The organism is Pseudomonas sp. DWP2-2 (genome assembly GCF_049897065.1).
Lineage (GTDB): Bacteria > Pseudomonadota > Gammaproteobacteria > Pseudomonadales > Pseudomonadaceae > Aquipseudomonas > Aquipseudomonas paracarnis.
On the sequence record NZ_JAFCVN010000002.1, the window covers coordinates 171663 to 226601 of the forward strand.

At 58.9% G+C, this 54939-nt stretch carries 63 protein-coding genes (1 of these 63 cut by a window edge); 37 read left to right on the forward strand and 26 right to left on the reverse strand.

The annotated features are described in order from the left end of the window. Nucleotides 1-72: 72 nt before the first annotated feature. A complete protein-coding gene (glpK, locus tag ACP7CZ_RS04715; RefSeq protein ID WP_032893327.1) occupies nt 73-1578 on the reverse strand; it encodes a glycerol kinase GlpK in 1506 nt (501 codons plus the stop codon). Nucleotides 1579-1654: 76 nt separating this feature from the next. Further along, nucleotides 1655-2512, reverse strand: coding sequence for an MIP/aquaporin family protein (locus ACP7CZ_RS04720; RefSeq protein WP_294164256.1), 858 nt, complete (start codon nt 2510-2512; stop codon nt 1655-1657). Nucleotides 2513-2837: 325 nt separating this feature from the next. On the opposite strand from ACP7CZ_RS04720, the gene ybaK reads away from it, so the two are divergent. Then, nucleotides 2838-3308 carry a Cys-tRNA(Pro) deacylase gene (gene ybaK, locus ACP7CZ_RS04725; RefSeq protein WP_014717137.1) on the forward strand — a complete coding sequence of 157 codons (471 nt, stop codon included), beginning with the start codon at nt 2838-2840 and terminating at the stop codon, nt 3306-3308. A 134-nt stretch (nt 3309-3442) separates the two neighbouring features. Here ybaK and ACP7CZ_RS04730 read toward each other — a convergent pair whose 3' ends face one another. Both ACP7CZ_RS04730 and argF read right to left on the reverse strand, forming a co-directional pair. Then, complete coding sequence (locus ACP7CZ_RS04730; protein WP_294164261.1) at nt 3443-4552, reverse strand: ABC transporter ATP-binding protein; 1110 nt, start codon at nt 4550-4552, stop codon at nt 3443-3445. Further along, nucleotides 4549-5469: an ornithine carbamoyltransferase gene (gene argF, locus ACP7CZ_RS04735; protein ID WP_034126463.1), complete on the reverse strand. Its 921-nt coding sequence runs from the start codon at nt 5467-5469 to the stop codon at nt 4549-4551. The genes ACP7CZ_RS04730 and argF overlap by 4 nt, the downstream gene beginning before the upstream one ends. 432 nt (nt 5470-5901) lie before the next feature. Here argF and ACP7CZ_RS04740 point away from each other — a divergent pair, with 432 nt between their 5' ends. Further along, nucleotides 5902-8010: a molybdopterin oxidoreductase family protein gene (locus ACP7CZ_RS04740; RefSeq protein ID WP_294164264.1), complete on the forward strand. Its 2109-nt coding sequence runs from the start codon at nt 5902-5904 to the stop codon at nt 8008-8010. A gap of 77 nt (nt 8011-8087) precedes the next feature. Further along, the gene (gene grxD / locus ACP7CZ_RS04745; RefSeq protein WP_054898038.1) at nt 8088-8426 is read left to right on the forward strand and encodes a Grx4 family monothiol glutaredoxin; all 339 of its coding nucleotides are present in this window, start codon (nt 8088-8090) and stop codon (nt 8424-8426) included. Between the two features lie 68 nt (nt 8427-8494). On the opposite strand, the gene bfr is transcribed toward grxD, so the two are convergent. Together bfr and ACP7CZ_RS04755 are read right to left on the reverse strand one after the other, a co-directional pair. Continuing rightward, nucleotides 8495-8965: a bacterioferritin gene (gene bfr / locus ACP7CZ_RS04750; RefSeq protein ID WP_054898039.1), complete on the reverse strand. Its 471-nt coding sequence runs from the start codon at nt 8963-8965 to the stop codon at nt 8495-8497. A 200-nt stretch (nt 8966-9165) separates the two neighbouring features. After that, nucleotides 9166-9384: a bacterioferritin-associated ferredoxin gene (locus ACP7CZ_RS04755; protein ID WP_017526354.1), complete on the reverse strand. Its 219-nt coding sequence runs from the start codon at nt 9382-9384 to the stop codon at nt 9166-9168. Between the two features lie 243 nt (nt 9385-9627). Between ACP7CZ_RS04755 and ACP7CZ_RS04760 the strand changes: the two genes are divergently transcribed. Continuing rightward, complete coding sequence (locus ACP7CZ_RS04760) at nt 9628-10230, forward strand: peroxiredoxin (protein WP_003172097.1); 603 nt, start codon at nt 9628-9630, stop codon at nt 10228-10230. A 66-nt stretch (nt 10231-10296) separates the two neighbouring features. Here ACP7CZ_RS04760 and rnt read toward each other — a convergent pair whose 3' ends face one another. Together rnt and pyrC are read right to left on the reverse strand one after the other, a co-directional pair. Next, the gene (gene rnt / locus ACP7CZ_RS04765; RefSeq protein WP_003188980.1) at nt 10297-10968 is read right to left on the reverse strand and encodes a ribonuclease T; all 672 of its coding nucleotides are present in this window, start codon (nt 10966-10968) and stop codon (nt 10297-10299) included. Further along, nucleotides 10965-12011, reverse strand: a complete 1047-nt coding sequence (gene pyrC / locus ACP7CZ_RS04770; protein WP_032893318.1) for a dihydroorotase — start codon at nt 12009-12011, stop codon at nt 10965-10967. The genes rnt and pyrC overlap by 4 nt, the downstream gene beginning before the upstream one ends. A 156-nt stretch (nt 12012-12167) precedes the next feature. Here pyrC and ACP7CZ_RS04775 point away from each other — a divergent pair, with 156 nt between their 5' ends. The 3 genes from ACP7CZ_RS04775 to ACP7CZ_RS04785 all read left to right on the forward strand — a co-directional run bounded on the left by ACP7CZ_RS04775 (nt 12168) and on the right by ACP7CZ_RS04785 (nt 15668). Continuing rightward, nucleotides 12168-13076: a flagellar protein MotY gene (locus ACP7CZ_RS04775; protein ID WP_181123809.1), complete on the forward strand. Its 909-nt coding sequence runs from the start codon at nt 12168-12170 to the stop codon at nt 13074-13076. 129 nt (nt 13077-13205) lie between these two features. Next, nucleotides 13206-14423 (forward strand): argininosuccinate synthase, encoded by a 1218-nt coding sequence (locus ACP7CZ_RS04780; protein ID WP_003188984.1) that lies wholly within the window; start codon nt 13206-13208, stop codon nt 14421-14423. Nucleotides 14424-15035: 612 nt separating this feature from the next. Then, the gene (locus ACP7CZ_RS04785; protein ID WP_003188986.1) at nt 15036-15668 is read left to right on the forward strand and encodes a response regulator transcription factor; all 633 of its coding nucleotides are present in this window, start codon (nt 15036-15038) and stop codon (nt 15666-15668) included. 83 nt (nt 15669-15751) lie between these two features. Here ACP7CZ_RS04785 and ACP7CZ_RS04790 read toward each other — a convergent pair whose 3' ends face one another. The 4 genes from ACP7CZ_RS04790 to metG form a co-directional block, all read right to left on the reverse strand. Further along, the gene (locus tag ACP7CZ_RS04790) at nt 15752-15934 is read right to left on the reverse strand and encodes a PA3496 family putative envelope integrity protein (protein ID WP_294164404.1); all 183 of its coding nucleotides are present in this window, start codon (nt 15932-15934) and stop codon (nt 15752-15754) included. A 107-nt stretch (nt 15935-16041) separates the two neighbouring features. Continuing rightward, nucleotides 16042-16680 carry an endonuclease III gene (gene nth, locus ACP7CZ_RS04795; RefSeq protein ID WP_294164406.1) on the reverse strand — a complete coding sequence of 213 codons (639 nt, stop codon included), beginning with the start codon at nt 16678-16680 and terminating at the stop codon, nt 16042-16044. Nucleotides 16681-16740: 60 nt separating this feature from the next. Next, a complete protein-coding gene (gene rsxB, locus ACP7CZ_RS04800; RefSeq protein ID WP_294164408.1) occupies nt 16741-17709 on the reverse strand; it encodes an electron transport complex subunit RsxB in 969 nt (322 codons plus the stop codon). A gap of 87 nt (nt 17710-17796) precedes the next feature. Next, a complete protein-coding gene (gene metG, locus ACP7CZ_RS04805; RefSeq protein WP_294164409.1) occupies nt 17797-19848 on the reverse strand; it encodes a methionine--tRNA ligase in 2052 nt (683 codons plus the stop codon). Between the two features lie 172 nt (nt 19849-20020). Between metG and apbC the strand changes: the two genes are divergently transcribed. Then, entirely contained in the window at nt 20021-21115 is a 1095-nt protein-coding gene (apbC, locus tag ACP7CZ_RS04810; protein ID WP_034126470.1) for an iron-sulfur cluster carrier protein ApbC, read from the forward strand. Between the two features lie 524 nt (nt 21116-21639). Here the strand turns inward: apbC and fdxA are convergent. The 4 genes from fdxA to ACP7CZ_RS04830 form a co-directional block, all read right to left on the reverse strand. After that, nucleotides 21640-21963 carry a ferredoxin FdxA gene (gene fdxA, locus ACP7CZ_RS04815; protein WP_003172109.1) on the reverse strand — a complete coding sequence of 108 codons (324 nt, stop codon included), beginning with the start codon at nt 21961-21963 and terminating at the stop codon, nt 21640-21642. Nucleotides 21964-22105: 142 nt separating this feature from the next. Further along, nucleotides 22106-24697, reverse strand: coding sequence for a DNA mismatch repair protein MutS (gene mutS, locus ACP7CZ_RS04820; RefSeq protein ID WP_294164410.1), 2592 nt, complete (start codon nt 24695-24697; stop codon nt 22106-22108). A 384-nt stretch (nt 24698-25081) separates the two neighbouring features. Beyond that, nucleotides 25082-25453 (reverse strand): hypothetical protein, encoded by a 372-nt coding sequence (locus ACP7CZ_RS04825; RefSeq protein WP_032893301.1) that lies wholly within the window; start codon nt 25451-25453, stop codon nt 25082-25084. Then, nucleotides 25446-25934 carry a Panacea domain-containing protein gene (locus ACP7CZ_RS04830; protein WP_034126473.1) on the reverse strand — a complete coding sequence of 163 codons (489 nt, stop codon included), beginning with the start codon at nt 25932-25934 and terminating at the stop codon, nt 25446-25448. Before ACP7CZ_RS04830 ends, ACP7CZ_RS04825 begins: the two co-directional genes overlap by 8 nt. A 218-nt stretch (nt 25935-26152) precedes the next feature. Between ACP7CZ_RS04830 and ACP7CZ_RS04835 the strand changes: the two genes are divergently transcribed. From ACP7CZ_RS04835 to recX, 24 genes are all read left to right on the forward strand, one after another. After that, the gene (locus tag ACP7CZ_RS04835; RefSeq protein WP_169918753.1) at nt 26153-26896 is read left to right on the forward strand and encodes a LexA family transcriptional regulator; all 744 of its coding nucleotides are present in this window, start codon (nt 26153-26155) and stop codon (nt 26894-26896) included. Between the two features lie 590 nt (nt 26897-27486). Next, complete coding sequence (locus tag ACP7CZ_RS04840; RefSeq protein ID WP_034126475.1) at nt 27487-27825, forward strand: phage holin family protein; 339 nt, start codon at nt 27487-27489, stop codon at nt 27823-27825. A 22-nt stretch (nt 27826-27847) separates the two neighbouring features. Then, nucleotides 27848-28366 carry a hypothetical protein gene (locus ACP7CZ_RS04845; RefSeq protein ID WP_294164411.1) on the forward strand — a complete coding sequence of 173 codons (519 nt, stop codon included), beginning with the start codon at nt 27848-27850 and terminating at the stop codon, nt 28364-28366. A gap of 3 nt (nt 28367-28369) precedes the next feature. Then, nucleotides 28370-28981: a phage baseplate assembly protein V gene (locus ACP7CZ_RS04850; protein WP_034126477.1), complete on the forward strand. Its 612-nt coding sequence runs from the start codon at nt 28370-28372 to the stop codon at nt 28979-28981. A gap of 9 nt (nt 28982-28990) precedes the next feature. Continuing rightward, nucleotides 28991-29323 carry a phage baseplate protein gene (locus ACP7CZ_RS04855; RefSeq protein WP_032893295.1) on the forward strand — a complete coding sequence of 111 codons (333 nt, stop codon included), beginning with the start codon at nt 28991-28993 and terminating at the stop codon, nt 29321-29323. Beyond that, nucleotides 29320-30315 (forward strand): baseplate J/gp47 family protein, encoded by a 996-nt coding sequence (locus ACP7CZ_RS04860; protein ID WP_252950949.1) that lies wholly within the window; start codon nt 29320-29322, stop codon nt 30313-30315. Before ACP7CZ_RS04855 ends, ACP7CZ_RS04860 begins: the two co-directional genes overlap by 4 nt. Continuing rightward, nucleotides 30312-30950, forward strand: coding sequence for a phage tail protein I (locus ACP7CZ_RS04865; protein ID WP_072447632.1), 639 nt, complete (start codon nt 30312-30314; stop codon nt 30948-30950). The genes ACP7CZ_RS04860 and ACP7CZ_RS04865 overlap by 4 nt, the downstream gene beginning before the upstream one ends. After that, nucleotides 30947-31483 carry a phage tail protein gene (locus ACP7CZ_RS04870; RefSeq protein WP_072447634.1) on the forward strand — a complete coding sequence of 179 codons (537 nt, stop codon included), beginning with the start codon at nt 30947-30949 and terminating at the stop codon, nt 31481-31483. Before ACP7CZ_RS04865 ends, ACP7CZ_RS04870 begins: the two co-directional genes overlap by 4 nt. Nucleotides 31484-31577: 94 nt before the next feature. Then, the gene (locus tag ACP7CZ_RS04875; RefSeq protein ID WP_072447636.1) at nt 31578-32342 is read left to right on the forward strand and encodes a hypothetical protein; all 765 of its coding nucleotides are present in this window, start codon (nt 31578-31580) and stop codon (nt 32340-32342) included. 11 nt (nt 32343-32353) lie between these two features. Continuing rightward, nucleotides 32354-32590, forward strand: a complete 237-nt coding sequence (locus ACP7CZ_RS04880; protein WP_054917790.1) for a tail fiber assembly protein — start codon at nt 32354-32356, stop codon at nt 32588-32590. 87 nt (nt 32591-32677) lie between these two features. Then, the gene (locus tag ACP7CZ_RS04885) at nt 32678-32851 is read left to right on the forward strand and encodes a hypothetical protein (protein WP_172415461.1); all 174 of its coding nucleotides are present in this window, start codon (nt 32678-32680) and stop codon (nt 32849-32851) included. A 2-nt stretch (nt 32852-32853) separates the two neighbouring features. Further along, complete coding sequence (locus ACP7CZ_RS04890) at nt 32854-34020, forward strand: phage tail protein (protein ID WP_072447638.1); 1167 nt, start codon at nt 32854-32856, stop codon at nt 34018-34020. After that, nucleotides 34020-34526 carry a phage major tail tube protein gene (locus ACP7CZ_RS04895; protein ID WP_072447640.1) on the forward strand — a complete coding sequence of 169 codons (507 nt, stop codon included), beginning with the start codon at nt 34020-34022 and terminating at the stop codon, nt 34524-34526. Before ACP7CZ_RS04890 ends, ACP7CZ_RS04895 begins: the two co-directional genes overlap by 1 nt. 181 nt (nt 34527-34707) lie before the next feature. Next, complete coding sequence (locus ACP7CZ_RS04900; RefSeq protein WP_054897093.1) at nt 34708-35280, forward strand: phage tail assembly protein; 573 nt, start codon at nt 34708-34710, stop codon at nt 35278-35280. Then, nucleotides 35277-35402, forward strand: coding sequence for a hypothetical protein (locus ACP7CZ_RS04905; RefSeq protein ID WP_014717169.1), 126 nt, complete (start codon nt 35277-35279; stop codon nt 35400-35402). The genes ACP7CZ_RS04900 and ACP7CZ_RS04905 overlap by 4 nt, the downstream gene beginning before the upstream one ends. Nucleotides 35403-35408: 6 nt before the next feature. Further along, nucleotides 35409-37631, forward strand: a complete 2223-nt coding sequence (locus tag ACP7CZ_RS04910) for a phage tail tape measure protein (protein WP_057976036.1) — start codon at nt 35409-35411, stop codon at nt 37629-37631. Continuing rightward, nucleotides 37631-38014, forward strand: coding sequence for a phage tail protein (locus tag ACP7CZ_RS04915; RefSeq protein WP_034126484.1), 384 nt, complete (start codon nt 37631-37633; stop codon nt 38012-38014). Before ACP7CZ_RS04910 ends, ACP7CZ_RS04915 begins: the two co-directional genes overlap by 1 nt. Further along, nucleotides 38007-38219, forward strand: coding sequence for a tail protein X (locus tag ACP7CZ_RS04920; RefSeq protein ID WP_054897095.1), 213 nt, complete (start codon nt 38007-38009; stop codon nt 38217-38219). Before ACP7CZ_RS04915 ends, ACP7CZ_RS04920 begins: the two co-directional genes overlap by 8 nt. A gap of 9 nt (nt 38220-38228) precedes the next feature. Then, on the forward strand, nt 38229-39230 hold the full coding sequence (locus ACP7CZ_RS04925) for a contractile injection system protein, VgrG/Pvc8 family (protein WP_294164419.1): 1002 nt from the start codon (nt 38229-38231) through the stop codon (nt 39228-39230). Nucleotides 39231-39252: 22 nt separating this feature from the next. Continuing rightward, on the forward strand, nt 39253-39810 hold the full coding sequence (locus tag ACP7CZ_RS04930; RefSeq protein ID WP_197900806.1) for a glycoside hydrolase family 19 protein: 558 nt from the start codon (nt 39253-39255) through the stop codon (nt 39808-39810). Then, entirely contained in the window at nt 39798-40292 is a 495-nt protein-coding gene (locus ACP7CZ_RS04935; protein ID WP_034126487.1) for a lysis system i-spanin subunit Rz, read from the forward strand. Before ACP7CZ_RS04930 ends, ACP7CZ_RS04935 begins: the two co-directional genes overlap by 13 nt. Nucleotides 40293-40373: 81 nt before the next feature. Then, a complete protein-coding gene (locus ACP7CZ_RS04940) occupies nt 40374-40874 on the forward strand; it encodes a CinA family protein (RefSeq protein WP_054897099.1) in 501 nt (166 codons plus the stop codon). Between the two features lie 83 nt (nt 40875-40957). Then, nucleotides 40958-42016, forward strand: coding sequence for a recombinase RecA (gene recA, locus ACP7CZ_RS04945; protein WP_014717176.1), 1059 nt, complete (start codon nt 40958-40960; stop codon nt 42014-42016). A gap of 8 nt (nt 42017-42024) precedes the next feature. Further along, nucleotides 42025-42492, forward strand: coding sequence for a recombination regulator RecX (gene recX, locus ACP7CZ_RS04950; protein ID WP_034126489.1), 468 nt, complete (start codon nt 42025-42027; stop codon nt 42490-42492). Between the two features lie 58 nt (nt 42493-42550). On the opposite strand, the gene ACP7CZ_RS04955 is transcribed toward recX, so the two are convergent. Continuing rightward, a complete protein-coding gene (locus ACP7CZ_RS04955) occupies nt 42551-43663 on the reverse strand; it encodes a TIGR00730 family Rossman fold protein (RefSeq protein WP_294164424.1) in 1113 nt (370 codons plus the stop codon). A 295-nt stretch (nt 43664-43958) separates the two neighbouring features. Next, nucleotides 43959-44393 carry a PA3611 family quorum-sensing-regulated virulence factor gene (locus ACP7CZ_RS04960; protein WP_034126491.1) on the reverse strand — a complete coding sequence of 145 codons (435 nt, stop codon included), beginning with the start codon at nt 44391-44393 and terminating at the stop codon, nt 43959-43961. A gap of 178 nt (nt 44394-44571) precedes the next feature. Between ACP7CZ_RS04960 and ACP7CZ_RS04965 the strand changes: the two genes are divergently transcribed. The 3 genes from ACP7CZ_RS04965 (at nt 44572) to ACP7CZ_RS04975 (ending at nt 46631) form a co-directional block, all read left to right on the forward strand. Continuing rightward, a complete protein-coding gene (locus tag ACP7CZ_RS04965) occupies nt 44572-45291 on the forward strand; it encodes a tRNA-uridine aminocarboxypropyltransferase (RefSeq protein WP_294164427.1) in 720 nt (239 codons plus the stop codon). Nucleotides 45292-45542: 251 nt separating this feature from the next. Further along, complete coding sequence (gene erdR, locus ACP7CZ_RS04970; RefSeq protein WP_003189050.1) at nt 45543-46193, forward strand: response regulator transcription factor ErdR; 651 nt, start codon at nt 45543-45545, stop codon at nt 46191-46193. A 75-nt stretch (nt 46194-46268) separates the two neighbouring features. Then, entirely contained in the window at nt 46269-46631 is a 363-nt protein-coding gene (locus ACP7CZ_RS04975) for a diacylglycerol kinase (protein ID WP_003189051.1), read from the forward strand. Between the two features lie 3 nt (nt 46632-46634). On the opposite strand, the gene ACP7CZ_RS04980 is transcribed toward ACP7CZ_RS04975, so the two are convergent. Further along, nucleotides 46635-47561, reverse strand: a complete 927-nt coding sequence (locus ACP7CZ_RS04980) for a LysR family transcriptional regulator (protein ID WP_003189054.1) — start codon at nt 47559-47561, stop codon at nt 46635-46637. 125 nt (nt 47562-47686) lie between these two features. Between ACP7CZ_RS04980 and fpr the strand changes: the two genes are divergently transcribed. After that, nucleotides 47687-48466 (forward strand): ferredoxin-NADP reductase, encoded by a 780-nt coding sequence (gene fpr / locus ACP7CZ_RS04985; RefSeq protein WP_003189055.1) that lies wholly within the window; start codon nt 47687-47689, stop codon nt 48464-48466. A gap of 181 nt (nt 48467-48647) precedes the next feature. On the opposite strand, the gene tsaA is transcribed toward fpr, so the two are convergent. From tsaA to ACP7CZ_RS05020, 7 genes are all read right to left on the reverse strand, one after another. Beyond that, nucleotides 48648-49343, reverse strand: a complete 696-nt coding sequence (gene tsaA / locus ACP7CZ_RS04990) for a tRNA (N6-threonylcarbamoyladenosine(37)-N6)-methyltransferase TrmO (RefSeq protein ID WP_054917804.1) — start codon at nt 49341-49343, stop codon at nt 48648-48650. Between the two features lie 3 nt (nt 49344-49346). Then, entirely contained in the window at nt 49347-49808 is a 462-nt protein-coding gene (locus tag ACP7CZ_RS04995; protein ID WP_005785469.1) for a DUF1456 family protein, read from the reverse strand. Nucleotides 49809-49876: 68 nt separating this feature from the next. Further along, entirely contained in the window at nt 49877-50587 is a 711-nt protein-coding gene (locus tag ACP7CZ_RS05000) for an rRNA pseudouridine synthase (protein ID WP_014717183.1), read from the reverse strand. 207 nt (nt 50588-50794) lie between these two features. Next, nucleotides 50795-51265 carry a GNAT family N-acetyltransferase gene (locus ACP7CZ_RS05005; protein ID WP_072447648.1) on the reverse strand — a complete coding sequence of 157 codons (471 nt, stop codon included), beginning with the start codon at nt 51263-51265 and terminating at the stop codon, nt 50795-50797. Nucleotides 51266-51365: 100 nt separating this feature from the next. After that, nucleotides 51366-52706 carry a 30S ribosomal protein S12 methylthiotransferase RimO gene (rimO, locus tag ACP7CZ_RS05010; protein WP_003231334.1) on the reverse strand — a complete coding sequence of 447 codons (1341 nt, stop codon included), beginning with the start codon at nt 52704-52706 and terminating at the stop codon, nt 51366-51368. A 181-nt stretch (nt 52707-52887) separates the two neighbouring features. Continuing rightward, nucleotides 52888-53223, reverse strand: coding sequence for an addiction module antidote protein (locus ACP7CZ_RS05015; protein ID WP_054897103.1), 336 nt, complete (start codon nt 53221-53223; stop codon nt 52888-52890). Beyond that, nucleotides 53220-53543, reverse strand: a complete 324-nt coding sequence (locus tag ACP7CZ_RS05020; RefSeq protein ID WP_054897104.1) for a type II toxin-antitoxin system RelE/ParE family toxin — start codon at nt 53541-53543, stop codon at nt 53220-53222. Before ACP7CZ_RS05020 ends, ACP7CZ_RS05015 begins: the two co-directional genes overlap by 4 nt. Before the next feature lie 414 nt (nt 53544-53957). Between ACP7CZ_RS05020 and ACP7CZ_RS05025 the strand changes: the two genes are divergently transcribed. Beyond that, nucleotides 53958-54939, forward strand: the 5' portion of a protein-coding gene (locus tag ACP7CZ_RS05025; protein ID WP_014717187.1) for a potassium transporter Kup. Its footprint extends 920 nt past the window's final position; the window shows 982 of its 1902 coding nt (coding positions 1-982); it begins with the start codon at nt 53958-53960; its stop codon lies off the right edge, out of view.

The window sequence follows — 54939 nt, forward strand, 5'->3', positions numbered from 1 at the left end:
ACAAAAGTGGCCCATGATGACGCAGGAATCCGCTCCCTGCCAGTTACAACCTGCCGTAAGCCAGCGCTTGGCTTATTCGGCGCCTTCGTGCGGCTCCCAGTCACGGGTGCGGCTCACAGCTTTTTGCCAGCCGGCGTAGAGTTTCTCTTTGGCCGCCTCGTCCAGCTGTGGCTCGAACTCGCGCTCGATTACCGCCTTGCCGCGCAACTCGTCCAGGCTGCCCCAGAAGCCACACGCCAGGCCCGCCAGGTAGGCTGCGCCGAGGGCGGTGGTCTCGCGCATTTGCGGGCGTTCTACCTGGGTGCCGAGGATGTCGGCCTGGAATTGCATCAGGAAGTTGTTGGCAACCGCGCCGCCGTCCACGCGCAGGGCCTTGAGGCGTTCGCCCGAGTCCTGTTGCATGGCGTCGAGGACGTCGCGGGTCTGGTAGGCAATCGACTCCAGGGCTGCGCGAATAATGTGGTCTACGCGTACGCCACGGGTCAGGCCGAACAGTGCGCCACGGGCATACGGGTCCCAGTAGGGCGCGCCGAGACCGGTGAAAGCGGGTACCAGGTACACGCCGTTGCTGTCCTTGACCTTGCCGGCAAAGTATTCGGTGTCGTGGGCATCGTTGATGATCTTCAGCTCGTCACGTAGCCATTGCACGGTGGAGCCACCGTTGAAGACCGCGCCTTCCAGGGCATAGGCCACCTCACCGCGCGGGCCGCAGGCAATGGTGGTGAGCATGCCGTGCTTGGATTTCACCGCCTTGTCGCCGGTGTTCATCAGCAGGAAGCAGCCGGTGCCGTAGGTGTTCTTGGCCTGGCCCGCTTCCACGCACATCTGGCCAAACAGGGCCGCTTGCTGGTCGCCGGCAATGCCACCGATAGCGATGCCGCTCTTGGTACGGCCATAGATTTCCGACGACGACTTCACTTCAGGGAGCATTTCCCGTGGGATGTCGAGAATCTCCAGCATCTTCGCATCCCACTCCAGGGTGTGGATGTTGAAGAGCATGGTGCGCGACGCGTTGGTGTAGTCGGTGACGTGGGTCTTGCCGCCGGTAAATTTCCAGATCAGCCAGCTGTCGACGGTGCCGAACAGCAGTTCGCCATTGCGCGCACGTTCGCGGCTGCCTTCGACGTTGTCGAGGATCCACTTGAGCTTGGTGCCGGAGAAGTACGGGTCGGTCACAAGGCCCGTGGTGTCGCTGATGTATTGCTCATGGCCGTCGCGCTTGAGCTGCTGGCAGATCTCGGTACTGCGGCGGCACTGCCAGACAATAGCGTTATAGATCGGGCGGCCGGTGATCTTGTCCCAGACCACCGTGGTTTCACGCTGGTTGGTGATACCGATGGCGGCCACTTGGTCATGGTGCAGGCCGGCCTGCGCCAGCGCTTCGACCATCACCGCGCTCTGGGTGGCGAAGATTTCCATCGGGTCATGTTCAACCCAGCCAGCCTGCGGGTAGTGCTGGACGAATTCACGCTGGGCGGTACACACCACGTTGGCGTCACGATCGAAGATGATCGCCCGGGAACTGGTGGTGCCCTGATCAAGGGCAATGATGTAGTTCTTATTCTGAAGGTCGGTCATGTCAATTGCCTTGGACGAAATAAGGAAGTCAGAAATCAGCCTGGGCCGCGAAGGGCAGGGGACCAGGCTGGCGCTTTCAGGAAATACGAGTTTTGCCGTTGACAGCCGTGTCAGGTGTTTCTTCAGCGATAGCCGGTGCGGCGCTCGGCAGGTGGCGAGCAATCAGCCCGCGATAGGCCGCAGCGCCCAGGCATGCGCCGACAATCGGAGCGAAAATCGGCACCAGGAAATAAGGAATATCGCGACCGCCAGTAAAGGCCATTTCACCCCAACCGGCGAAAAAGGTCATCAGCTTGGGACCGAAATCCCGTGCCGGGTTCATCGCAAAGCCAGTCAGCGGGCCCATGGCGCTGCCGATTACGGCGATCAGCAAACCGATCAGCAGAGGTGCCAGGGGGCCGCGTGGCAGGCCGTTGTTATCATCGGTCAGAGCCATGATCACGCCCATCAGGATGGCGGTGATGACCATCTCCACCAGGAATGCCTGGGCCGTGCTCAGCAGCGCATGGGGATAGGTGGAGAACACCGACGCCAATTCCAGGCTGGCTTGGGAGCCGCGGACCATGTGGTGAGTTTGTTCGTAATCGAAAAACAGATTGCTGTAGAGCGTGTACACCAGGGCGGCGGAGCAAAAGGCGCCGGCGACCTGGGCAAGAATATAGAAGGGCAGTTTGCGCTTTTCAAAATCGGCAAAGATGCACAGGGCGATACTGACCGCCGGGTTGAGGTGAGCCCCGGAAATACCGGCACTCAGGTAGATCGCCATGCTCACGCCGCCCCCCCAGATGATACTGATTTCCCACAAGCCAAAGCTCGCACCCGCGACCTTGAGCGCGGCGACGCATCCTGTACCGAAGAAGATCAGCAGCGCGGTGCCCAGGAATTCGGCCATGCATTGGCTCGAAAGTGAAGGCTGTTGAAGAGCAGTTGTCATGGAAAACCTCAATTGTTGTTCTTGTCTTGCGCACGGCCTCAACGGGCAGTTGCACGATATTCACCACGAGAAGGATCCCCATCCTGGATCGCGGCTTACTGCGGAGTACCAGAGGATTATTCCTACGGTATTCGGAAACGAAAAAATATAGACAAGAATGACCGCTGTCAAAGGTCGAAAGTGAACCATTGGTCATTTCCGAACTATTGGTGTGGTGAATGATCATGGCCAAGGCACGTTGCTTTTGCGGTGATAGGTCTGTGCTAGAGCGTTTTAGGTAGGCTTGGCCTAGAATTGGCCATCAGTTTGCCCGCCCGGAGCCGCTATGACCCCTGCATTGGACCTGTTGAAAAAAGTTCGCGCCGAACATCGTGTGCATAGTTATGAACATGATCCCAAGGCAGCCTCGTATGGGCTGGAGGCCGCGGAAAAATTGAGCCTGGACCCGGCCCAGGTGTTCAAGACGCTGCTGGCGAGCAGTGAGAAGGGTGAATTGTTGGTGGCGGTTGTGCCGGTCGTCGGAAGTCTGGACTTGAAAGCCCTGGCTCATGCTGCGGGTGTGAAGAAAGTCGAAATGGCTGACCCGGCAGCGGCGCAGCGTTCCACGGGTTATCTGTTGGGCGGCATCAGCCCGCTGGGTCAGAAGAAGCGGCTGCGCACGTTTATCGATGAAACGGCGCAACCCTTTGCAACGATTTTTGTCAGCGCGGGCAGAAGAGGATTGGAAGTTGAATTGCCAGCGGCGGTGTTGGCTGAACACACCCAGGCCAAATTCGCACCGATCGGGCGGGCCTGATATTCATTCTTTGAAGTCTATGAGGATCAAATGTGGGAGCTGGCTTGCCTGCGATAGCATCAACGCGGTGTAACAGATAACCCGAGTTGTCTGCATCGCAGGCAAGCCAGCTCCTACCTTCCGACCCGGTTTTATCAGTGAGCGACGCTGTGGCGGCGCACGCCTGACTCAACAGCAGGAATTTGCGCCGCTGTGCTGCCGGATGCCTGGAACACCACCAAATGCTCAGCCGCCACACGAATCCCCACCTCTGCGCCCACTTGGTGATCGGCATGGCTGGGGAAAATCGACTCCAGCTGAGCGCCGGTCGGCAGCTGTAACCGGTACAGCGTTGAGGCGCCGAGGAAGGTCTTGCCGACGATCCGGGCTTTCAACGCGCTGTCCGGCGCATACACGATATCGTCCGGGCGCAGCAGCACGTCCACCGCAGCGCCGGTCGGCAAGGTGTAGGCACGGTTGCCGCGCAGGTCGCCCAGTTCAGTGCTGACCGATTCGGGCGAGTTCAGCCGACCACGGATGAAATACCCTTGGCCGATGAAACTGGCGACGTAAGGCGTCTGCGGTTCGTGATAGAGGTTGTAGGGCGTGTCCCACTGCTCAAGGCGGCCTTCCTTGAAGACCCCGACGTGATCGCTGACGGCGAAGGCCTCTTCCTGATCATGGGTTACCAGGATCGCGCTGGTGCCGCGAGCCTTGAGGATGTCGCGCACTTCATGGCTGAGCTTGCGGCGCAGTTCGCCATCGAGGTTGGAAAAGGGTTCATCCAGCAACAGCAGTTGCGGCTCCGTCGCCAGGGCCCGGGCGAGAGCGACGCGTTGTTGCTGACCACCGGAAAGCTCATGGGGGAAGCGCTTGCCCAGGTTCTTCAAGTTGACCAGTTCCAGCAACTCGGCAACTACGCGCTCTTTTTGCGGGTGCTTGCGAATGCCAAAGGCGATGTTGTCAGCCACGCTCAGGTGCGGGAACAACGCGTAGTCCTGGAACACCATGCCGATACGACGTTTTTCCGGGGCGAGGGTGAAACCGGCACGGGAGATGACTTCGCCCGCCAGGCTGATTTCGCCTTCATGCACCGGCTCAAAGCCAGCAATCGCGCGCAGGGTAGTGGTCTTGCCACACCCTGAAGAGCCGAGCAGGCAACCGATATCGCCGGCGTTGAGGTGCAGGTTGAGGTTCTGCACGACGCGCTGGTCTTGATAGCCGCATGCCAGATTGCGCAGGTTCAGCAGTAATGACTGGCTCATGCGTGGTGGTACGACGGTGGTACGAGGAATTCGAGCAAGGCTTTTTGCGCATGCAGGCGGTTCTCGGCCTGATCCCACGCGACTGAGCGCGAATCGTCGAGCAGGTCCTGGCTGATTTCTTCGCCCCGGTGGGCGGGCAGGCAGTGCATGAACAGCACGTCTGGCGCGGCCAGGTCGAGCAACGCACGGGTCACCTGGAACGGCGCGAACTGGGCCAGGCGCTTGGCGGTTTCGTCTTCCTGGCCCATGGAGGTCCAGACGTCGGTGCTGACCAGGTGCGCGCCGACCACTGCGTCTTTCGGATCGCGCAGCAGTTGCACACGGCCATCGGCCTTGGCCATGAACTCGGCGCTGGGCTCGTAGCCTTCAGGGCAGGCGATGCGCAGGTGGAAGTCGAACTGGATCGCCGCTTCTATATAGCTGTTGCACATGTTGTTGCCATCGCCGATCCAGGCCACGGTCTTGCCTTGGATCGAGCCACGGTGCTCGAGGAAGGTTTGCATGTCGGCCAGCAACTGGCAGGGGTGCAGGTCATCGGACAGGCCGTTGATCACGGGCACACGGGAGTTGGCGGCAAATTCGGTCAAGGTGCTGTGGGCGAAGGTACGGATCATCACGGCATCGAGCATGCGCGACATCACGATGGCGCAATCGCTGATCGGCTCACCACGGCCCAGTTGGGTGTCGCGCGGTGACAGGAAGATGGCCTGGCCACCCAGCTGGATCATGCCGGCTTCGAACGACAGGCGTGTGCGGGTCGAGGACTTTTCGAAAATCATCCCGAGTACCCGGTTTTTCAACGGCTCAAACAGTACACCGCGGTTACGCAGGTCTTTAAGCTCAATGCCTCGACGGATCACGCTGACCAGCTCTTCGGGCGTGCAATCCATCAGGGAGAGAAAGTGCCTTGCGCTCATCATTAACTACCTTTTGCAACAGACCGCAGATACTCAAAGCCTTGTTTATTGCGACAACGGGCGAGACCTGCGGCGAAAGCCGCACGGGGCGACGAAATAGGGGAAGACGCGATATTGACATTAAATGTCGCGTTTTACCAATAGGGCTACGGCTTTAGGGGTGTTCAAGCAGGGCGCTGGCGCGCGTTTGAAGACGATTTCCTGACAGCAGCGAGCCATTTGTACACTGGCGTCCAGGCCTTTTGCAATGCGCGGGGGCGGCTTGGGCCAGGTCGCGTCGGTTTCAGCGCCTGCTGACAAGGTTTCTGAAACATTTGCTCATGTTTAGCCATGCCCTGGCCTATGCCCGTCGATTCACAACGCGAAGGTTGCTGGCGCGCCAAGTGGTCGCGGCCCATAGTTGAGTCAAAGCCCCTATAAAAGAGACTGGCCATGACCAAGACTCTCCACCACCGTGCCTGCCACCTGTGCGAAGCCATCTGCGGCCTCACCCTGGAAACCACCCAAGCCGAAGACGGTAGCCTGACGATCACCTCGATCAAGGGCGACCCTCTGGACAGTTTCAGTCGCGGCCACATCTGCCCCAAGGCCGTGGCCCTGCAGGACATCCAGAATGACCCAGACCGCCTGCACCAACCCATGCGGCGGGTGGGCAGCGAATGGCAGCCGATTGCCTGGGATGAAGCCTTTGCCCTGGTGGCCGAGCGGCTTGCGGGTATCCAGGCGCGGCATGGGCAGAACGCGGTGGCGGTGTATCAGGGCAACCCAAGCGTGCATAACTATGGGTTGATGACCCACAGCAACTACTTTCTAGGGCTGTTGAAGACGCGCAATCGTTTTTCCGCGACCTCGGTAGACCAACTGCCTCATCACCTCACCAGTCACCTGATGTACGGCCACGGCCTGTTGTTGCCCATACCCGATATCGACCAGACCGACTTCATGTTGATCCTCGGCGGCAACCCGCTGGCTTCCAATGGCAGCATCATGACCGTGCCCGATGTGGAGAAACGCCTCAAGGCCATCCAGGCGCGGGGCGGAAAAGTGGTGGTGGTCGACCCTCGGCGCAGCGAGACGGCAGCCATCGCGGACCAGCACGTGTTCGTACGCCCCGGCGGCGATGCGGCATTGTTGTTTGGGGTGCTCAACACTTTGTTCTCCGAAGGGCTGACACGCGACAGCCATTTGCCGGTGCAAGGCCTGGATGATGTACGCAAGGCGATTGCCAGCTTCGATGCCGAGGCTATGAGCCGCCAGTGTGCGGTGCCTGCCGAGCAGATTCGCCAGTTGGCCAGGGACTTCGCCGGCGCTGACAAGGCCGTTTGTTATGGCCGCATGGGGGTCTCGACCCAAGCGTTTGGCACGCTGTGCCATTGGCTGGTGCAACTGATCAACCTGGTGACCGGCAACCTGGACCGTGTCGGCGGCGCGCTCTGCACCAGCCCTGCGGTGGACCTGGTGGCCTCCACCAGCGGCGGCCATTTCAACCGCTGGCAGAGCCGCGTGTCCGGGCGGCCGGAGTACGGCGGAGAACTGCCGGTGTCAGCCCTGGCCGAAGAAATGCTGACCGAGGGTGAAGGGCAGATCCGCGCCCTGGTGACGGTGGCCGGCAACCCGGTACTGTCCACGCCTAACGGCCGCCAATTGGAACAAGCCCTGGACGGGTTGGAGTTCATGGTCAGCATCGACCTGTATATCAACGAGACCACGCGTTATGCCGACCTGATCCTGCCGTCCACCTCGGCGCTGGAAAACGATCACTACGACACCACCTTCAATCTGTTCGCGGTACGCAATGTCACACGCTTCAATCGCGCCATCCTGCCCAAGCCTGAGGGTGCGTTGCATGACTGGGAGATCTTTGTCGGCCTGGCCAAGGCGTTTGCGGCGCACACTGGCGCGGTGCTCAAGCCCACCCTGCCACCGGCACAGATGATCGACTTCGGGCTGCGTGCGGGTGCCTATGGTGACGCATCCAGTCATAAACTGTCGGTGGCGATGTTGGCGGATCATCCCCATGGCGTCGACCTGGGGCCGCTCAAGCCCAACCTCGTGGCACGTTTGAAAACCGCGGATGGCAAGGTGCAAGCGGCACCGGCCGTGATCCTGGCAGACCTGGCGCGTTTCGCCGCGCAGCCGGTGCCGGTGGCCGACGAACTGCTATTGATTGGCAGGCGGCATGTGCGCAGCAATAATTCCTGGATGCATAACTATCACCGACTGGTGAAGGGTAAGCCACGCCATCAACTACTGATGCACCCCGATGATCTGGCTAGCCGTCAGTTGAGCGATGGCCAGCGGGTGCGGGTGAGTTCGCGTATCGGTATGGTCGAGGTGGAAGTAGCGGCCAGCACGGACATGATGCCGGGTGTGGTCAGCCTGCCTCACGGCTGGGGCCACGGTCGTCCGGGCGTGCAGATGAGCATCGCGAGCAGCCAGCCGGGGGCGAGTGCCAATGACTTGACCGACGAGCGGCAATTGGACGAGTTGTCGGGTAATGCGGCGCTCAACGGCGTACCGGTGAAGGTGGCGGCGGCCTGAGCATCCTGCTGGATTTTTGCGTTACAATGCGCCACCGTGCCGACCCGTGAGTCGCAAAGTTCCTGCAGAGGTGTTCCATGGATATCATCGAAACGATCAAAGAGCAGATTGCCAACAACACCATTCTGCTTTACATGAAGGGCGCACCTAACGCGCCTCAGTGCGGTTTCTCCGCAAAAGCGTCCCAGGCTGTGATGGCATGTGGCGAGAAGTTCGCTTACGTGGATATCCTGCAAAACCCTGAAATCCGCGCCAACCTGCCAAAGTACGCCAACTGGCCGACTTTCCCGCAGTTGTGGGTAGCCGGTGAGCTGGTTGGCGGTAGCGACATCATCACTGAAATGGCAGCTGATGGCTCGCTGCAAGCGCTGATCAAAGACGCAGCGCAAAAAGCAGCAGTCAAGACTGACGCCTAATTGGCGAGCAATAAAAAGCCCCGCTTCTCTGGTGAGAGCGGGGCTTTTTTGTGCCTGAACGCTACGGGTTATTCACCCATCTGCGATTGCAGGTAATTCTCCAGGCTGACCTTGTCGATCAGGCCCAACTGGGTTTCAAGCCAGTCGATATGCTCTTCCTGATCTTCCAGGATATCTTCCAACAGTTCACGGCTGCCGAAATCGCCCTTGGTTTCGCAGTGAGCGATACCAGCCTTCAGGTCGCTGTGGCTCTTGCGCTCAAAGCCCAGGTCGCTGCTGATCATTTCCTGAGTGTGCTCGCCGATGTTCAGCTTGCCCAGGTCCTGCACGTTCGGCAGGCCTTCCAGGAACAGGATGCGCTTGATCAGCGCGTCGGCGTCCTTCATGGCCTTGATCGATTCTTTGTATTCACGCTTGCCGAGCTTTTCCAGGCCCCAGTCATCGTACATGCGCGCATGCAGGAAGTACTGATTGATCGCGACCAGTTCATTGGCAAGGATTTTGTTGAGTTGCTGGATGACTGAGATGTCGCCTTTCATGACTGGGGTCCTGCCCTGTAATAGCTGTGTATAGGGCGGAGTCTGAGCGGTGAAAATCCTAGTGTCAAACCTAAGTTATTGAATAATAAATGAAAATTAATCGGAATAAGAATGTTTGTGTTCCGCGTCTTGGCGCTAACTAATTGAATTACAGGCATAAAAAAACCGGACACAAGGTCCGGCTCTTTAAAACATGCCTATCAGGCGTGTGTAAATTCTGTCGAGTAGGGGAGTGCGGCCTGGGCTGTTTGCAGCTGCGTCAGGGTTTCCCGTACCACTTGCTTGGCCAAGCAAGCACATTTGCCGCACTGGCTGGCAACGCCGGTGGTTTCACGCACTTCTTTGTAGCTGCAGCAACCTTCATAGATTGCTTCGCGGATTTGTCCGTCGGTGACGCCAGTGCAGAGGCAGACATACATAAGTGAGAACCGTCGCGGGTTTATGGCTTAAGTGCGATGGATCTTAATGTTAACGAGAATGATTGTCAAAATAGTTTCAGCAGCAATCCGGGGGGAATTGCCCGTGCGCTGACGAACGGTTTTTTCGGTGTATGATGGTCGGTCTTCACGAAGCGTGATTGCGTCATATTTCTGTCTGTTTCCACAGGCAGACTCGACCGGTCCTTTTACTTCAATCGTCACCCCTATATCAGGAGATATCCAATGAGCGTACTCGTCGGTAAACAAGCCCCGGATTTCGACGTACCAGCCGTCCTCGGCAATGGCGAAATCGTAGACAGCTTCAAACTGTCTGAAGCCATCAAAGGCAAATACGGCCTGGTGTTCTTCTACCCGCTGGACTTCACCTTCGTCTGCCCTTCGGAGCTGATCGCCCTGGACCACCGCATGGACGATTTCAAGGCGCGCAATGTTGAAGTGGTCGCGGTTTCCATCGACTCCCATTTCACCCACAACGCCTGGCGCAACACCGCCATCAACGACGGCGGCATCGGCAAAGTCAAATACACCATGGCTGCCGACATGAAGCACGACATCGCCAAGGCTTACGACGTTGAGTCCGAAGGCGGCGTGGCGTTCCGTGGCGCGTTCCTGATCGACGACAAGGGCGTTGTGCGCTCGCAGATCATCAACGACCTGCCGCTGGGCCGTAACATGGAAGAGCTGATCCGCCTGGTCGACGCGCTGCAATTCCACGAAGAGCACGGCGAAGTCTGCCCTGCCAACTGGAAAAAAGGCGACAAAGGCATGAACGCTTCGCCTGAAGGCGTAGCGGCTTACCTGACCGAGAACGCTGGCAAGCTGTAAGCCAACGTCACGGTACAAAAAAAACCGGCCTGAAAAGGCCGGTTTTTTTATGCGCGGGATTTGCCTTCAGTCGTTGAAGTCTTCCCAGCCGCCCATCTGTTTCCACCGATTGACGATGCCGCAGAACAGCTCGGCGGTCTTCTCGGTGTCGTAGCGGGCCGAGTGGGCTTCACGCCCGTCAAAGTCGATACCGGCCGCCTGGCAGGCTTTGGCCAGAACGGTCTGACCGTAGGCCAGGCCGGCAAGCGTTGCGGTGTCGAAACTGGAGAACGGATGAAACGGGTTGCGCTTCATGTCCAGCCGCGCCACGGCGGCGTTCAGGAAGCCCAGGTCGAAACTGCTGTTGTGGCCGACCAGAATCGCACGTTTGCAGCCATTGGCCTTCAACGCCTTGCGCACGCCACGGAAGATATCGGTCAGCGCCGCTTCTTCACTTACCGCCATACGCAGTGGGTGGTCGAGCTTGATCCCGGTGAATTCCAGGGCAGCGGCTTCGATATTGGCGCCTTCAAACGGCTCGACGCGGAAGAAATGAGTGTGTTCCGGGTACACAAAGCCCTGTTCGTCCATGCCGATGGTGGTCGCGGCAATTTCCAGCAAGGCATCGGTGGCGCAGTTGAAACCACCGGTTTCTACGTCGATGACGACCGGCAGATAGCCGCGAAAACGCTCGGCCATCGGATGGCGCGAGCCGCCACCGCCGTGCTCTTGTTCGTCGTCGTAATGGTCTTCACTCACTTGCTTTCCTCCAGCAGGCGCCAGCGCAGTGTTTCACCGGCGCGCAGCGGGATAACGGTCAGCTCGCCAAACGGCAGGCTGGCAGGGGCGGTCCAGTCTTCACGAACCAGGGTAATGCGGTCGGTATTCGCCGGCAGGCCGTAGAAACGCGGGCCGTTGAGGCTGGCGAAACCTTCGAGTTTGTCCAGCGCGTTACGCTGTTCGAACGCTTCGGCGTACAACTCGATGGCGGCAAACGCGGTGTAGCAGCCGGCGCAGCCGCATGCGGCTTCCTTGGCGTGCTGGGCGTGTGGCGCAGAGTCGGTGCCGAGGAAGAACTTCGGGCTGCCGCTGGTGGCGGCATCCAGCAGTGCCACCTGGTGGGTATTGCGCTTGAGGATAGGCAGGCAATAGAAATGCGGCCGAATCCCGCCCACCAGCATGTGGTTGCGGTTGTAGAGCAGGTGATGAGCGGTGATGGTCGCGCCAACGTTGGCCGACGCTTCGCTGACGAATTGCACCGCATCGGCGGTGGTGATGTGTTCAAACACCACTTTGAGCGTAGGGAACAACTCGACCACACGACGCATGTGTTCATCGATGAAGATTTTTTCGCGATCGAACACATCCACGTCGCCACGGGTGACTTCCCCGTGGATCAGCAATGGCATGCCGACCTCCGCCATGGCTTCGATCGCCGGCAGGATCTTGTCGATACTGGTTACACCGGAATCGGAGTTGGTGGTCGCACCTGCCGGGTACAGCTTGGCGGCGTGCACATAACCGCTGGCCTTGGCTTCACGAATTTCTTCAGGCTGGGTGCGGTCGGTCAGGTAGAGCACCATCAACGGTTCGAAGCGGCTGCCGGCCGGTCGTGCAGCGAGGATGCGCTGGCGATAGGCGTCGGCTTCTGCGGCATTGCGCACCGGAGGTACCAGGTTAGGCATGATGATGGCACGGCCAAACGTGCGGGCCACATCGGCCACGGTTTGGGGTAACGCAGCACCATCGCGAAGATGAATATGCCAGTCGTCGGGACGCAGCAGGGTCAGGCGGTCGGACATTGGGGATTCCAGGCGGGTCAATCTGGTGGGAATGCTACCGGAAAAGACTCTTGCAGGCACTCGCTATCAAGTTTTGCCGGATGCTACCGATATCTCCGGGTATGCCTTAACGATGTATGACGCTTTGAAGTGTTGTAGAAACCAGTGGAGCCTCCCGTGCGCCAGTATTGTCTAGCCCTGCTCAGTGTGTTCGCCAGCCTGCCTGCGGCGGCCCTCACGTTCCAGACACGTCTGGAGAATATTGAGTGGAAGGTAGAGGGCGATCAGTTCGAGTGCCGCCTGACCCAGCCGATCACCGATTTCGGTTCCGGTGAGTTCGTGCGCCGGGCCGGTGAGCAGGCAACGTTTCGTCTGAAAACCTATGGCGGCACTCTTGGCGCCGGCTCGGCAACCTTATTGGCCGCGGCCGCGCCGTGGCAGCCGGGCCGAGGTGATATCAACCTTGGGGCCGTGCGTGTCGGCAGCGGCGACGTCCTGTTCAATAGCTCCCAGGCCCAGGCCGGCCGCCTGTTCACGGGTTTGCTTGAAGGGCGCAGCCCGACCGTGCGGCATTACGGGCGTCAAGGCGGCTACTCGGAAATTCGCCTGCTGCCTGTGAAGTTCAACAAGGCGTACAACGATTATCAGGTGTGCACCACCAAGCTGCTGCCCATGAATTACGACCAGGTCAAACAGACTGAAGTGGGCTTCCCCGGTGGTGGTATTGAGCTGGACGCGGCGGCCAAGAAGAAGTTGTCGGTGATCCTGGTATTCATGAAAGCCGATCCCACGGTCAATCATGTCGAGTTGAACGGTCATTCCGACAACAGTGGCAATCGCCTGACCAACCGTGACGTCTCACGGCGCCGCGCCCTGGCGGTGATGGACTACTTCAAGGCCAACGGCATCCAGGAATCGCAAATCACGATGCGCTTCCATGGCGAAAGCTACCCCTTGGCGCCCAACACTAATGCCGCCAACCGTGCGCGTAACCGCCGTGTAAATATTCAGCTTGAGCGGGTGGCTGCCCCAGAGAAACCGGCGCCTCAGGCCACTGCGCCGAGCAACCCGGCGGCTACCTCATAAGAGGCGACCATCGGTCGCCCACTCGACATAATCTGTCGCTTTATCTTCATTTGCTGTCGCGCCCCTGTAATTTCACGGTTTTGATCGGTAGAATCGTCGCCTTTCCGTACAACCCCGTGGAGTGATGGCATGGCCGACGTAAACAAGGTCGTTCTCGCGTATTCCGGCGGCCTGGACACTTCGGTGATCCTCAAGTGGCTGCAGGATACTTATAACTGTGAAGTGGTGACCTTCACCGCTGACCTGGGTCAGGGTGAAGAGGTCGAACCTGCACGTGCCAAGGCGCAAGCCATGGGCGTGAAAGAGATCTACATTGACGACCTGCGCGAAGAGTTCGTCCGCGATTTCGTTTTCCCGATGTTTCGCGCCAACACTGTCTACGAAGGTGAGTACCTGCTGGGTACCTCCATCGCACGTCCGCTGATCGCCAAGCGCCTGATCGAGATCGCCAACGAAACGGGCGCCGACGCCATTTCTCACGGCGCCACCGGCAAGGGCAACGACCAGGTACGTTTCGAACTGGGTGCCTATGCACTCAAGCCAGGCGTTAAAGTCATTGCGCCGTGGCGTGAATGGGACCTGCTGTCCCGTGAAAAGCTGATGGATTACGCTGAAAAGCACGCTATTCCGATCGAGCGCCATGGCAAGAAGAAGTCGCCGTACTCGATGGACGCCAACCTGCTGCACATTTCCTATGAAGGCGGCGTGCTGGAAGACACCTGGACCGAGCACGAAGAAGATATGTGGAAATGGACGGTCTCCCCGGAGAACGCTCCAGACAAGGCGCAGTACCTGGAACTGACTTACCGCAACGGCGACATCGTTGCGCTGGACGGCGTTGAAATGACCCCGGCCACCGTACTGGCGACCCTGAACCGTATCGGCGGTCAGCATGGTATCGGCCGTCTCGACATCGTCGAGAACCGTTATGTGGGCATGAAGTCTCGCGGTTGCTACGAAACCCCGGGCGGCACCATCATGCTGCGTGCCCACCGCGCCATCGAGTCCATCACCCTGGACCGTGAAGTCGCCCACCTTAAAGACGAGCTGATGCCCAAGTATGCCAGCCTGATCTACACCGGTTACTGGTGGAGCCCTGAGCGTCTGATGCTGCAACAGATGATCGACGCCTCCCAGGCTCACGTGAACGGTGTCGTGCGCCTGAAGCTGTACAAGGGCAACGTGATCGTCACCGGCCGCAAGTCCGATGAGTCGCTGTTCGACTCCAACATCGCCACCTTCGAAGAAGACGGCGGCGCCTACAATCAGGCGGATGCGGCAGGCTTCATCAAGTTGAACGCACTGCGCATGCGCATTGCTGCCAACAAGGGCCGCTCGTTGTTCTGAACCGTGCGCCCGTCGTGAAAAATGGCCCCTTTTGCAAGGGGTCATTTTTTTTGCCTGGATTTTAGATGCGGTGCTGTTTATTAGCGTTTAGCGTGTGTTTAAGGATTTTCCCTAACTTGCGCAATTATTATCCAGTTTATCTTTATGTTTTTAAGGTTGAATGATTTTTTACATCTGAGGAGGAACTATGTCTGACAGAAAATTCACTCATGTAGCTGCAATGGATATGTGAGTTGTTGAATTTTCTGTAGGAATTATGGAAGTGTCGAAATATGTTAAATGGAACTAATGCGAATAGTTTTTTTGGGGCGGTTTGCTGGCGTCATTGCGACAAACAAGGGGTATTTCCTGAAAGACTTGTGCGGCACGTTTACTTTCGCGGGCTGATGGTCATGATCTTTCACTCAAAATATGTACGCGTCGAGAAAGGTCTGAAAGCAACCATAAAGCTATATGCATCTAAGTTGGCGAATTTTTGTAGGCTAATTCCTATCTTCTTGTGGGTTGGGTCTCTGCCTGCTCTTGCTCGGGGGGGAATGCTATGCCAACTAGTAATCGACTAGGCTATTGTGTTTGCTCTAAATAATTCGAACAGCGAAATTGGACTTTCTCATGAATAAAGTGCTGATCGTGGATGATCATCCCGTCATTCGTCTTGCTGTGCGCATGCTAATGGAGCGTCATGGTTATGAGGTCGTTGCCGAGACTGATAACGGTGTCGATGCGTTGCAACTTGCACGTGAACATATGCCGGATATTGTGATACTGGATATCGGAATCCCCAAGCTCGACGGCCTGGAAGTTATTTGTCGGCTGGCTTCGACCAAGCAAGCCGTCTCGTTCAAGGTGCTGGTGCTGACGTCCCAGGCGCCTGGCCATTTTTCCATGCGCTGCATGCAGGCGGGTGCCGCCGGCTATGTGTGCAAGCAGCAGGATCTGACAGAGTTGCTCAGTGCCATCAAGGCGGTGCTTTCCGGCTATAGCTATTTCCCGAACCAGGCGCTCAACTCAGTGCGGTCAACCATGGGCAATGCCAGTGAAGCCGACATGGTCGAACGCTTATCGGGACGGGAGATGATGGTGCTGCAGCAACTGGCCCGTGGCAAAACCAACAAGGAAATTGCCGATGGCATGTTCCTCAGCAACAAAACCGTCAGTACCTACAAGACGCGCTTGCTGCTCAAGCTCAATGCCAGGTCCCTCGTGGACCTGATCGAACTGGCCCAGCGCAACGGCTTGGTCTAGGAGGATATTGCCCCCCTTGAATACCCGTGTAACCGGCAGAAAAAAGCCTCCGTCAGGGAGGCTTCCGGCCGTCAACGGCTCGATCAGAGATCGAAGTCGTAATCGGCCAGCTGTTTTTGCAAGCGTCGCTCTTCCAGAAGATTGTCGATAGTGCGGCGTTTGCTTAAATTGGCCTTGGCCACCTCTGCCACAGGTGCCTCTACCACATCGTCATCCGACTCAACGAGGTCGTCTTCCACTTCCAGTTGTTCGTTGCCAGCGCTCATAAGGTCAACTCCAGGCTAAGACTGCCGTTGGGGCTCCTTATAGCGATAATCCGCGAACGGGTAAAAAAGATTTTTTCAATCGTCTGATCACAAAAACCAATGATCGCTCAATCGTCGGAGGTCTTCGCCTTGTATTCGCACAAGTCTTCGATACGGCAGCTGCCGCAGCGCGGCTTGCGGGCCTGGCAAACGTAGCGTCCGTGCAGGATCAGCCAATGGTGGGAGTCGAGCAGATAGGGCTTGGGCACGAACTTCATCAATTGCTTTTCCACCTCAACCACATTCTTGCCCCGTGCAATGCCGGTTCGGTTGCTGACGCGGAAAATGTGCGTGTCCACCGCCATGGTCAACTGCCGAAACGCCGTATTGAGCACCACGTTTGCCGTTTTGCGGCCCACGCCAGGCAAGGCTTCGAGGGCTTCGCGGGTTTGTGGTACCTCGCCTCCATGCAGCTCCAACAGCAGGCGGCACGTTTCGATCACATTCTTGGCCTTGCTGTTATACAGGCCGATGGTCTTGATGTATTCGGACAGGCCTTCCACACCCAGAGCGTAAATCGCGGCGGGTGTATTGGCCACAGGGTACAACTTCGCCGTGGCCTTGTTAACGCCAACGTCCGTGGATTGAGCCGAAAGGATCACCGCAATCAGTAATTCGAACGGTGAGGAGTAGGCCAGTTCGGTTTTCGGTTCCGGATTGTCTTCGTGAAACCTGCGGAAGATTTCCAGGCGTTTTGCGGCATTCATAGGGACAGACGTTTCCTTGCAGGCGGTCGGCGTGATGTTAGTAATACACAGCGCAGTGGGTCAGCCGTTGGCCTCGGCATCTTGCACCGTTTGCTCGGCGTCATTCAATGCAGCTTTCAAGGTTGCCAATTGATGCTCGTCAGCATGGTGATCCTGAGCCTTTTTCAACGCTGCACGGCGCATGGCCAGCTGGATTTTTGCGCGCTTGAACTCGGCGCTTTTTGTGGCCGTCTTCGGTGGCTGCGGTGAGGTGTTGGCCTCCAGTGCGGCAAGCGCCTGCTCGGATGCCTCGAACTGTCGCTGCAGCATAATCAATTGCGACTGTTGCTCAAAGGTCGGCGGATGCCCAAACGCTTTCAAGGATTTGTGCAACTGAGCGCGACTCATGGCGACGCTGCTGTTGGCCTGCTTGATCGCAGCGTCCTGAGCGGCCTGAGTGTTATCGACCGGTGCAACCTCCATCGGCGCTGCGCGCTTGGCTCGTGCCAGGCGTTCGGCGAGCTTGCAGGCTTCTTCACGTTGCAGGCGGGCGTTACGTTGTTCGAAGCGTCGCCGCGCCCGGTTGCGTTTGAGGTCGCGTGCACGCCGTTCATCATCGTTGCTGGCCAAGTCACCGACGATAGGCACAACGTCAGCAAGCGGGCGCATCTCGATACAGTCGACAGGGCAGGGCGCAACACACAGGTCGCAACCTGTGCACTCGTCGACAATCACGGTGTGCATCAGCTTGGCGGCACCCACAATGGCGTCCACCGGGCAGGCCTGGATGCATTTGGTACAACCGATGCATTCGGCTTCGCGGATATAGGCGACTTGCGCAGGCGCATCTCCACGACTGGTGTCCAGCTCCAGTACCGGCAGGCGCAGCAGTTGCGCGAGCCCGGCAATGGTATCCTGCCCACCGGGCGGGCACTTGTTGATGGCTTCGCCTTTAGCGATGCCTTCTGCGTAAGGCTTGCAACCCGGGTGCCCGCACTTGCCGCATTGAGTCTGCGGCAGCAGCGCGTCGATACGTTGAATGAGGTTCATGCTGTGATCATAGCGTGGACGCCCGGCCCAGGGAGGAGGGCAAGCTGAGAAGCCCCGCCGTAGCAACAGCGGGGCATTTTGCAGAGGTTACTTGATGCGTTGACCCGGCTTGGCACCGCTGTCCGGGCTCAGCAGGTAGATTTCTTCGCCGCCAGGGCCCGCCGCCATCACCATGCCTTCGGAAATGCCGAACTTCATTTTCCGTGGCTTGAGGTTGGCGATCATCATGGTCAGGCGGCCATCGAGCTTGGACGGGTCCGGGTAAGCGCTCTTGATGCCGGAAAACACGTTGCGCTGCTCGTCGCCGATATCCAGCGTCAGGCGCAGCAGCTTGTCGGCACCTTCCACGGCTTCGGCCTTGATGATCAGCGCCACGCGCAGATCCACGGCGGCAAAGGCGTCGAGATCGATTTCCGGGGAAATCGGGTCCTTGGCCAGCTCGCCATTGCCCGCCGGCGTGGATTGGCCGGTATCAGTCTGGCTGGCGACCAGGTCTTCTTTCGAAGCGTCGGTCATTGCCTGGACTTTCACCGGGTCAATTCGGGTCATCAAGGGCTTGAACGCGTTCAACTGATGATTGCCGAGCAAGGTGGTGTGATCGTTCCAGCTCAACGGCGGTACGTTGAGGAACGCCTCGGCATCGGCGGCCAGCAATGGCAGCACCGGCTTGAGGAAAATCACCAACTGACGGAACAGGTTGACTCCGGTGGCGCAGATCGCCTGGACTTCAGCTTCCTTGCCTTCCTGCTTGTTCAGTGACCACGGCGCCTTGTCGGCGATCCAGGCGTTGGCGCGGTCGGCCAGGCCCATGATCTCGCGCATGGCGCGGGCAAAGTCGCGGGCTTCATAAGCGTCGGCGATGCTCGGCGCGGCGGCCAGGAAGGCGTCGGTCAGTTCCGGTGCGGCGTTCTCGGCTACCAGTACACCGGCGTTGCCCTTGTGGATAAACCCGGCGCAACGGCTGGCGATGTTGACGACTTTACCCACCAGGTCCGAGTTGACCTTCTGTACGAAGTCTTCCAGGTTCAGGTCCAGGTCGTCGACGCCACGGCCCAGCTTGGACGCGTAGTAATAGCGCAGGTATTCCGGCGACAGGTGGTCCAGGTAGGTGCGCGCCTTGATAAAGGTGCCACGGGACTTGGACATTTTCTGGCCGTTGACCGTCAGGTAGCCGTGCACGGCAATACCGGTCGGCTTGCGATAGCCCGAGCCTTCAAGCATCGCTGGCCAGAACAGCGCGTGGAAGTTGACGATGTCCTTGCCGATGAAGTGGTACAGCTCGGCGGTGGAGTCCTTGCCCCAGAACGCGTCGAAGTCCAGCTCCGGGGTGCGATCGCACAGGTTCTTGAAGCTGGCCATGTAGCCGATCGGCGCGTCCAGCCAAACATAGAAATACTTGCCCGGCTCGCCCGGAATCTCGAAGCCGAAGTACGGCGCGTCGCGGGAGATGTCCCACTGCTGCAGGCCACTGTCGAGCCATTCGGAGAGTTTGTTGGCCACGGCGTCCTGCAAGGTGCCGCTGCGCGTCCAGGTTTGCAGCATTTGCTGGAAATCCGGGAGCTTGAAGAAGAAGTGCTGCGAGTCCTTGAGCACCGGAGTGGCGCCGGAGATCGCTGACTTGGGATCCTTCAAGTCGGTCGGTGCGTAGGTCGCGCCGCATTTTTCGCAGTTGTCGCCGTACTGGTCTTCGGTGCCGCATTTCGGGCAGGTGCCCTTGATGAAACGGTCGGCCAGGAACATCTTCTTTTCCGGGTCGAAATACTGGGTCACCGAACGTTGGTCGATGTGCCCGGCTTCCTTCAACCGCAGGTAGATCTGGCTCGACAGCTCGCGGTTTTCGTCCGAGTGGGTCGAATGGAAGTTATCGAAGTCCACCAGGAACTCGGCAAAGTCGGCGCTGTGTTCAGCCTGCACATTGGCGATCAGTTGTTCCGGGGTGATGCCTTCCTTTTCGGCGCGCAACATGATGGCCGAACCGTGGGCGTCGTCCGCGCAGACATAAATGCATTGATTGCCGCGATGCTTCTGGAAGCGCACCCACATATCGGTCTGGATGTACTCAAGCATATGGCCAAGATGGATCGAACCATTGGCATAGGGCAGGGCGCTGGTAACGAGGATCTTGCGTGGCTCGGACATGGGGCTCGGCTACTTGATGAAACGGAGGTCGGCCACTATAAAGCGCCGGGAAATTTATTTCACCCCGTGACGCTGTTTCAGTATCTTGCGCACCTTCGAAAGCATGCCGCTCGGCGGCTGGAACGGTTAGGATAGCCGCCTGTTTCAGTCAGTCTTTTTTCGGGAGTAGCCCATGAGCGCCGTCAATCGCGCAGCGGTGGAAGCCGTTCTTCGCCAGTACACCGACCCTTATTTGAACCAGGACCCGGTCAGTGCCGGTTGTGTGCGTGCCATCGAGGTCCAGGGCGACCAGGTGTCGGTGCAGTTGCAACTGGGTTATGCCGCGGGTTTGTTCAAAAGCGGTTGGGCGCAGATGTTGCAAATGGCCATCGAGGGCCTGGACGGCGTGGGTTCGGCCAAGGTCGATATCCAATGTGTGATCGCGCCGCACAAGGCCCAGGCGCAGATCCCGGGCCTGGCCAACGTCAAGAACGTGGTGGCGGTGGCGTCCGGCAAGGGCGGTGTGGGTAAATCGACCACGGCGGCCAACCTGGCCCTGGCCCTGGCGCGGGAAGGTGCGCGCGTGGGCATTCTCGATGCCGACATCTACGGGCCGAGCCAGGGCGTGATGTTCGGCATCGCCGAAGGCACGCGGCCGAAGGTGAAGGATCAAAAATGGTTTGTGCCCATCGAGTCGCTGGGTGTGGAAGTGATGTCCATGGCGTTTCTCACCGATGACAACACCCCGATGGTCTGGCGCGGGCCGATGGTCTCCGGTGCGTTGCTGCAACTGGTCACACAAACGGCTTGGGGCGACCTCGACTACCTGGTGATCGACATGCCGCCAGGCACCGGCGACATTCAGTTGACCCTTGCGCAGAAAGTTCCGGTGGCCGGTGCAGTGATTGTCACCACGCCTCAGGACCTGGCGCTGCTCGACGCCAGGAAAGGTGTGGAGATGTTCCGCAAGGTCAACATTCCGGTGCTGGGTGTTGTGGAAAACATGGCGGTGCACATCTGTTCCAACTGCGGGCATGCCGAGCATCTGTTCGGTGAAGGTGGGGGCGAGAAGCTCGCTACCCAGTATGGCGTTGAACTGTTGGCATCGTTGCCATTGGCGATGGAGATTCGCGAGCAGGCCGATGGTGGCAAACCTACCGTAGCGGCAGAGGCTGATGGGCAGATCGCGATGATCTATCAGGAATTGGCCCGTCACGTCGGTGCGCGGATTGTTTTGCAGGAAGCGACGACGCCGGCGATGCCGACCATTACCGTGAGCGACGATTGATTAGGCTTTAACGGTTACGCGAAAAGCCTGACGATCCGTGGTGCTCTCAGGTTTTTCGCGAGCGATTTCGCTCCTACAGGTGGGGCGCCAATAGGGCTTGCTGCTACTTTGCGTAATGCGCGTGTAAGCATTCGCTTACTTTTCCGTAAGTGTTTGGTTTTTTTAGCGGTTACGTACGTCTTGAATCGACGAAGCTATTATCTAACCTTTTGAAAAATAAAGATTATTTTAATTCTGGCGAGCGAAAAAGTTTGTCAGCCCGCCGTGGGGATCGCGTTGAACTTCTCTGGGAACGCTCTAACATCAGCCCTGTGTCCACGGATTGGCACAGCCATCAAGGAACGATGGTTTGAAGGAACGTCGCAGGATGCGATTCATCAGGATGATGAAAAGGAATACAGGGACTAGGGAAAAAATGTGGGCGGGTCATACCGCCCCTTTTTTTTGCCTGTAGAAAAGTGAATGCAGGCACCCGAACGCAAAAAAGGCCCTCAAGGGGCCTTTTTTTGTTGGGCAGCGGCGCTTTAGCGCTCTAGTTGCTCAATTTTGTTGGGCTTGCCATCCCATTCAGCGGCATCCGGCATCGGATCTTTGCGCTCGGTGATGTTTGGCCACACTTCGGCCAGCTCGACGTTCAATTGAATGAATTGCTCCATGCCCGCAGGCACTTCGTCCTCGGAGAAAATCGCGACGGCCGGGCATTCTGGTTCACACAGGGCGCAGTCGATGCACTCATCCGGGTGGATAACCAGGAAATTCGGGCCTTCGTAGAAGCAGTCCACCGGACAGACTTCTACGCAGTCGGTGTACTTGCACTTGATGCAGTTGTCGGTGACGACGAAGGTCATTTCTAATTTTCTCCTCAGGCGGCGGCAGCGAAACCCCTTGTGGTGGGGTTCGCGAGGTTTGAGAGCGATAGTCTGCGGACCAGGCTAAAAGCCCGCAGCATCCCAAACCGCGCGAGATTCTATCAGCTTGCAAGCGTCTGCGTTATATCCGAGTCTTCAGTGCATATAACATTTCGAGCGCTTTACGTGGCGTCAAGTCATCCAGGTCAAGTTTTGCCAACTCATCCAGCACTGGATGGGGCAAGCTGGCGAACATATCGCTCTGGTGCGGCGCGGCAGGTTTCTTGCTGGCCTTGGCAGGGCTGGCGACCACCGTTTCATGGGGCAGCGCCGTTGTTTCCAGGCGGCTGAGGTGTTTGCGGGCACGAGTGATCACCTCGTTCGGCACACCGGCCAACTGCGCCACGGCCAGACCATAACTCTGGCTCGCCGGCCCTGGCAGCACATGGTGCAGGAACACGATGCGCTCGTTGTGCTCGGTGGCATTGAGATGCACGTTGGCCACCAGCGGCTCGCTTTCCGGCAACACCGTCAGCTCGAAGTAGTGCGTGGCGAACAGCGTGTACGCACGCAGATGCGCCAAGCGTTCGGCCGCGGCCCAGGCCAGGGACAGGCCGTCGAAGGTGCTGGTGCCGCGGCCCACTTCGTCCATCAGCACCAGGCTGCGTTCGGTGGCGTTGTGCAGAATGTTGGCGGTTTCGCTCATTTCCACCATAAAGGTCGAACGGCCGCCGGCCAGGTCATCGCTGGAGCCGATCCGCGTGAAAATGCGGTCTACCAGGGACAATTCGCAACTGGCTGCCGGTACGAAGCTGCCGATATGCGCCAACAACACGATAAGCGCGGTCTGGCGCATGTAAGTGGATTTACCACCCATGTTCGGACCGGTGATCACCAACATGCGGGTATCGTCGTCCAGCGACAGGTCATTGGCGACGAACGGCGTGGTCAGCACCTGCTCTACCACCGGGTGACGACCTTGCACGATACGCATGCACGGTTCGCTGACAAACCGTGGGCAATTGAGGTCCAGGTTCAGCGCACGTTCGGCGAGGTTGCTCAATACATCCAGCTCCGCCAGGGCGGCGGCGGTGTCTTGCAACGGCGCCAGGCGGCTGATCAAGTCCTCGAGCAAGGCTTCGTAGAGCATTTTTTCCCGCGCCAGGGCGCGGCTTTTGGCTGACAGCGCCTTGTCTTCGAACTCTTTGAGCTCAGGGGTGATAAAACGCTCGGCGCCTTTGAGGGTCTGGCGACGTTGATAGTCGATAGGCGCCGACTCGGCCTGCTTGCTCGGCAGCTCGATAAAGTAACCATGCACGCGGTTGTAGCCGACCTTCAGGTTGGCCAGGCCCGTACGGGCTTTTTCGCGGGCTTCCAGGTCGATCAGGAACTGCCCGGCGTTTTCGCTCAGGGATTGCAGCTCATCCAGCTCGCTGTCGTAGCCGGTTTTCAACACGCCGCCGTCACGAATGATCGCCGGCGGGTTGTCGATAATGGCCTTTTCCAGCAGCGCCGCGAGGTCCGGGTAAGTGCCAGCGGTGACGGCAAGCTGTTGCAGGTGCGGCGTGTCCAGTTCGGTCATCGCGACTTGCAGCTGCGGCAGGGCGCTCAAGGCATCGCGCAGGCGCGCCAAGTCGCGGGGCCGCGCATTGCGCAGGCCGATCCGCGCCAGGATGCGCTCGATATCGCCAATCTCTTTCAGTTGCGGCTGCAGTTTTTCAAAGCGATAGCCGTCGAGCAGGCAGGTAATGGAAGACTGGCGCGCTTGCAGCACCGTCAAATCCCGCAGCGGACGGTTCAACCAACGGGTCAGCAAACGGCTGCCCATCGCGGTCTGGCAACGGTCCACCACCGATTGCAGGGTGTTATCACGCCCACCGGCCAGGTTGGTGTCCAGTTCCAGGTTGCGACGGCTGGCGCCATCGAGCACCACGGTATCGTCGAGACGCTCATGGCGCAGGCTGCGCAAGTGAGGCAGAGCAGTGCGCTGGGTTTCCTTGGCGTAGCTGAGCAAGCAGCCTGCGGCACCGATGGCCAGGGTCAGGGTTTCGCAACCGAAGCCTTTAAGGTCCTGCACCGAGAACTGCTGGCACAGACTTTTCAGCGCAGAGTCGCGCTCGAAATCCCACGGTGCACGACGCTTGGTCCCACGACGTTTCTCTGCCGGCAAGTCCTTGGGCCAATCATCCGGAATCAACAACTCCACCGGATTGATACGCTCAAGTTCCGCCAGCAGGTTCTCCCAGCCCTTGATCTCCAGCACGCTGAAGTTGCCGCTGGTGATATCCAGCACCGACAGGCCGAACAAACGCTCATCGCCCAACACCGCCGCAATCAGGTTGTCGCGACGCTCATCCAGCAACGCCTCATCACTCACCGTGCCCGGCGTAATAATGCGTACTACCTGACGCTCCACCGGCCCTTTACTGGTGGCCGGGTCGCCGATCTGCTCACAGATCACCACCGACTCACCCAGCTTCACCAGCTTGACCAGGTAGCCTTCCAACGAGTGGTAAGGAATCCCACACATCGGAATCGACTGCCCCGCCGACTGCCCGCGCGCGGTCAGGGTGATGTCCAGCAGCTTGGCGGCCTTCTTCGCGTCTTCATAGAAGATCTCGTAGAAGTCGCCCATGCGATAGAACATCAACTGATCAGGGTGCTGGTTTTTCAGGCGCCAGTACTGCTGCATCATCGGGGTGTGGGAGGACAGATCTGAGGAGTTTTTACTCATTGGGTAATAGGCAAATTCGTTGAAAGTGATGGGGCAAAGGGGGCGCTTGGCCCAGCATTTTTTGCGATGGCGGCAAGGTTAACACGCGAGGTCGGACCTTCGCAGGTCGCAAGCGGCCAGGTAAACCACGAAAGCGGTGCCGCCTCAAGAAACACCAACATAACCGTGGCGAGGGAGCTTGCTCCCGGTGGAGCGCGCAGCGTCCCTGGAAAATGGCTGCTACGCAGCCGAGCGGGAGCAAGCGCCCTCGCCACAGGTTAGCGGTTCAATCAGGCATTGCAGCAGCGTTAGACAATCCGGTCAGAGCCCTGAAAATCAGGGGCTGACTCACGCGCATTCATATCTCAATACGAGATAGAAACGCAGGTCGTGAATACGATCAGACTATTTGGATCTACGCCCACTGGCCGGAAACAACCCTCTGATCACCCCAAGAAACGCAGCAAACAAATTGATTGAAGTCGCCGTAGTGATGGCAATCAATACATTGTCCGAGAACGGCGCTTTACCCGAGTAATACGTCGACCACCCATTCCAAACCAAAAGAACCGCCCAGAAGATCACACCGCAGGCGGCAAACCAGAATGCACGTCCCGCATACTTCTTGCGCAGTTGCCGTTCGGCCTTTTGGTCTTTTAAGTTTTGGTTTCTTTCATCGTCGGTGCCTATGGCTTGCTCGCCACCGGCTTGGGTGTCCTGGTCAGGCCCTGCCGCGGGGGGCAGGGTGAGTTCCAGGTTGTCGAGTTCTTCACTCACGGATGCGGCTCTTTGGGTGAATGAGTGTTGCCATGTCTTCCCAGTCGATGGCAGAACCGTCGGCACCCTTGAGGGCCCAGGCTGTGCCGTCCTCGTGGGACAGGTTGGACAGTTGGGTCCCGGACCATTTGCCGTATTTGTTAATGATCCGGTCAATCAAACGATGGGTGTAGGTATCGCTCTCAGGAACCCTCGGTGTCACGAAGACAATGTCTTCGGCGTCGGGCTTCAGGTTGCTGAGCAGCGCGGTCACCGGGCGATTACCGTAGGATTTCAACTCATGGTAAAGCGACGGGATGACCGGGCCATACTGCCAGCGGGCGAAGTGGTCATCCATCAGGGGCTGGTCCCGTTCGCGCAAATGCCAGGACTGTGTATAGAACAGCAGTTTCTGCAGCTTCATCGGGGTCAGGCCCGAAACCTTGCCTTCCTTCGCGCGTTCAATGAAGGCGTTAGCAACAGCTAGCGCTGAATAAGCCATGAGCACCTCCGTCGTTGCTGGCTACGTTGTCAAAGAGTTTTATACATAGGCCTTGAGTTGTCGACATGCAAGGTGTTGATCGGCAGCAATACCAAGCTGGCAGAATAGTAGAATGCTGGGTGTATATACAGTATTTTGATTCGAATTAATTGAAAGTCGGATGTTTAATGCATAAATATGCAAATTAGCATTTGCCAACCTCAGAAACTCCCGTCACTATCCGCGTTATGCAAAAACGCAACGTTTCTATCGTCTTAAGAGAACTGCTGGATCGCGACCGGATCTCCCCCACGGAGCTCCATCGGCGCACCGGCGTGCCTCAATCCACACTGTCCCGGATCCTCAGCGGCAAGATCGTTGATCCGTCGGATAAACACATCTCGCGCATCGCCGAGTATTTTCGCGTCAGTACTGATTACCTGCGCGGGCGCGCAGCAGTGGGCGTTGTGCGCGACGATGGGCGCGACCCGATGCATTCGGAACTCAAGGACATAAGCCTGTGGGACGACGACACCCCCGTTAATGATGACGAGGTGTCGATCCCCTTTCTGCGCGAGGTTGAATTGGCTGCTGGATCAGGAAGATTCGTCATCGAGGAAAGTGAGAAGGCCAGTCTGCGGTTCGGCAAGCGCAGCCTGCGGCATAATGGTGTGCAGTTCGACCAGGCCAAATGCGTGACGGTACGTGGCAACAGTATGTTGCCGGTATTGCGCGACGGCGCCACGGTAGGGGTGAATGCCGGCAAGAGCGGCATTGGCGATATCGTGGATGGTGACCTGTATGCCATCAATCACAACGGCCAGTTGCGGGTTAAACAGCTCTACCGCCTACCTTCCGGTATTCGCCTGCGCAGCTTCAACCGTGATGAACACCCCGATGAGGACTACAGCTTCCAGGATATCCAGGATGAGCAGATCAGCATCCTCGGTCATGTTTTCTGGTGGGGCATGTACGCCCGCTAACCTCCACGCGTAAGAAGAAACCCGCCCATGTGCGGGTTTTTTTTCGTCCATAGAAAACCGGCAAAACCCAAGCCCGCCAGGCTTCGAATGCATCCGTGCATTCCTGTAGCAAAAATAAATGCATTTGTGCATTGACTGTATATGCATACATGCATATTCTTCATCTCAAGCCAGCCAACAAGGCTTGGTGGAGGCGGCAAGGATGCTGCCAAGGAAGACAAGGAAGGCACGCAACATCGGCAAGGACGCCATCGAAGCGATGACAGGGATGCCAGGCAACACCGGCAAGGATGCCGACGCTCTTTAGTTTCAACGCTTCAACAACAGGCAGCGATGAACCGGCCTTAACGGTTCAGAGGGTTGGCAACTGACCCGGGTGTGCAGCGTAAAGCACCAAAAGCAGTTATCCGGCAGACAGGGATCGTGGTCGGAAAAACATCGAGGAAAGGACCGTACCGCGCCAGTAGCGCCGAAAGTCCGAGGACATCATTACTGAAAAGCCCGGGCGACCGGGCTTTTTGGAATGCCTACCTACTCAAGCATTTGTAAATGAAATACGGACTATTTATTGCTCAGCCAGGAGGCGTGACATGACAAGTGAACAGCAAGCGTTAGCGGAGATGCCTATCTGGCTGGTCATCGTACTGGCAGTGATCGGCGGTGTATCCGGCGAGATGTGGCGGGCCGACAAGGAGGGCGCCCGCGGTTGGTCGTTGATCCGCCGCCTGGCCCTGCGTTCCGGGGCGTGCATGGTTTGCGGGGTTTCGGCTTTGATGCTGTGCTACGCCGCCGGCATGTCGATCTGGACCGCCGGCGCCATTGGTTGCCTGACCGCCATGGCCGGTGCTGACGTGGCTATCGGCCTTTACGAGCGGTGGGCGGCCAAGCGCATCGGGATCAACCAAGGCTCCCGCCAGGACCCGCAGTAATTGTTGCAAGGACGCTACTAAAATGACGCTTATCGAAAAGCCATCGCAACTGCCCCAGGGCATTGGCGCGGCGCTGCATGCAGCCCTTCCGGGCCTCAAGGTGGGGAGCCACCAGGATTTCCAGGGCGACGCTGAAAAAAAAAACGGCGTAATGGTTACGGTCGAAGGTAATGGCCCTGGCATTCGCTCTCGCGAGGGGCGCAAAGCCCACGTCTTGGCCATTTCACTCAGGGCCATGGTTGCTCCCGGTGCATTGGCGTTCGATGCCTGCGACCTGGCCAGCCAACTGATGGACCTGGTGCTGGATAACCGATGGGACCTGCCCCCGGCACAGTGCGATTTGCCCGCGAATATCGTCGCTGCGCCCGCTTTGCGCACTTCCGTAGAAACGGACTACGACACCTGGACGGTTTCCTTCACGCAAACCCTCTATCTGGGGCCGGCGTTACTCGACGATCCCACAGGCCAACCGCTATTTGCCTGTACCTGGGACGTCTCCAACATCGACGACCCAACCCAATACCAGCCACTGGCGGAGTAGCCCATGTTCGACGCGCTGTTACGCATGCAATTGGGACCGATCGTCGAACGCCTGGCAGAGATGGAGAGCCAGCTCGAAGACCTTTACCGCCGCGCTGAAAGCTTCTGCCGGATCGGAATTTGCCAGCAGGTCGATGCAGCCAGCAACACCTGCAAGGTCAGCCACGGTGATTTGCTGACCCCGGCGATCCGCTTTTTCAACCCCAGTGCCGGTGCACAAACCGAAACCCGCATTCCCACGGTGGGTGAGCAATGCCTGCTGCTCAACTACGGCGGGGGGGAGGGCGGTGTGCAATCCGTGGCCCTGTTCGGCCTTAACAGTGATCGCTTCCCGCCGGTCTCCAGCGTGGCAACGCTGACTCGGCGCCGGCATCAAGATGGCACCCAAAGCGACTATGACGACGCCAGCCACACCTTCAACTGGGTCAACGGCCCGACCAGCTTCAGCGGTTCCCGCGAACAGGTTGACGTCAAAGTCGGCGCCGCCAGCCTGACCCTCAACGCCCAAGGCATCACCCTGCAAGTCGGCGGCACCAGTCTGTTGCTGGATGCCGGCGGCGCGCACTTCAGCGGCCCGGTGGTGGACCATCAAGGACGCGTCATCAGCCCCCGATAAGGACACCCCATGCTTGGAATCGATAGGAACACCGGGGCGGCCGTCGACGACTGGCTGCAATTTGTGCAGCGCGCCACCCGAGCGCTGACCACCCCTGTGGGCACTCGGCAAAAACGCCCGTTGTACGGCTCGCTGATCCCACAGTTGCTCGGCCAGAACCTCGGCGACGACCTGTTGATCCTCGCCCAGAGCCACGCCGCGCAGGCCTTCTACAACACCCACAACGGCATCGGCGACTTCGACCCTCAGGTCATCGTCGCCACTCGCCAGGGCGCCGGCCTGCTGTTGCGGTTTGCCGGCACCTGGAAAAACCGCCAACAATCCTTCGAGGTCGTGACATGAGCATGTTGATCCCCGGCCAGAACCAACTGGCGGAACCGGCCATCATTAAGGTGGATGAGTTCGAACCGTTGCTGGCCGAATTCAAAGCGTTTGTCATCGACTATGTCGCCACCCGCGCTCCGCAAAGCGCAGCCAAACTCCAGGTCAGCCTCGACAACGAGAGCGAACTGCTGACCCTGGCCCTGGAAGCTTTTTGCGTGCGTCTGCAAACCCACGAACGCAAATACAACGCCCGCATCAAGCAGATGCTGGCGTGGTGGGCAACCGACAGTAACCTGGATGCACGCCTGGCCGATATGGGCCTTGAACGCCAAATGCTCGACCCTGGCGACCCGGCGGCGTTCCCGCCGGTGCCGCCAACCCTGGAAAGCGACGACGACGCTCGCCTGCGTTACTACTTGGCCCCCCACGCGCCGGCAGCGGGATCACGCATGCAGTATCGCCGCGAAGTGTTCACCCTCGGCGAGCGCCCGGCGGTGAAAGTACAGAGCGCGACGCCGGGTGTGGTGACGGTCACCTACACCTTCGACCCGGACGGCTACGCGGCCCAGATCAAGGACGGCAACGCCCGACGCACCGCACCGGGGGAAGTCATGGTCACCGTGCTTTCCAGGGAGGGTGACGGCACGCCATCTGCCGACTTGCTTGACGGTGTACGTCGACATTTCGCACGGCCGGATGTACGGCCCGAAACCGACCTTGTCAGCGTTCAGGGCGCACAGATTCAACCCTACAAAATTCGCGTGGTGGCCAAGATCAACGCCGGCCCGGACTCCGGGCTGACCCAAGTGGCGGCGCAGAAACTGCTGCAAGACTACGCAGAGTCCTGCCATCGCCTGGAAGGGCGGGTCGACCCCAGTTGGATCGACTACGCCATCCACAGCGCCGGCGCTGCGCAACTGCACATCCTGGAACCGCTGGCGCCGATTGTCAGCACCGCGTTCCAGGCCCCGTATTGCACGGGCGTCGAGGTGGAGGTGCGCACCCTATGAGTGAACCCAAAGCGAGTTTGCTGCCTGCCAACAGTTCACCGCTGGAAAAGGCCCTGGACCTGGGCTTCGGCACATTGATTGAGCGTGTCACGCCGCCGTTTCCGGCACTGATGAACCCGCTGCACACCCCCAGCGAATTCCTGCCTTACCTGGCCGCCGACCGTGGCGTCAGCGAATGGGATGCCGAGGCCAGCGAGGCGGAAAAGCGTCTGACCGTAGCGTTGTCCTGGCAGATCCAGCGCCAGGCCGGCACACCCAAGGCGCTGAGTCATGCGGTGGAGTCATTGGGCTTCACGCCCAATATCAGCGCCTGGTACCAGCAACGTCCGCTGGGCGTGCCTTACACCTTCGACGTGCAGGCGATCATCGGGCGCAGCTGGTCCAGCGGCGATCACAACCGGCTGATCCGCCGCATCAACGCGGCAAAAAGTGAGCGTGATCAGGCGACGATTACCATCGTGCATGAGACCGAAGGCCAGCTCGCGCTCACGCAAGTGCTCGACGCGCCTTTAAGCGACGGCGAGTTCTATCTGAACGGCGCGCTGCCGGACCTGGCGCTGGTGGCCCGACTAAACAGTGCCGGGGTTGCCCAGCACTACACCATTAACGATTACGACCTCAGGGCGCAGCCATGACAGATGAAATCACGCGCCTGGTGCGCTTCACCTCCAAAGGTTTGGATGAAGTGCTGCAGGCAAAGAACCAGGGCCTCAAAGGCGAAATCACCCACATCGGCGCCGGCACCGCACGCTACAACCCCGACGGCAGCGAAGTGGCCTTGCGTGACGAGCGCCAACGGGTGGCCATCGTTGATTACGAAGACCTGGGCGAGCGCCAACTCAGGATGGCCGCGCTGTTCGATGGCGATGGTGAGTATGAGATTGGCGAGTTCGGGTTTTACCTCGCCAGCGGGACGTTGTTGGCGGTGTATTCCGTGGCGGGGAAGTTGCTGACGTATAAAGCGGCGGCGGCGCGGGTGCTGCAGAAGTTTACGCTGGATGTCTCGCCGTTGCCGGCGGATAGCGTTACGGTGGTAGTGGGGTCTGAAAACCTCAATATTTTGCTGGTCGAAGAGCTTGCTTCTCTTTCGGCGGCAAGCGTCGACAACATGGCCCGAGGTGTAGGGGTTCTATTTCGGGTAATGGCTTTGGAAAAGAATGCGACTTAGCGACAGAGCCATTTTACTTGTCACCATGAAGCCGCTCTTTGGGCTTGATTGAAAACTCAGGGGAAATATTAATGGAATACAGGGAGTTCAAACAGTGAGTACTGAACAGCAATTGGCCGCTGTTGTAAGCGCGGCAAATAATTTGACGAACATCGTTACGAGCAAGGTCGATGATATTGATAAGGCGCTTGAAGCTTCGCGTCGAAAATATGAGGCACAGCTTGTAAGCCTGGAGCAGAGGTTGCCTAGGCTGGCGCTTACGCGAAACTTCAATATGACAGCGGATGCCACGGGAACCCTGATTGATGGGTGGGCTGTTCATCAACAGGTAACTGCTACAAAACTGCGGACGGTGACCGCGGCGGCGCACACTGCGGGGCGGCCTCAGGCGGACGTCGACTTTATGCTTCAGGTACAGGCGGATGTGCGTGAGCAATATCCAGATTTCGACATAAGCTCGACTGGATATTGGCGCACCAGTATTAACGTCTGGCAAATGAAATGGTCGGACAATCAAGGCACCCCGCAGAGCGGCATGTGGCTTGCGTTTCCTTATTCTGTTGACAGCGACAGGGCAAGCGGAGGGACGCCCGTGAGTCTGAATTCGTGTATGACTTTCGGAGCTTTTGTTCGAGTGATTGAGGGCGCTGTTTCAGGTTTTTGGAGTACACAGAGCGAAAAGGGTAAGTGGCGTTGGTGTTCTGAGGTGGTATTGCCGGCCCAGCGTTTTGGGTATTACGCGCATCTTCATCCAATGCGCAACTCCGAGGGTGGAGTTGTTGAAGTAATGCTGGCGGGCGCTTGTACGGGCGTAGTTGCCCACCCCGCTGACTGGGGAACCATGTTGGCTTTGGGTTAAGGAGAATATTGATGAAACCTGAATTTGTACCTGCTGAGCTTCACCCTTTGATCAAGTGGACGCTCATTCGTAAGTCCCGGGACGCCGACCTGGCATCTAGCGACTATGCGGCCATGCCTGATTACCCAATGGCCGACGAAGATCGCTCAGTGTTCGTGGCCTACCGTAAAGCTCTGCGCGACATCCCCGATCAGGGTGCCGACCCGGACGCGGTGGTATGGCCTGAAAAGCCCCGCTTCCTGAAGTAAGCCCCCCACCGCGAAAGCGGTTTTTTCGCCCCCCGAAAGCCCCTCCTGCAGGGGCTTTAACATTTTCCATCCCGGAGATCTCCACCCATGCCCACCCGCCAAACCTACACCGTCCTCATCCCATTCCCCACCGGCAACGGCCATTGGTCTACCGCCGGTGAGGAGCTGGAACTGCTCGACGTCGAAGCATCCGCCCTGCGCACCGCTGGCCGCCTGGAACTGACCAGCGCCCTCAACTCCACCCCCAAGAAGGCTGAATAACCATGGCAGAAGTCCTGAACTTCGAGCACAACGGCATCACTGTAAATGCCACTGAATCCCCCGAGGCCATGGGTGGCCTTGGCGATAACGTCATCGGCCTGGTCGGCACTGCACCGAATGCCCATGCGTCGATCCCGAAAAACGCGCCGTTTCGCATCAACAGCTTTACCACTCAGGCGTTGCTGGACCCTACCGGCACTGAGTCGGGAACCTTGTTCCAAGCGGTGTACCAGATCCTCAAAGTGGTGAAGGTGCCGGTCTATGTGGTCATCGTCGAAGAAGGCGCTACCCCGGCCGATACGATCAACAATGTGATCGGCGGCAACGACCCGGCCACCGGTCGCAAGCTGGGCCTGGCGGCCCTGAGCAGCGTGCCTGAAGACCTGACCATCATCGGCGCTCCAGGCTTTACCGGCACCAAGGCAGTGGCCGGTGAGTTCGCCTCCTTCGGCAAGCGCATCAAGGCCCGTGTGGTGCTGGATGGCAAGGACGCGTCCGTTGCCGATCAAGTGACCTACAGCGGCGAACTGGGCGGGGCCGACCTGGGCTTCGACCGTTGCCTGTTGGTGCACAACATGCCGTCGGTGTACTCCAAGGCCGCGAAGAAGAACGTGTTCCTGTCGCCATCCTCGCTGGCCATCGCCGCATTGGCCAAGGTCAAGCAGTGGGAAAGCCCAGGTAACCAGGTGACCTTCGCCGAGGACGTTTCCCGCGTGGTCGAGTACAACATCCTCGACACCTCCACCGAAGGCGACCTGCTCAACCGCTACGGCGTGAGCTACTACGCTCGCACCATCCTCGGCGGCTTCTCCCTGCTGGGCAACCGCTCCATCACCGGTAAGTTCATCAGCTACGTTGGCCTGGAAGATGCCATCAGCCGCAAGCTGGTCAAGGCTGGCCAGAAAGCCATGGCCAAGAACCTCACCAAGTCCTTCATGGACCAGGAGGTCAAGCGCATCAACGACTGGCTGCAAACCCTGGTGGCCGACGAAACCATCCCCGGCGGCAGCGTGTACCTGCACCCGGAGCTGAACAGCGTCGAGAAGTACAAAAACGGCACCTGGTTCATCGTCATCGACTACGGCCGCTACGCGCCGAACGAACACATGGTTTATCAACTCAACGCCCGCGATGAAATCATCGAGCAGTTCCTGGAGGACGTTCTCTAATGTTTACCAACCGAGTCAGACAGGCCATTGCGGCCACCCTTCAAGGCCTGCCGTTGTCCGCAACCGTGGAAGAGTTCACCCCGCCGAAGATCGAGTTCGACATGGAGCTTATGTCCGGCGGGCGCTTTATTGCCGAGGAAATGGCCAAGAGCGGCAAGGTGCTCAACGCCAAGCTGGTGCTGCAAGGTGCCGGCCCGGAAATCATGCTGGCCCTGGGCGTGCGCACGGGCGACGACATCTTGCTGAACGTGCGTGAAGCCGGCCAAGACCAGGACGGCAAGACCTACTTCACCTACCACACCGTGGGCGGCAAGCTCAAATCCCTGGAGGAGGCGAAGCTGAAAATGGGCGACAAGGCTACCACCACGCTGGAACTGTCCTGCCGTACCTACAACCGTCTGGAAAATGGCATTTCGGTGATCGACATCGATGTGCGCACCCAGAAGTTCGTGCTCAACGGCGTCGACATTCTTGGCGATGCCCGCCGCGCCGTGCTGATGCCTTAAGGGCCGGCGCAATCTGAAGCGAGCACGGTCAAGGTGGGAGCTGGCTTGCCTGCGATGTAGGCGACTCGGTATCCCTGGTGTATCGAGTGGATGCCATCGCAGGCAAGCCAGCTCCCACAGGGGCCATGCTCAGGTTTAGATTTTTCGCACTTTTCAATACCGTTCAACAAGGAATTGCCCCATGGCCTGGATGCCACCGTTGCACATCCTGCTGTCCCCGATCACCGCCGACACCGGTGCAATGATCGAGCAGGTTCAACTCAAACCGTTGTTCTACGCCGCGCAAAAAGACGCGCTGGCCCGGGCCGGTGATGACGAGGACGACCAGTTCTTCGAACTGGCGAAACTCGCCACCGGCCTGTCGGAAAAAGAACTCGACCAACTCAAACGCCCGGACTACGTGAGCATTGCGCAGTACGTACACGAAATGTCGACGCGCCCGGCCTCGTTCTTCCTGAACGAACAGGACGTGACGACCCACGACCAGCCTGTCCACCTGCTATTACCCCTGGAAGCCGCCGGCCGTACCCTGACCGAACTGCCCCTGGAAATGCCCGCCCTGCGCGCTACCAAGGTGATGAAAAAGCTAGCCACTAACAAAGAGCGTGCCGAGTTCATCACCGCCCATTGCACCGGCCTGATGATTCCCGATCTTGCCGGCCTGACCGTGCCCGACTGGACCGAGCTGCAGGAGCGCATCGACGATTTTTTAAACAAACCGGCGGACTTCTTTCGGAGCGCGACATCGAAGTGATCCTCGATGTAGTGCCGCTGGTTTACTCGGTAAACGAAGCGGAAATCCTCGACTGGGAAGCCGGCAAAGCATTGCGCCGCTACGACATCGCGATCAGTCGTCTTGGCGTCAAACAGGAGTAGAGCGCAATGGCAGATAGTAATCATGAAGCAGGGTCAGCCATTGCCAAGGACGGCGTGATGACTCAGGGCGCACTTCAGATGACAGGAATGCACGCTAGTCTCAAACCTATCACCCAAGCGCTGCCGAGCCCGCTTGAGGGGGCCCCGGGGAGTGCGGCGAGTTTGGCCCTGGCATTGGCCGATGCCAGCTTGCAGATCAAGCATCTGGCGGACGGGCAGGTCCGGTTGGTCGATACGCTGGAGCTGTTCAACGTCTCGTTGCTCAAGGTGATGGACGCCCGGCAAGCTCAAACTGCCGGGAACGCAGAGGGTACGAAGACCGTCGCGCCTACAGACAAGCGCACACCCTCGCAGGCGCTGGACGCCGCGATGACCGATATTGACCAACTGTTGATGTTTGCCCGGCATGAGCGCAAGGCATTGCGTGAAGCCAACCTTGCCATGGCGTCCGAGCCGGTGGTGGCTGCCAGTGGTGCCAGTGCCGTCGACCTCGCGAAGGTCGAGTATGCCGCCGCCCGTTCCGGTATCGGCAGTGATCGCAAGGACGCATCGGGCAATATCGACCCCGTTGGGCGCCGGGCAGACCTGCAGCAGTTCGCTCGCGACGCTGCGATCCTGGCGACGGCGTTCAAGATCGACGTCAAAAATGCCGGCGAAATCATGGGCGGCTGGCGCGAGTCAATGCACCTTGATCGCGCACAAGCCTTGGACCTTGCCGACGCAACAAACGTGCTGGGCACCCAGGTATCGCTCAAGGCCGAATCGGCGGATATCGGCGCTGTTGTGCAACTCCAGGGCGCTGCCGCGAAGGCTGCGGGCATGAGTCCCGAACAGGCTGCAGCGCTTTCGGCGGCGTTATTGAGCGCAGGTAACAGCAAGGTTGTTGCTGGTGCCGGGCTGGAAAAAATCAGCGCCGTCCTGGCTAAAGGCGACAACGCCTCTGCAGGGCAACGCAGTGCCTGGGCAGAGCTCAAGCTTGATCCAAAAGTACTCGCGGCGGGCATGAAACAGGACGCCCCACAGGCCGTGCTTACGGTGCTGGAGGCGCTCAAGTCGCAACCTGCCGAAAGGCAGGCGGTGCTGGCGACGCAGTTGTTCGACGGCAACCAGACGATTCTGAGCCTGGTACCGGTGATCGACAGCGTGAAACAGGCCTTTTCGCTGGTCGCAGAAAAATCCACCTACGCCACTTCGACGCTGGGCGACCAAGGTTCGGTGCTGCGTTCGGCCGAGGTTCGTGCGGACTCTACTTACGCACGTCGGCAAGCCTACGAGGCCAGTACCACGCGCTTGAGCACTGCCTCTGATACAGCGCTGGACCCCGTTGTGGATGCCAAGCTGACCGCCATGAACGGCCTGGTCAGTGGCGTGGCTTGGCTCGCGGAGGGCCTGCCCAAGGCTGCCGCTGCCGTCACCCTGGCGGGGGCGGTGCTGATCCCGGTGGTTTCCGGTGTTTTCGGTGCCGTGAAGGACAAGATTTTCGAAAAGGTCGCAGGGAAAGTGCTCGGAGAGGGGCCGGCAGCAGGGAATAAAACCACACCGCCGGGCAGCCCGCGCAACGCCCCGAGTAATGACGGGCACAACGGTAATCGCCCGTCTTCTTCCGGCCCAGGCATCTCTGGCAAAGCGGCGAAGGTGAGCAAGCTGGCCAAAGGGGTCCCCCTGGTTTTGGTGGTGGCCCAGGCCGGTGTCGAGATGACGCAAGGCGCGATGACCGGAAACCTGGGTCAAGAGGTTGGCACTAGCGTGGGCTCCATCGGCGGCGGTGTTGCCGGCGGTGTCGTCGGTGATGTGGCCGGGATGGCGATAGGCCGAGCGGTCGGCACGCTGGCGGGAGCTGTTATCGGTTCGGTTGTTCCGGGTGCCGGCACAGTGTTGGGCGGTGTGATGGGCGGCGTCGCCGGGGGCGCAATCGGTAAGGTAGTCGGTGGCGCCGTGGGCACTTTCGTGGGCAGTGACGTCGGTGCGTGGCTGGCTGAAAAAGTGATGGGGACGGGCGATCGCCTGCCATCCCCCACGGAGGTCAGCAAAAACCTCAACGCCCCTCAGGCCGACAACCGCCAAATCAACTTCGCCCCGCAAATCACCATCACCGCGCCTGAGCAAGCCAGCCATCACCAGCTGGCGGCGCTCGTGGTGCAACAGATCGAAGCGCAATTTACCCCGCTGTCGATGGACAACCTGCTGGCGACCCGACGCGGCGCAGCACTCACCGATGGAGCTGTGTGATGCGACAACAGATGGTCTTGGGTACTTTTATTTTCGGGCTGTCCCGTGGGTTCGCCTACGACACGCTTGATCGTGGTAGCAGCGGGGGCTGGGTCAGTCTCGACATCATTGCCGGCAAACCTAAATCCAGCCAGGTCGGCCAGGGGCTCGAAACGCTGGCATTGGGCGGCAAGGCTGCGCGTGCCGATGGCATGGCGCGCCTGGATGAGTTGCGCACCCTGCAGGCCCTGCGGGCGCCGTTGCCTTTGGTGGACGGGTTGGGGCGTAACTGGGGGCTATGGACCATCCAGTCGATCAGTGAAAAACAAGCCAGCGTGATCGACGACGGGACGGCCATGGTGATCAATTGGACATTGTTACTGGAGGAGTTCGTCAATGCGTAGGGTTCGAAGTATTGCCGGCGACTCGGTGAACCTGTTGCTCTACCGCGAACTGGGGCGCAGTGATGATGCCGCAGAAGAAGCGTTGTGGCGCTTGAACCCGGAGTTGGCCGAACAGTGCGCGGTACTGCCGGCGGGCGTCAGCGTGCTGGTGCCCGAATTGGACGCGCAACCGGTTGCGAGTCGGCCGGTTTCCGCCTGGGATTAAGGAGCCATCATGGCACTCGGATTTACACCTGTAGTGGAGCTATACGGAGCCAATGCCGCGTTATTCAACGAGAGGCTCTTGGAGTGGGAGCATACCGACGCAGCGGGGTTTGTATCTGATCAACTGAAGTTGACCCTCGATATCGAGGGGCTTGAAGGGCTGCCCGATTTGGGCGGCAAAATTGGCCTGCGTATTGGCTATCTGGAATCGGGCCTGGTGGATAAGGGCGTGTTCAAGATCACCCAGCGCACGCCGTCGATGTTCCCATTGCGACTGGTGCTGGTGGCCACGGCGGCACCGTTCGACGAGCACGAATTCAAACAGCGCCGCACCGCCAGCCATGGGCCGATAACCCTGGGTGCGCTGTTTCGCCAACTGACCACCCGATATGGTTTTTCACCGCGTGTGGCGCCTGAACTCGACAGTGAGCCGATCGCGCACATCGATCAGACCAATGAAAGCGACATGGCCTTTCTGACGCGCTTGGCCAAGCGCTTCGATGCGGTGGCCAAGCCTGTCGATGAGCTGTATGTACTGGGGCGCAAAGGCCAGATCAAGACGCTGTCGGGCAAGGCATTGCCGGATGTACGGTTGTCGATTACCCATGACAATCGTCCAGGTGACCGCGCGTTCATCAGCGCCAGTTTCACCGAAACCAGCCGTGCCAAATACAACGGCGCGCAAACGTCATGGTGGGACGCGGCAGCCGGAAAACAGCGTGTCGTCAAGGTGGGCATCGCACCCTTCAAAGTGGTGACACAGCGATACCAGAGCGAGGACGAAGCACGCTCGGCGGCGCAGGGAGAGATGCGGCGGGTGGGGCGCGAAGGGTTGCAGATCGATGTGGTCTGCCCGGGTAATCCTTCGCTGGCTGCTGAAGGCCTGTTGCTGCTGGATGAGTCGTGGCCGAGGTTCATGCAAGGGCGCTGGTCGATTAAAACGGTGAAATCCAGGGGCGAGCGAAAAGGTGGCTATCGGAGTACGGTCCAGGCCAGCGGTTTGTCGGTGTAGATCCTTCCTTAGAGTAAAACCCATGGTAATCACACATGCTCAGCTTCTGGGTGTAATGCCTGGAGCCCGCCTTCGCGCGGGCATTTTTTTAACCTTTCTAAATGCGGCCTTTGCGGGGCATCAGATCAATACGGCCCGTCGCGTCGCCGCCTTCCTCGCCCAAATCGGTCACGAGTCTGCCCAGTTACAGTACGTGCGCGAATTGGGTAGCGATCAATACCTGAGCAAGTACGACACCGGCAGCCTGGCCGCGCGGCTGGGCAACACCCCTGAGGCCGATGGTGATGGGCAAATGTATCGGGGCAGGGGGCTGATCCAGATCACCGGGCGCCGTAATTACATGGCGTGCAGCCAAGCTCTGTTTGGTGACGATCGTCTGCTGCGACACCCAAAATTGCTGGAGCAGCCACAGTGGGCCTGCGAATCCGCCGCCTGGTTCTGGCAAAGCAACGGCCTCAATGAGCTCGCCGACAAAGACCAGTTCACCACCATCACTCGCCGTATCAATGGTGGGCTCAACGGTCTGGACGATCGTTTGCGGTTGTGGGTGCGAGCGAAGGCGGTGCTATGCGTTTCCTAGGTGCGTTTCGCTTGGTCGGTGTGTGCCTGCTCATGGCGCTTGTTTGGCAGGTGCAGGCGTGGCGATACGGGGCGCAGCTGGAGCTGCAATCGGTCCGACATACACAGGCGCTCAGCCAACAAAGCCAGGCAATTCTTCAGCAACAACAGGCTGAACAGGCCAAACGCCTGGCCCTTGAACAGCAAATCTCTACTAGCGATCACCAACACATTCAGGAATTGAACGATGCCCTGCGTAATCAAGCGGCTCTGCGCGATCGCCTGGCCACTGCTGATGTGCGGCTGTCAGTCCTTCTCGCCACCGTCACCACTGGCTGCACAGTGCCTGCCGCCCCCAGCCCCGGCGGCGTGGTTCATGCAACCTCGCGAGCCCGACTTGACCCGGCGCATGCTCAGCGAATTATCCGCATCACCGACGACGGCGATAACGCCCTGATCGCCTTGCGTGCTTGCCAGGCCTACGTGCAGGCCGTCGCGCATTAGCGTCTTGATGCACTCTGTACCTTGCATGGTCGATGGGCTCCTGTAGGGTAGGCAAACCCCCGCCCATTCCTGGAGACGACCGTGAAGGAAATCACTCAACTGGCTGCCGAACTGGGTCGCCGTTTGCAGGTGCTCAGTGCCCACGTCACCACTGCCGAGTCCTGTACCGGCGGCGGCATCGCCGAAGCCATCACGCGGATCCCGGGCAGTTCGGCCTGGTTCGAGGCGGGCTATGTCACTTATTCCAACCGACAGAAGACCCGGCAGTTGAATGTACCGGAAAAACTGTTCGCCAAAGTCGGGGCCGTCAGCCAGGAAGTGGTGGAGGCGATGGCCCGCGGCGCGCAGGAAAAAAGCCTGGCGCGGTTTGCCGTGGCGGTCAGCGGTGTTGCCGGCCCCGATGGCGGTTCGCCGGACAAGCCGGTGGGCACCGTTTGGCTGGCTTTTGCCGTGGGCGAAGAGGTGACGGCTGAGCTTGCGCACTTCACCGGCAACCGCGACGAGGTCCGCCGACAAACGGTAAAAGCCGCGCTGGAGGGCTTGTTGCGACGAGCTGCAGCAGAAATAGACAATCAGGGGTAGGCGATCTTGGATCTTTGTGGAACAATACTGTCTACTTATACAGGTGTTGGCCGTCAGGCCTTATTGATTACGTGAGGACTTTAATGGACGACAACAAGAAGAAAGCCTTGGCTGCGGCCCTGGGTCAGATCGAACGTCAATTCGGCAAGGGTGCCGTAATGCGTATGGGCGATCACGACCGTCAGGCGATCCCGGCTATTTCCACTGGCTCTCTGGGTCTGGACATCGCGCTCGGCATTGGCGGCCTGCCAAAAGGCCGTATCGTTGAAATCTACGGTCCTGAATCTTCCGGTAAAACCACCCTGACCCTGTCGGTGATTGCCCAGGCGCAGAAAATGGGCGCCACCTGTGCGTTCGTCGACGCCGAGCACGCCCTGGATCCTGAATACGCCGGCAAGCTGGGCGTCAACGTTGATGACCTGCTGGTTTCCCAGCCGGACACCGGCGAGCAAGCCCTGGAAATCACCGACATGCTGGTGCGCTCCAACGCCATCGACGTGATCGTGGTCGACTCCGTGGCTGCCCTGGTACCCAAGGCTGAAATCGAAGGCGAAATGGGCGACATGCACGTGGGCCTGCAAGCCCGCCTGATGTCCCAGGCGCTGCGTAAAATCACCGGTAACATCAAGAACGCCAACTGCCTGGTGATCTTCATCAACCAGATCCGTATGAAGATCGGCGTGATGTTCGGTAGCCCGGAAACCACCACCGGTGGTAACGCGCTGAAGTTCTACGCTTCGGTCCGTCTGGATATCCGCCGTACTGGCGCGGTGAAGGAAGGTGACGAGGTTGTTGGTAGCGAAACCCGCGTCAAGGTCGTGAAGAACAAAGTGGCCCCGCCATTCCGTCAGGCTGAGTTCCAGATTCTCTACGGTAAGGGTATCTACCTGAACGGCGAGATGATCGACCTGGGCGTACTGCACGGTTTCGTCGAGAAGTCCGGTGCCTGGTATGCCTACAACGGCAGCAAGATCGGTCAGGGCAAGGCCAACTCGGCCAAGTTCCTGGCAGACAATCCGGATATCGCTGCCACGCTTGAGAAGCAGATCCGCGACAAGCTGCTGACCGCAGCGCCGGACGTGAAGGCGGCTGCCAACCGCGAGCCGGTAGATGAAATGGAAGAAGCCGATACTGACGTCTGAAGCAAACGATGACTGTTGTACTGGATACACTCGTCGCCGTTCGGCGCACTGCAATGGACCTGCTCGCTCGCCGCGAGCATGGTCGAGTCGAACTGACACGTAAGTTGCGTCAGCGCGGCGCAGAGCCTGAGATGATCGAAACAGCCCTCGACCGGTTGACGGAAGAAGGGCTGTTGTCGGAAGCCCGTTACCTCGAAAGCTTTGTGTCTTACCGTGCACGCTCCGGTTATGGACCTGCGCGGATTCGCGAAGAGTTGAGCCAGCGTGGACTGCAACGTGCCGATATTGACCTTGCGCTACGTGAGTGCGGTATCAGTTGGCAGTCGCAGTTGGAGGAAACCTGGCGTCGCAAGTTTGCTGGGCATCTTCCTATTGATGCCAAGGAGCGTGCGAAGCAAGGTCGCTTCTTGAGTTATCGCGGGTTTTCGATGGACATGATCAGCCGCTTATTGAGCGGTCGGGATATGGACGACTGAGCAAAAAACAAAAGGCCCACTATGAAAATAGTGGGCCTTTTTTTTTGCCTGCAAAAAATCACGCTGTTTCTGGTGTCATCCGTTGCTGTGCCTTGCCCTGGGCCTGTGCCCAGTTCTCCGGCAGGTTGATGTAATCCACCAACTCCCGCAATCGCCCCTGATCGCGACCGTTGAAATTGAACACCAAACGCGTCAAATGGCTGAACCTCGGTTCGTCATGGTCTTCGCCCGTATAGGCGAGTTGCTGGAACTCGCCACTGAGCCGCAGGCTGGCAAACGCTTGCTGCATATGGGCCAGGGCGCGGTCACTCAGTGGATGATTCATGCGCACCACAAACTCACGCTTAAGCCAACGGGTGGAGTGGAAGTTGGCGTAGAACTGGTTGATTTCGTCCACCGCCTCTTCGGCGCGGTAGACCAGGCGGACCAGTTTGAGGTCGGTGGGCAGGATGTAGCGATTGGCTTCCAGCTGGCTGCGGATGAAATCCAGGGCGCCTTGCCAGAATCCACCGCCCGGCGCATCCAGTAGCACTACCGGCACCAGCGGGCTCTTGCCGGTCTGGATCAGGGTCAGCACTTCCAATGCCTCGTCGAGGGTGCCGAAGCCGCCAGGGCACAACACCAGCGCGTCGGCTTCTTTGACGAAGAACAGCTTACGGGTAAAGAAGAAGTGGAATGACAGCAGGTTGTCGGTGCCATCAATGGTTGGGTTGGCATGCTGTTCAAAGGGCAGGGTGATATTGAACCCCAGGCTGTGCTCCAGGCCCGCGCCTTCGTGGGCTGCGGCCATGATCCCGCCACCGCCACCGGTGATGACCATCAGGTCGGAACGTGCCAACGTCGCACCCACCTCTCGGGCCAGCGCATACAGCGGGCTTTCCACTGGCGTACGCGCCGAGCCGAATACCGTGACTTTGCGCCGGCCCTTGAATTGTTCGAGCACCCGAAAGGCATGGTCCAGTTCACGGATGGCACGCAGGGTGATCTTGGCGTTCCAGCGATCACGGTCGTCCTGGGCCATGCGCAGGACGGTGAGGATCATGTCTCGATAAAGAGGGATATTCGGGCTGTTGGGGGCGATCAACTGAATTTGTGCGTCGACCTGCTGAGTGAGGTCGGTCCCGTTTTCTTCAAAATGACGAAGCAGCAAATCATTCGATTCATAAGGCATTCAATTTCTCCTTCTTTACAGGGCCTGGGTAGTCGACGAGAACGTCGCCTGGGCCACGACACTGCTTGTGTCGCGGCATGCCGCAAGAGGGCAGGCCTTTTTTTGCCCTGAAAATATGACAGAACAGCATTAAAAACTGTGGTGGGCGGGCATCTGGGATGAACTGATCATGGGCCGAAAAACCCTTGGCTGGCAACCGCTTATTGGGGGTTCATTACGCAGTTTAGTCGTTGGTGGCAAACGCAGAGGAAGCGTGCGCGCCGCTGGGAAGCGGCGCGGGAGGGTCAAGCAGAGGTTACTTTTTCTTTTTCGCCGGAGCCGGGCAATCGGCCTCTGCGAACTTGACGGAAGCCACCGGGCGATTGGTCTTGTTCTCGGTAATTTCGTAGCGCATCACTGCGCCCTTGGCCATCAGCTCGCGGTAGCCCGGGTTGGTGCACACACTGCGGCCCAGCTGGAAATACACAGCCTTGGGGTTGGCGCGCATCTGTTCGGCACGGTCAGGCAGCACGCTGAGGTGATCGATCAGTTGCATCCCTTCAACGGTGTAGGCGACTTCCAGGGTTTTTTCATCGATTTCCCGGGGCAGGTCCTTGTTGCTTTCGGCCGCGACGCTTTGCAGCTTCTTGTTCATTTGAGCCTCCAGCAGCGAGGCCGCGTGGGCGCCCATAGGCAAGACCAGCGCAAGGGCGACGGATGGGGCAACAAGGCGCAGCATGGAACGCAGCATGAAACTCTCCTGATTCGGTTACTGGTGCATAGACCAGCCACTGGGCTGTGCGTTCAGTGGCGCGCAATTATAGGTGAGCCCTTGCCACTACAGCCAGGCGTATCGCTGGTAAACTGCTGGACTTCTGTTTTTCACGAGTTTGTTCCGTGTCGATTTCTTCTACTTCGCCGCGTGCCCGATGAGTCACGCCGTCTCCCGCTTGCGTACCCAGCGTCTGGCGCGTGCCGTCAGGCCGTTTCTCAATCGGGGTTCCCGTGCTGAGCGCTGTCCCGGCTGCCGGGTCATTCCTGAGTACTGCCTGTGTGCCTGGCGGCCTCAGGTAGGAGCCAAGTCCGCCATGTGCCTGTTGATGCATGACGTAGAACCGATGAAACCCAGCAACACGGGTTGGCTGATCGCCGATGTCATACACGACACCACGGCATTCGCCTGGTCGCGTACCGAAGTCGACCCCGAGTTGCTCAGGTTGCTGGCCGACCCGCAGTGGCAACCGTACATCGTATTTCCCGGTGAATTCGTTGCGCCGCAACGGGTGGTCAGTGAAGTGCGCGTGGAGGAGGGCAAGCGCCCACTGTTCATCCTGTTGGACGGCACCTGGAGCGAAGCGCGCAAGATGTTTCGCAAAAGTCCCTATCTGGAACATTTACCGGTGCTGAGCCTGGCGCCTGAGCAGCTGTCGCGTTACAAACTACGGCGCTCCAAGCGCGATGACCATTTCTGCACCGCCGAGGTGGCGGCGCTGTGCCTGGAGCTGGCCGATGACTTGGTCGCCAGCGAAGTGCTGGATGCCTACCTCGATGTGTTCAGCACCCATTACCTGGCTGCCAAGTTCCAACTGCCACTGGATGCGGCAGACACCGTGCATACGCGCCTTGCACCCTACATCCCGGCGGGATAACCACACGACGTTTGCATGATGGCACTGTAAGCCCGCAACCCGCTAAAATCCCCACGGGCGTAGTGCTTGACCCTCCAGGCTACGCTGGGCATGCTGTGCGCCGATTGGGCGCAACCGTGAATTATCGACGTCGTTTCATGTGTTTTTGACGTTGAGCGGGCCCTGTGGCGATCGCTGCCCGGCCGTCGCCTCGTGTATTGGTGAACCCTGAACCCATCAGGGCTCCCATAAAAAACAGGATCATTTAACCAATGGCCACATACGAAATCCTGATTGCCGATGACCACCCGCTGTTTCGCAGCGCACTGCATCAGGCCGTAACCCTGGGCCTTGGCCCCGATGTACGTTTGGTCGAAGTAGCCAGCATTGCCGAACTGGAAGCCCGCCTGACTGAAAAATCCGACTGGGACCTGGTGTTGCTCGACCTGAACATGCCGGGCGCCTACGGTTTTTCCGGGCTGGTGCTGCTGCGTGGCCAATACCCGCAGATCCCCGTGGTGATGGTGTCGGCCCAGGAAGAAGCCGACGTGGTGGTGCGCTCCAAGGAGTTTGGCGCCAGCGGTTTCATTCCCAAGTCCAGCGCGATGGAAGATATCCAGAAAGCCGTGCGCACGGTGTTGGACGGCGATGTGTCCTGGCCACCCCAGGCGTTTGAAGAAATCAATGTGTCCGATGAAGCCAAGGCCGCCCGCGATGGCCTGGCCAGCTTGACGCCCCAGCAGTTCCGGGTGTTGACCATGGTTTGCGAAGGTTTGTTGAACAAGCAGATTGCCTACGAATTGAGTGTGTCGGAAGCGACCATCAAGGCCCACGTTACGGCGATTTTCCGTAAGTTGGGCGTGCGTACGCGCACTCAGGCGGCGTTGCTTTTGCAGCAACTTGAGTCTATCTCGCAACATTAAGTTACAGCCGCTTCACGCTTTTTTGACTTTGCGTGATCTAGCTTCCCCACTTCTTTGGTTCAGTTGCCTACATCTATGTCGCCTTTCAAGGGTCAAACCGGTATCAAACGTATTTTCAACGCAGGGGGCTATTCCCTGGATGGCCTGCGTGCGGCTTTCACTGGCGAGGCGGCATTCCGCCAGTTGGTGTTACTGAACGTCATCCTGATCCCCCTGAGTTTTTTCCTGCAGGTCAGTCGGGTTGAACGGGCGCTGCTGATTGCAGTGTGCCTGTTGGCGCTGATCGTCGAATTGCTCAACTCAGCGGTAGAAGCGGCCATTGACCGTATTTCCCTGGACCGCCACCCGCTGTCGAAAAACGCCAAGGATATGGGCAGCGCCGCGCAATTCGTGGCACTGACCATGATCACCCTGGTATGGGCGGTGATCCTGATCTGAGGATCACGCGATACTCGGCAGTACGATCTCGTCGCTGCGCTGCACCCCAGCGGTGAAGGCGCGGCACAGTTCGAGAAACTCGCGCATCGCCGAGGTCTGGTACTTCTGCTTGTGCCAGATGAAGTAGAACTGCCGGGCCAGGTCCAGGTCCGGGGTTTCCACCGGCACCAGGCTGCCACGGCGGAAGGCATCGCGCAGCGCCAGCCGCGAAATGCAGCCAATCCCCAACCCCGACTCCACAGCCCGCTTGATTGCCTCGGTATGTTCCAGCTCCAGGCGGATATTCAGCGCGCTGCGATGATGGCGCATGGCCTGGTCAAAGGTCAGGCGCGTGCCCGAGCCTTGTTCTCGCAGGATCCACGCTTCGTGGGTCAACTCGTCCATGGTGGCCACGCCACGCTTGGCCAAATGATGCTGGGGCGCACAGAACACCACCAGCTCATCTTCTACCCACGTCTGCACCTCGATATCCGGGTGGCTGCAGTCGCCTTCGATTAGACCCAGGTCAATTTCGTAGTGGGCAACCTGATGCACGATATGGGCAGTGTTCTGCACGTGCAGCTTTACCTGGCTCTCGGGGTGTTGCTGCATAAAGCTGCCAATCAGTAGCGTCGCCAGGTAATTGCCGATGGTCAGGGTGGCGCCGACTGCCAGGGAGCCGAAGCCGGATTTGCCGTTGAGCAGGTCTTCTATCTCCTTGGCCTGGTCCAGCAGCGCCACCGCTTGGGGTAGCAACTGATGGCCGAGGGCGTTGAGGCTCAGGCGTTTGCCGGCGCGATCGAATAATTGGCAGCTGGATTGACGCTCCAGCTCGGTAATCGAGGTGCTGGCGGCGGATTGAGATAAGGCCAGAAGGCCAGCAGCGCGCGAGACGCTTTCCTGCTGGGCGACGGCGACGAAAACTTGCAGTTGACGGAGAGTAAATCGCATATCGATATAACCGATAACCCTTATCTTAATAATCCAGTTAACAGATATTGTCGCCGCCATTAGAATGCTGTGCAATTGCGCATCCATACCTTTGGCGCAGACCCATTTCCAGGAGTCCCCCGTACATGAGCAACATGAACCACGAGCGTGTCCTCAGTGTTCATCACTGGAACGACACTCTGTTCAGCTTCAAGTGCACCCGCGATCCGGGCCTGCGCTTCGAGAACGGTCAGTTCGTGATGATCGGCCTGCAACAACCCAACGGCCGCCCGCTCATGCGCGCTTACTCCATTGCCAGCCCGAACTGGGAAGAGCATCTGGAGTTCTTCAGCATCAAGGTGCCCGATGGCCCGCTGACTTCCCAATTGCAGCATTTGAAGGAAGGCGACGAGATCATCATCAGCAAAAAACCGACGGGCACTCTGGTGCTTGACGATTTGAAGCCGGGCAAACACCTGTACCTGCTCAGCACCGGTACTGGCCTCGCTCCATTCATGAGCGTGATCCAGGACCCGGAGACCTATGAGCGTTTCGAAAAAGTGATCCTGTGCCACGGCGTGCGTTACGTCAACGAAGTTGCCTACCGCGAATTCATCACCGAGCACCTGCCGCAGAACGAGTTCTTCGGTGAGGCCCTGCGTGACAAGTTGATCTACTACCCGACCGTGACCCGCGAGCCGTTCGAAAACGAAGGCCGCCTGACCGACCTGATGCGCAGCGGCAAGCTGTTCAGCGACATCGGCCTGCCGCCAATCAATCCCGAGGACGACCGCGCCATGCTGTGCGGCAGCCCAAGCATGTTGGACGAGACCAGCGAAGTGTTGAACAGCTTTGGCCTCAAGGTTTCGCCACGGATGCGTGAGCCGGGTGACTACCTGATCGAGCGTGCGTTCGTCGAGAAGTGACTTCGGGTCACTTGTAGGAGCGAGCTTGCTCGCGAAGAACGCCAACGATAACGCTGGCATCTTGACTGAACGCGGTGCCTGCTCGTTTTTCGCGAGCAAGCTCGCTCCTACAGTCGAATGCGTTGCAAAGAAAAGCCCGCGTTGCCTGTGAAGGCAGCGCGGGCTTTTGCGTTTCTGCGAATTACTGCGCCGAAACCACTTCCAGCACACAAATCATCCCCGGCTCCGGGTAGTGCCAGCGCACATCCACATCCCAGAACCGCACACCGTATTCGCGTTCCGACGTCGGAACCTGATACGCCGGCCGCGGGTCCTGTGCCAGGCACTGTTCAATCAGCTCCACCAACGGTTCACCAAGGCGCTGTGCATGGCCTTGCGCCTGTTGCAGTGCAGCCTTGAGCCATTGCACGCCGATCAGCGCGGGCGCATCGCTGGCGATGTCGTTGGTGGCGGCATCCACGATATCGGCATAAGGCACATACGGCTTGATATCCAACACCGGCGTGCCATCGAGCAAATCTATGCCGGAAATCCACAGGCGCCCCGGTTCCACCTTGTCCAGCTTCACCACCGACTGGCCGATGCCATTGGGGCGATGGGTTGCGCGGGTGGCAAACACGCCCATGGACGTATTGCCGCCCAGGCGTGGCGGGCGCACTTTCAGGCGTGGCTTGTCTTCCAGGGCCTGATGAAACAGAAACAGCAGCCACACATGGCTGACCTGCTCCAGCCCCTGCACCGCCTCACCCTGGTCGAACGGCGCCACCAGCTCCAGCACGCCACGGGCAGCCGGTGCCAGTTGCGGTTGGCGCGGGATGGCGAACTTCTCCTTGAAACAGGAGCGTACGAAGCCGACGGGCGAGACCTGGTAACTCATGGCTTAGGCACGGACCCGCAAGGTCAGGCCCTTGAGGAAGTTGCGCAGCAACTGATCGCCACAGGTGCGGTAGTTGGTATGACCAAACTTGCGGAACAGCGCGCTCAGCTCTGGCTTGGACACCGGGAACTCCGCCGCCTTGAGGATTGCATGCATGTCGTCTTCCTTCAGTTCGAAGGCCACGCGCAGCTTTTTCAGGATGATGTTGTTGGTCACCGGGGTTTCGATCGGCTGCGGCGGGCGGCTTTCGTCCTTGCCGCGCTTGAAAATCACCAAGCCATCGAGGAAGTGAGCCATGACTTCATCCGGGCAGAACACGAAGCCTTCTTCCTCATCTTTCTTGAGGTAGGTCAGCAGGTCTTCCTTGGTCACGTCCATGCCGCCGAGCTTGATGATCTCGACCATCTTGTTGTCGCTGATGTCGAGCATGTAGCGCACGCTGCGCAGTACGTCGTTGTGAATCATGATGGGCAATCCTGGTATTCAACTGATGACACCGCCGGAATCAGGCGGTGTCGGGAAAAGGGAACGGCTTAAAACTTTTCTTTGCCGGACAGGTAACGCCATTGGCCCACTGGCACCTTGCCAATGGACACGCCGCCGATGCGGATGCGGCGGATGGCGATGACTTTCAGGCCAACGGCTTCGCAGAACAGCGCGATCACGCCGGGTTGCGGGTTTTTCATCGCAAAGCGCAGGCGGTTCTCGTTCTGCCAGCTGGCTTTGACGGCAGGCAGCTCTTTGCCTTTGTAGGTCAGGCCGTGGTTCAAGCGGTTAAGGCCGTGGGCAACCATGTCGCCTTCGACTTCCACCACGTATTCCTGCTCGATCTTGGCGGCATCGGCGGTCAACTTGCGCAGAATCTTCCAGTCTTGGGTGAACACTAGCAGGCCACTGGCCTTGGCTTGCAGGTCGGCGCTGGCGCTCAGGCGCAGAAAGTGCCCCTTGAGCGGGCGCTTGCCGAAGCGGTGCTCTTCAGAAAGGGTTTCGGCGCTGATCGAGGCCATGGCGGTTTCAGCATCCATGCCTGCGGGGGCGTGCATCAGGATGGTCACCGGCTCTGGCGCGGTGGCTTTAGCTTCCGGGTCCAGCTCGACCTTCTCGTCAGTGACCTTGAACTGCGGCTCGTCGATCACTTCGCCGTCCACCGAGACCCAGCCGCCTTCGATAAACAACTCAGCCTCCCGACGGGAGCAACCGACCAGTTCGATAAGGCGTTTGGAGAGGCGTATGGGGTCAGTCATGACAAGGGCCGTAACAAAAGGGGGCCACTATTGTACCTGCCTGGCGCCGGTTAATCCCGGCCCCATTTCAGCACATGGGCCATAACAATTACTTAACTGACACAACACGGGTTAAATGTGGGAGCTGGCTTGCCTGCGATGGCGGTATACCAGCACCGGATGGGTAGACTGACCCGACGCCTTCGCAGGCAAGCCAGCTCCCACAGTTCAGGCATTACGGGCCTGTTGCTGCTGGCGCAGACGCAGGTGCAACAACGGATAAGGCTGCCCAAGCCCATCATGGTCCGTTCGCCCGATCACCTCGAAGCCTTGCTTGAGGTAAAAACCCAGGGCCTGGGGGTTCTGTTCGTTGACGTCCAGTTCATCGGCGTTCATGTGTTCGATCGCGTAGCCCAGCAATTGCCGGCCCAGCCCCTGGCCACGGTAGCGCGGGTCGATAAACAGCATTTCCACCTTGCCCGCCGACACCCCGGCGAAGCCGGTAATGTGCTGGCGCACGTCCTTGGTGCAGATCAGCATGACCGCATCGAGATAGCGGCTCAGCACCAGGTTTTTCAACATGTCGATATAGCTGTCCGGGAGGAAGTCGTGGGTGGCGCGTACCGAGTCCTCCCAGATCTGCACCAGGCGTGCGTAGTCGCTGGTTTTAGGTGTGTGAATCACCGAATGCTGACGCATGCCCGCTGTCCCTTGCTGTATTCGGGGTTGATGGACAATACGATAGACCTAAAAAAGCCCCGCATCTTCTCAGAGGCGAGGCTTTTTTATCACCGTGCGATCAGTCGCGCTTTTCAGCCCACAAGTCGTACTCGTCGGCGTCGGTCACGGTGCACCAGACTTTGTCACCCGGCTTCAGGCCGCTGGCATCGTCGATAAATACGTTACCGTCGATTTCTGGGGCGTCGAAGAAGCAACGACCTACCGCGCCTTGCTCGTCGACTTCATCGATCAGCACTTCGATTTCCTTGCCGATGCGCAGTTGCAGGCGTGCCGAGCTGATGGCCTGCTGGTGCGCCATGAAGCGCTCCCAACGGTCTTGCTTGACGTCGTCCGGTACCACGGCCAAGTCCAGCAGGTTGGCCGGTGCACCTTCCACCGGCGAGTACTGGAAGCAACCGACGCGGTCTAGCTGCGCTTCGGTCAGCCAGTCCAACAGGTACTGGAAGTCTTCCTCGGTCTCGCCGGGGAAACCGACGATGAAGGTGGAGCGGATGATCAGCTCCGGGCAGATCTCGCGCCAGTTCTTGATGCGTGCCAGGGTCTTGTCTTCGAACGCCGGGCGTTTCATCGCCTTGAGCACTTTCGGGCTGGCGTGCTGGAACGGGATATCCAGGTACGGCAGGATCTTGCCGGCGGCCATCAACGGGATCAACTCGTCCACGTGCGGGTAAGGGTAAACATAGTGCAGGCGCACCCACACGCCCAGGCTGCTGAGGGCTTCGCACAGCTCGGTCATGCGGGTTTTCACCGGCGCGCCGTTCCAGAAACCGGTGCGGTATTTCACATCGACGCCGTAGGCGCTGGTGTCCTGGGAGATCACCAGCAGCTCCTTGACGCCAGACTTGACCAGGCGCTGGGCCTCGTCGAGAACGTCACCCACCGGGCGGCTTACCAGTTTGCCGCGCATCGACGGGATGATGCAGAAGCTGCAACTGTGGTTGCAGCCTTCGGAAATCTTCAGATACGCGTAGTGGCGTGGGGTCAGCTTGATGCCTTGAGGCGGCACCAGGTCGATCAGCGGGTTGTGATCCTGGCGTGGCGGCACCACCTCGTGCACAGCGTTGACCACCTGCTCGTACTGCTGCGGGCCGGTCACCGCCAGCACACTCGGGTGCACGTTACGGATATTGCCTTCTTCCACGCCCATGCAGCCGGTCACGATGACCTTGCCGTTTTCCTTGATGGCTTCGCCGATCACTTCCAGCGATTCGGCCTTGGCCGAGTCGATGAAGCCGCAGGTGTTGACCACCACCACATCGGCGTCCTGGTAAGTGGACACGACGTCGTAGCCTTCCATACGCAATTGCGTGAGGATGCGCTCGGAGTCGACAAGCGCCTTCGGGCAACCCAGGGAAACAAAGCCAACCTTGGGGTTGGCTTTTGCGATGGTGGTGGACATGTCTAACCTCGGTATTGAATGACGCTGCCGGTCTTGCACGACAAGGCAACGGATGGGCGCTTGGTGCGCCTCTGATCAAAAAGTGCGCAATTCTATCGGCGGGCAGCGCACTTGACCAGCTTTATGCAGGGAAATACGACGAGTGCTGCGCCGGGTAATCCCCATAGCTACTGGCGCGCGCTTAAGCCTGGGCGTCTTGTTCTGTTCGGTGCGATACCACTTTAGACATGCCCACACCTAACGCCTGGAGGACTTTAAGCAAAGTGGAGAGCTTAGGATCACCGCCGACGCCGATGGACCTGTAGAGGTTTGCTCGATTGAGTCCTGTGTTCTGCGACAAGCTGAGCATCCCACCACGAGCTTCCGCCACTCGACGGATAGCGACAAGGAAAGCGTCCTCGCCACCGGCTTCATCTATTTCCTCAAGCGCGACAGATAAATATTCGAGGGCGAATGCTTCGTCGTTGCGAAGCATTTCCATAACGCTATCTTCGTGCGGGCGGGTACGAATGGTCATTTTTGCTGCACCTTGTAAGATTTCCAGAGAGCCTTGGCCTGATCGATATCGTTCTGCTGTCTGGCCTTCGAACCACCGCCCAATAGGAAAATGATTTTTCGATCCTGGACTGCGTAATACACGCGAAACCCTGGGCCGAAGTCGAGCTTCATCTCAAAGACCCCATCACCCACTGGCTCGGTAACGCCAAAGTGACCAAGGGACGCCCCATCCACTCTGGTGGTGATTCTTGCTTTCGAACGCGTGTCCTGCACTGTATCCAGCCAAGCCTGGTAGATATCCACGCCGTTGATTGACAGTACGTGTTTCACTTCGTACATGAGGAGTGTACCTTAAAAGAGACAGTCCGATAGTTGAGTTTTTGTATCGACTGCGCGCCATGCGAATGCACGAATGACTGATCAGGTAATCCGGCCAAGGCGCTCCTGCTCACACCACCCACGCAGCACGACTGAGCCGGGCCAGGAATATACGGTTGGCCGTAAATGTGATCAATGCAGGCAAAAAGGCGCCAAAGTGCTGCTGTGCCCGCTATGACTGATTGCCTAAAACGACACCCCGTTCACTTGAACGGGGAAATACGACGAGTGCTGCGCTATGCTTCGCGCCGTTGCGCACGGGTAAAGCCCTTGGGTCAATAAAACGTCTGTTACGAGAAGTAAAACAGCGCATGCTAGGGTCAGCTTAGAAGCGCTGTTTATAAAAGACCTCAGGTCAAAGGGCAGGAGTGGTTGATGGGTCAGGCAAGTAGTCAGGCAGCAGGTGCCGAGCATTCAAAAGCCAAGCCGATTGGCATGCTGGTGGCGGCGGTCGGGGTGGTTTATGGCGATATCGGGACCAGCCCGCTCTACACCCTTAAAGAGGTGTTCAACGGCGGTTATGGGGTGCAGGTCAACCATGACGGTGTCTTGGGGATCCTGGCGCTGATCTTCTGGTCGCTGATCTGGGTGGTGTCGATCAAGTACGTATTGTTCGTGCTGCGTGCCGACAACCAGGGCGAGGGCGGCATCATGGCCCTCACCGCGTTGGCCCGGCGAGCTGCCGGGAAGCACACGAAATTGCGCAGTTTCCTGGTGGTGTGTGGCCTGTGTGGCGCGGCGTTGTTCTACGGCGACAGTATGATCACCCCGGCAATTTCGGTGTTGTCGGCCATCGAAGGCTTGGAACTGGCGTTCGACGGCCTGGAAAAATGGGTAGTGCCCATTGCCCTGGTGGTGCTGGTGGCGCTGTTCCTGATCCAGAAACACGGCACCGACCGCATCGGCAAGCTGTTTGGCCCGGTGATGGTTACCTGGTTCCTGGTATTGGGCGGCCTGGGGGTGTACGGCATTCTGCAGCAACCCGAAGTGCTCAATGCGCTGAACCCGGCATGGGGCGTGCGCTTCTTCATGGTTCACCCCGGTATTGGCGTGGCGATCCTCGGCGCGGTGGTGCTGGCATTGACCGGCGCTGAAGCGTTGTACGCCGACATGGGCCACTTTGGCCGCAAACCCATCGCCCGCGCCTGGTTCCTGCTGGTGCTGCCGGCGCTGGTGCTGAACTATTTTGGCCAGGGCGCGATGCTGCTGGGCGATCCGGAGGCGGCGCGCAACCCGTTCTACCTGCTGGCGCCGAGCTGGGCACTGGTCCCGTTGGTGGGCTTGTCCACCATGGCCACGGTGATTGCTTCCCAGGCGGTGATTTCCGGCGCGTTCTCGTTGACCCGCCAGGCAATCC

Bases quoted from the DNA above. Each gene is read 5' to 3' on its own strand.
- ACP7CZ_RS04755 (WP_017526354.1), bottom strand. From the start codon at position 9,384: ATGTATGTCTGCCTCTGCACTGGCGTCACCGACGGACAAATCCGCGAA.
- ACP7CZ_RS04760 (WP_003172097.1), top strand. From the start codon at position 9,628: ATGAGCGTACTCGTCGGTAAACAAGCCCCGGATTTCGACGTACCAGCC.
- ACP7CZ_RS04890 (WP_072447638.1), top strand. From the start codon at position 32,854: ATGGCAGAAGTCCTGAACTTCGAGCACAACGGCATCACTGTAAATGCC.
- ACP7CZ_RS04885 (WP_172415461.1), top strand. From the start codon at position 32,678: ATGCCCACCCGCCAAACCTACACCGTCCTCATCCCATTCCCCACCGGC.
- ACP7CZ_RS05015 (WP_054897103.1), bottom strand. From the start codon at position 53,223: ATGACCATTCGTACCCGCCCGCACGAAGATAGCGTTATGGAAATGCTT.
- pyrC (WP_032893318.1), bottom strand. From the start codon at position 12,011: ATGTCCGACCGCCTGACCCTGCTGCGTCCCGACGACTGGCATATTCAT.
- ACP7CZ_RS04975 (WP_003189051.1), top strand. From the start codon at position 46,269: ATGTCGCCTTTCAAGGGTCAAACCGGTATCAAACGTATTTTCAACGCA.
- ACP7CZ_RS05005 (WP_072447648.1), bottom strand. From the start codon at position 51,265: ATGCGTCAGCATTCGGTGATTCACACACCTAAAACCAGCGACTACGCA.
- ACP7CZ_RS04830 (WP_034126473.1), bottom strand. From the start codon at position 25,934: ATGGCTTATTCAGCGCTAGCTGTTGCTAACGCCTTCATTGAACGCGCG.
- grxD (WP_054898038.1), top strand. From the start codon at position 8,088: ATGGATATCATCGAAACGATCAAAGAGCAGATTGCCAACAACACCATT.
- tsaA (WP_054917804.1), bottom strand. From the start codon at position 49,343: ATGAGTTACCAGGTCTCGCCCGTCGGCTTCGTACGCTCCTGTTTCAAG.
- ACP7CZ_RS04930 (WP_197900806.1), top strand. From the start codon at position 39,253: ATGGTAATCACACATGCTCAGCTTCTGGGTGTAATGCCTGGAGCCCGC.
- ACP7CZ_RS04980 (WP_003189054.1), bottom strand. From the start codon at position 47,561: ATGCGATTTACTCTCCGTCAACTGCAAGTTTTCGTCGCCGTCGCCCAG.
- ACP7CZ_RS04920 (WP_054897095.1), top strand. From the start codon at position 38,007: ATGCGTAGGGTTCGAAGTATTGCCGGCGACTCGGTGAACCTGTTGCTC.
- ACP7CZ_RS04790 (WP_294164404.1), bottom strand. From the start codon at position 15,934: ATGAGCGCTGGCAACGAACAACTGGAAGTGGAAGACGACCTCGTTGAG.
- ACP7CZ_RS04850 (WP_034126477.1), top strand. From the start codon at position 28,370: ATGTTCGACGCGCTGTTACGCATGCAATTGGGACCGATCGTCGAACGC.
- glpK (WP_032893327.1), bottom strand. From the start codon at position 1,578: ATGACCGACCTTCAGAATAAGAACTACATCATTGCCCTTGATCAGGGC.
- ACP7CZ_RS04740 (WP_294164264.1), top strand. From the start codon at position 5,902: ATGACCAAGACTCTCCACCACCGTGCCTGCCACCTGTGCGAAGCCATC.
- ACP7CZ_RS04965 (WP_294164427.1), top strand. From the start codon at position 44,572: ATGAGTCACGCCGTCTCCCGCTTGCGTACCCAGCGTCTGGCGCGTGCC.
- metG (WP_294164409.1), bottom strand. From the start codon at position 19,848: ATGTCCGAGCCACGCAAGATCCTCGTTACCAGCGCCCTGCCCTATGCC.
- recX (WP_034126489.1), top strand. From the start codon at position 42,025: ATGACTGTTGTACTGGATACACTCGTCGCCGTTCGGCGCACTGCAATG.
- rsxB (WP_294164408.1), bottom strand. From the start codon at position 17,709: ATGAACCTCATTCAACGTATCGACGCGCTGCTGCCGCAGACTCAATGC.
- bfr (WP_054898039.1), bottom strand. From the start codon at position 8,965: ATGAAAGGCGACATCTCAGTCATCCAGCAACTCAACAAAATCCTTGCC.
- recA (WP_014717176.1), top strand. From the start codon at position 40,958: ATGGACGACAACAAGAAGAAAGCCTTGGCTGCGGCCCTGGGTCAGATC.
- mutS (WP_294164410.1), bottom strand. From the start codon at position 24,697: ATGAGTAAAAACTCCTCAGATCTGTCCTCCCACACCCCGATGATGCAG.
- ybaK (WP_014717137.1), top strand. From the start codon at position 2,838: ATGACCCCTGCATTGGACCTGTTGAAAAAAGTTCGCGCCGAACATCGT.
- ACP7CZ_RS04935 (WP_034126487.1), top strand. From the start codon at position 39,798: ATGCGTTTCCTAGGTGCGTTTCGCTTGGTCGGTGTGTGCCTGCTCATG.
- ACP7CZ_RS04865 (WP_072447632.1), top strand. From the start codon at position 30,312: ATGAGTGAACCCAAAGCGAGTTTGCTGCCTGCCAACAGTTCACCGCTG.
- ACP7CZ_RS04900 (WP_054897093.1), top strand. From the start codon at position 34,708: ATGGCCTGGATGCCACCGTTGCACATCCTGCTGTCCCCGATCACCGCC.
- ACP7CZ_RS04730 (WP_294164261.1), bottom strand. From the start codon at position 4,552: ATGAGCCAGTCATTACTGCTGAACCTGCGCAATCTGGCATGCGGCTAT.
- ACP7CZ_RS04840 (WP_034126475.1), top strand. From the start codon at position 27,487: ATGACAAGTGAACAGCAAGCGTTAGCGGAGATGCCTATCTGGCTGGTC.
- ACP7CZ_RS04925 (WP_294164419.1), top strand. From the start codon at position 38,229: ATGGCACTCGGATTTACACCTGTAGTGGAGCTATACGGAGCCAATGCC.
- ACP7CZ_RS04855 (WP_032893295.1), top strand. From the start codon at position 28,991: ATGCTTGGAATCGATAGGAACACCGGGGCGGCCGTCGACGACTGGCTG.
- ACP7CZ_RS04895 (WP_072447640.1), top strand. From the start codon at position 34,020: ATGTTTACCAACCGAGTCAGACAGGCCATTGCGGCCACCCTTCAAGGC.
- ACP7CZ_RS04960 (WP_034126491.1), bottom strand. From the start codon at position 44,393: ATGCTGCGTTCCATGCTGCGCCTTGTTGCCCCATCCGTCGCCCTTGCG.
- ACP7CZ_RS05020 (WP_054897104.1), bottom strand. From the start codon at position 53,543: ATGTACGAAGTGAAACACGTACTGTCAATCAACGGCGTGGATATCTAC.
- rimO (WP_003231334.1), bottom strand. From the start codon at position 52,706: ATGTCCACCACCATCGCAAAAGCCAACCCCAAGGTTGGCTTTGTTTCC.
- ACP7CZ_RS04845 (WP_294164411.1), top strand. From the start codon at position 27,848: ATGACGCTTATCGAAAAGCCATCGCAACTGCCCCAGGGCATTGGCGCG.
- apbC (WP_034126470.1), top strand. From the start codon at position 20,021: ATGAGCGCCGTCAATCGCGCAGCGGTGGAAGCCGTTCTTCGCCAGTAC.
- fdxA (WP_003172109.1), bottom strand. From the start codon at position 21,963: ATGACCTTCGTCGTCACCGACAACTGCATCAAGTGCAAGTACACCGAC.
- fpr (WP_003189055.1), top strand. From the start codon at position 47,687: ATGAGCAACATGAACCACGAGCGTGTCCTCAGTGTTCATCACTGGAAC.
- ACP7CZ_RS04995 (WP_005785469.1), bottom strand. From the start codon at position 49,808: ATGATTCACAACGACGTACTGCGCAGCGTGCGCTACATGCTCGACATC.
- ACP7CZ_RS05000 (WP_014717183.1), bottom strand. From the start codon at position 50,587: ATGACTGACCCCATACGCCTCTCCAAACGCCTTATCGAACTGGTCGGT.
- ACP7CZ_RS04720 (WP_294164256.1), bottom strand. From the start codon at position 2,512: ATGACAACTGCTCTTCAACAGCCTTCACTTTCGAGCCAATGCATGGCC.
- nth (WP_294164406.1), bottom strand. From the start codon at position 16,680: ATGAATGCCGCAAAACGCCTGGAAATCTTCCGCAGGTTTCACGAAGAC.
- ACP7CZ_RS04870 (WP_072447634.1), top strand. From the start codon at position 30,947: ATGACAGATGAAATCACGCGCCTGGTGCGCTTCACCTCCAAAGGTTTG.
- ACP7CZ_RS04955 (WP_294164424.1), bottom strand. From the start codon at position 43,663: ATGCCTTATGAATCGAATGATTTGCTGCTTCGTCATTTTGAAGAAAAC.
- ACP7CZ_RS04915 (WP_034126484.1), top strand. From the start codon at position 37,631: ATGCGACAACAGATGGTCTTGGGTACTTTTATTTTCGGGCTGTCCCGT.
- ACP7CZ_RS04780 (WP_003188984.1), top strand. From the start codon at position 13,206: ATGGCCGACGTAAACAAGGTCGTTCTCGCGTATTCCGGCGGCCTGGAC.
- argF (WP_034126463.1), bottom strand. From the start codon at position 5,469: ATGAGCGCAAGGCACTTTCTCTCCCTGATGGATTGCACGCCCGAAGAG.
- ACP7CZ_RS04785 (WP_003188986.1), top strand. From the start codon at position 15,036: ATGAATAAAGTGCTGATCGTGGATGATCATCCCGTCATTCGTCTTGCT.
- ACP7CZ_RS04910 (WP_057976036.1), top strand. From the start codon at position 35,409: ATGGCAGATAGTAATCATGAAGCAGGGTCAGCCATTGCCAAGGACGGC.
- ACP7CZ_RS04880 (WP_054917790.1), top strand. From the start codon at position 32,354: ATGAAACCTGAATTTGTACCTGCTGAGCTTCACCCTTTGATCAAGTGG.
- erdR (WP_003189050.1), top strand. From the start codon at position 45,543: ATGGCCACATACGAAATCCTGATTGCCGATGACCACCCGCTGTTTCGC.
- ACP7CZ_RS04860 (WP_252950949.1), top strand. From the start codon at position 29,320: ATGAGCATGTTGATCCCCGGCCAGAACCAACTGGCGGAACCGGCCATC.